The 57,671-nt window shown below is 56.0% G+C and carries 49 protein-coding genes, 2 tRNA genes and 1 pseudogene (1 of these 52 running past the window's edge); 21 read left to right on the top strand and 31 right to left on the bottom strand.

The window, feature by feature from the left end:
- The 3 genes from BFP70_RS12815 to BFP70_RS12805 all read right to left on the bottom strand — a co-directional run.
- Nucleotides 1-773 carry the 5' portion of an NUDIX domain-containing protein gene (locus tag BFP70_RS12815; protein ID WP_176715564.1) on the bottom strand. It extends 382 nt beyond the left edge of the window, so the window shows 773 of its 1,155 coding nt (coding positions 1-773); its start codon is at nt 771-773; its stop codon lies off the left edge, out of view.
- 35 nt (nt 774-808) lie between these two features.
- Nucleotides 809-1,255 carry a TrgA family protein gene (locus BFP70_RS12810; protein WP_066012048.1) on the bottom strand — a complete coding sequence of 149 codons (447 nt, stop codon included), beginning with the start codon at nt 1,253-1,255 and terminating at the stop codon, nt 809-811.
- Nucleotides 1,256-1,449: 194 nt separating this feature from the next.
- A complete protein-coding gene (locus BFP70_RS12805) occupies nt 1,450-2,862 on the bottom strand; it encodes a deoxyribodipyrimidine photo-lyase (RefSeq protein WP_066012047.1) in 1,413 nt (470 codons plus the stop codon).
- Nucleotides 2,863-3,134: 272 nt separating this feature from the next.
- On the opposite strand from BFP70_RS12805, the gene BFP70_RS12800 reads away from it, so the two are divergent.
- The 3 genes from BFP70_RS12800 (at nt 3,135) to BFP70_RS12790 (ending at nt 7,090) form a co-directional block, all read left to right on the top strand.
- Nucleotides 3,135-4,196, top strand: a complete 1,062-nt coding sequence (locus BFP70_RS12800; RefSeq protein ID WP_066012046.1) for an extracellular solute-binding protein — start codon at nt 3,135-3,137, stop codon at nt 4,194-4,196.
- Nucleotides 4,197-4,582: 386 nt separating this feature from the next.
- A complete protein-coding gene (locus tag BFP70_RS12795; protein WP_066012045.1) occupies nt 4,583-5,068 on the top strand; it encodes a hypothetical protein in 486 nt (161 codons plus the stop codon).
- Nucleotides 5,069-5,233: 165 nt separating this feature from the next.
- The gene (locus tag BFP70_RS12790) at nt 5,234-7,090 is read left to right on the top strand and encodes an ABC-F family ATP-binding cassette domain-containing protein (protein ID WP_066012044.1); all 1,857 of its coding nucleotides are present in this window, start codon (nt 5,234-5,236) and stop codon (nt 7,088-7,090) included.
- Between the two features lie 89 nt (nt 7,091-7,179).
- Here the strand turns inward: BFP70_RS12790 and BFP70_RS12785 are convergent, their stop codons facing one another.
- Nucleotides 7,180-7,998: a MipA/OmpV family protein gene (locus tag BFP70_RS12785; RefSeq protein ID WP_066012043.1), complete on the bottom strand. Its 819-nt coding sequence runs from the start codon at nt 7,996-7,998 to the stop codon at nt 7,180-7,182.
- 227 nt (nt 7,999-8,225) lie between these two features.
- On the opposite strand from BFP70_RS12785, the gene BFP70_RS12780 reads away from it, so the two are divergent.
- From BFP70_RS12780 to BFP70_RS12770, 3 genes are all read left to right on the top strand, one after another.
- A complete protein-coding gene (locus BFP70_RS12780; protein ID WP_066012042.1) occupies nt 8,226-9,224 on the top strand; it encodes a Fe(3+) ABC transporter substrate-binding protein in 999 nt (332 codons plus the stop codon).
- A 117-nt stretch (nt 9,225-9,341) separates the two neighbouring features.
- The gene (locus tag BFP70_RS12775) at nt 9,342-10,274 is read left to right on the top strand and encodes a nucleoside hydrolase (protein WP_066012041.1); all 933 of its coding nucleotides are present in this window, start codon (nt 9,342-9,344) and stop codon (nt 10,272-10,274) included.
- Between the two features lie 74 nt (nt 10,275-10,348).
- Nucleotides 10,349-11,776 (top strand): YdiU family protein, encoded by a 1,428-nt coding sequence (locus tag BFP70_RS12770; protein WP_066012040.1) that lies wholly within the window; start codon nt 10,349-10,351, stop codon nt 11,774-11,776.
- Nucleotides 11,777-11,786: 10 nt separating this feature from the next.
- Here the strand turns inward: BFP70_RS12770 and BFP70_RS12765 are convergent, their stop codons facing one another.
- Nucleotides 11,787-12,458 carry a hypothetical protein gene (locus tag BFP70_RS12765; protein ID WP_066012160.1) on the bottom strand — a complete coding sequence of 224 codons (672 nt, stop codon included), beginning with the start codon at nt 12,456-12,458 and terminating at the stop codon, nt 11,787-11,789.
- Between the two features lie 166 nt (nt 12,459-12,624).
- Here BFP70_RS12765 and BFP70_RS12760 point away from each other — a divergent pair, with 166 nt between their 5' ends.
- Nucleotides 12,625-13,347, top strand: a complete 723-nt coding sequence (locus BFP70_RS12760; RefSeq protein WP_066012039.1) for an endonuclease/exonuclease/phosphatase family protein — start codon at nt 12,625-12,627, stop codon at nt 13,345-13,347.
- A gap of 173 nt (nt 13,348-13,520) precedes the next feature.
- On the top strand, nt 13,521-14,795 hold the full coding sequence (gene eno / locus BFP70_RS12755; protein WP_066012038.1) for a phosphopyruvate hydratase: 1,275 nt from the start codon (nt 13,521-13,523) through the stop codon (nt 14,793-14,795).
- Nucleotides 14,796-14,908: 113 nt separating this feature from the next.
- Here eno and BFP70_RS12750 read toward each other — a convergent pair whose 3' ends face one another.
- The 4 genes from BFP70_RS12750 to BFP70_RS20725 form a co-directional block, all read right to left on the bottom strand.
- Nucleotides 14,909-15,160 carry a hypothetical protein gene (locus BFP70_RS12750; RefSeq protein ID WP_066012037.1) on the bottom strand — a complete coding sequence of 84 codons (252 nt, stop codon included), beginning with the start codon at nt 15,158-15,160 and terminating at the stop codon, nt 14,909-14,911.
- A 146-nt stretch (nt 15,161-15,306) separates the two neighbouring features.
- Nucleotides 15,307-16,086 carry a Hint domain-containing protein gene (locus BFP70_RS12745; RefSeq protein WP_066012036.1) on the bottom strand — a complete coding sequence of 260 codons (780 nt, stop codon included), beginning with the start codon at nt 16,084-16,086 and terminating at the stop codon, nt 15,307-15,309.
- Nucleotides 16,087-16,266: 180 nt separating this feature from the next.
- Nucleotides 16,267-17,451, bottom strand: a complete 1,185-nt coding sequence (locus BFP70_RS12740; RefSeq protein ID WP_066012035.1) for a Hint domain-containing protein — start codon at nt 17,449-17,451, stop codon at nt 16,267-16,269.
- A 352-nt stretch (nt 17,452-17,803) separates the two neighbouring features.
- Nucleotides 17,804-22,621, bottom strand: a complete 4,818-nt coding sequence (locus BFP70_RS20725) for a cadherin-like domain-containing protein (RefSeq protein ID WP_066012033.1) — start codon at nt 22,619-22,621, stop codon at nt 17,804-17,806.
- An 849-nt stretch (nt 22,622-23,470) separates the two neighbouring features.
- Between BFP70_RS20725 and BFP70_RS12725 the strand changes: the two genes are divergently transcribed.
- Together BFP70_RS12725 and BFP70_RS12720 are read left to right on the top strand one after the other, a co-directional pair.
- Nucleotides 23,471-23,707 carry a DUF4169 family protein gene (locus BFP70_RS12725; protein ID WP_066012032.1) on the top strand — a complete coding sequence of 79 codons (237 nt, stop codon included), beginning with the start codon at nt 23,471-23,473 and terminating at the stop codon, nt 23,705-23,707.
- Complete coding sequence (locus BFP70_RS12720; protein WP_066012031.1) at nt 23,704-23,925, top strand: ribbon-helix-helix domain-containing protein; 222 nt, start codon at nt 23,704-23,706, stop codon at nt 23,923-23,925. Before BFP70_RS12725 ends, BFP70_RS12720 begins: the two co-directional genes overlap by 4 nt.
- Here the strand turns inward: BFP70_RS12720 and BFP70_RS12715 are convergent.
- The 3 genes from BFP70_RS12715 to BFP70_RS12705 all read right to left on the bottom strand — a co-directional run bounded on the left by BFP70_RS12715 (nt 23,922) and on the right by BFP70_RS12705 (nt 25,827).
- Nucleotides 23,922-24,749: a 1-acyl-sn-glycerol-3-phosphate acyltransferase gene (locus BFP70_RS12715; RefSeq protein WP_066012030.1), complete on the bottom strand. Its 828-nt coding sequence runs from the start codon at nt 24,747-24,749 to the stop codon at nt 23,922-23,924. The genes BFP70_RS12720 and BFP70_RS12715 overlap by 4 nt on opposite strands.
- Nucleotides 24,746-25,525 (bottom strand): GNAT family N-acetyltransferase, encoded by a 780-nt coding sequence (locus tag BFP70_RS12710; protein ID WP_066012159.1) that lies wholly within the window; start codon nt 25,523-25,525, stop codon nt 24,746-24,748. Before BFP70_RS12710 ends, BFP70_RS12715 begins: the two co-directional genes overlap by 4 nt.
- A 128-nt stretch (nt 25,526-25,653) precedes the next feature.
- Complete coding sequence (locus BFP70_RS12705; protein WP_066012029.1) at nt 25,654-25,827, bottom strand: DUF3553 domain-containing protein; 174 nt, start codon at nt 25,825-25,827, stop codon at nt 25,654-25,656.
- On the opposite strand from BFP70_RS12705, the gene BFP70_RS12700 reads away from it, so the two are divergent.
- Nucleotides 25,826-26,461: a histidine phosphotransferase family protein gene (locus tag BFP70_RS12700; protein ID WP_255356701.1), complete on the top strand. Its 636-nt coding sequence runs from the start codon at nt 25,826-25,828 to the stop codon at nt 26,459-26,461. The two genes, BFP70_RS12705 and BFP70_RS12700, sit on opposite strands and share 2 nt — an antisense overlap.
- Nucleotides 26,462-26,566: 105 nt before the next feature.
- On the opposite strand, the gene BFP70_RS12695 is transcribed toward BFP70_RS12700, so the two are convergent.
- From BFP70_RS12695 to BFP70_RS12670, 6 genes are all read right to left on the bottom strand, one after another.
- Nucleotides 26,567-27,832, bottom strand: a complete 1,266-nt coding sequence (locus BFP70_RS12695) for a glutamate-5-semialdehyde dehydrogenase (protein ID WP_066012028.1) — start codon at nt 27,830-27,832, stop codon at nt 26,567-26,569.
- 140 nt (nt 27,833-27,972) lie between these two features.
- Nucleotides 27,973-28,049: transfer RNA gene (locus BFP70_RS12690), tRNA-Asp, on the bottom strand.
- Nucleotides 28,050-28,081: 32 nt separating this feature from the next.
- A tRNA-Asp gene (locus BFP70_RS12685) sits at nt 28,082-28,158 on the bottom strand.
- A gap of 218 nt (nt 28,159-28,376) precedes the next feature.
- A complete protein-coding gene (locus tag BFP70_RS12680; RefSeq protein ID WP_066012027.1) occupies nt 28,377-29,321 on the bottom strand; it encodes a pirin family protein in 945 nt (314 codons plus the stop codon).
- Between the two features lie 124 nt (nt 29,322-29,445).
- Nucleotides 29,446-30,705, bottom strand: coding sequence for an Nramp family divalent metal transporter (locus BFP70_RS12675; protein ID WP_141693193.1), 1,260 nt, complete (start codon nt 30,703-30,705; stop codon nt 29,446-29,448).
- A gap of 224 nt (nt 30,706-30,929) precedes the next feature.
- Nucleotides 30,930-31,703, bottom strand: coding sequence for a 3-hydroxybutyrate dehydrogenase (locus BFP70_RS12670; RefSeq protein ID WP_066012026.1), 774 nt, complete (start codon nt 31,701-31,703; stop codon nt 30,930-30,932).
- A gap of 512 nt (nt 31,704-32,215) precedes the next feature.
- Here BFP70_RS12670 and BFP70_RS12665 point away from each other — a divergent pair.
- Together BFP70_RS12665 and BFP70_RS12660 are read left to right on the top strand one after the other, a co-directional pair.
- Complete coding sequence (locus tag BFP70_RS12665) at nt 32,216-34,054, top strand: extracellular solute-binding protein (protein ID WP_083217505.1); 1,839 nt, start codon at nt 32,216-32,218, stop codon at nt 34,052-34,054.
- On the top strand, nt 34,051-34,167 hold the full coding sequence (locus BFP70_RS12660) for an entericidin EcnAB (protein WP_066012024.1): 117 nt from the start codon (nt 34,051-34,053) through the stop codon (nt 34,165-34,167). The genes BFP70_RS12665 and BFP70_RS12660 overlap by 4 nt, the downstream gene beginning before the upstream one ends.
- Before the next feature lie 467 nt (nt 34,168-34,634).
- Here BFP70_RS12660 and BFP70_RS12655 read toward each other — a convergent pair whose 3' ends face one another.
- On the bottom strand, nt 34,635-35,537 hold the full coding sequence (locus tag BFP70_RS12655) for a LysR family transcriptional regulator (RefSeq protein WP_066012156.1): 903 nt from the start codon (nt 35,535-35,537) through the stop codon (nt 34,635-34,637).
- A gap of 351 nt (nt 35,538-35,888) precedes the next feature.
- Between BFP70_RS12655 and BFP70_RS12650 the strand changes: the two genes are divergently transcribed.
- Nucleotides 35,889-36,941, top strand: coding sequence for a dipeptidase (locus BFP70_RS12650; protein ID WP_066012023.1), 1,053 nt, complete (start codon nt 35,889-35,891; stop codon nt 36,939-36,941).
- Nucleotides 36,942-36,983: 42 nt separating this feature from the next.
- Here the strand turns inward: BFP70_RS12650 and BFP70_RS12645 are convergent, their stop codons facing one another.
- From BFP70_RS12645 to BFP70_RS12635, 3 genes are all read right to left on the bottom strand, one after another.
- A complete protein-coding gene (locus BFP70_RS12645; RefSeq protein WP_066012022.1) occupies nt 36,984-37,457 on the bottom strand; it encodes a hypothetical protein in 474 nt (157 codons plus the stop codon).
- Nucleotides 37,458-37,582: 125 nt separating this feature from the next.
- Nucleotides 37,583-38,245, bottom strand: coding sequence for a phosphoribosyltransferase (locus BFP70_RS12640; RefSeq protein WP_066012021.1), 663 nt, complete (start codon nt 38,243-38,245; stop codon nt 37,583-37,585).
- 121 nt (nt 38,246-38,366) lie between these two features.
- The gene (locus BFP70_RS12635; protein ID WP_066012020.1) at nt 38,367-39,743 is read right to left on the bottom strand and encodes a M20/M25/M40 family metallo-hydrolase; all 1,377 of its coding nucleotides are present in this window, start codon (nt 39,741-39,743) and stop codon (nt 38,367-38,369) included.
- Nucleotides 39,744-40,160: 417 nt separating this feature from the next.
- Between BFP70_RS12635 and BFP70_RS12625 the strand changes: the two genes are divergently transcribed.
- Complete coding sequence (locus tag BFP70_RS12625) at nt 40,161-42,347, top strand: NADP-dependent isocitrate dehydrogenase (protein ID WP_066012018.1); 2,187 nt, start codon at nt 40,161-40,163, stop codon at nt 42,345-42,347.
- Nucleotides 42,348-42,408: 61 nt separating this feature from the next.
- Here BFP70_RS12625 and BFP70_RS12620 read toward each other — a convergent pair whose 3' ends face one another.
- Genes BFP70_RS12620 through BFP70_RS12605 form a run of 4 tightly spaced genes read right to left on the bottom strand, consistent with a single transcriptional unit; the run spans nt 42,409 to nt 45,821 of the window.
- Nucleotides 42,409-43,248: a metal ABC transporter permease gene (locus tag BFP70_RS12620; RefSeq protein ID WP_066012155.1), complete on the bottom strand. Its 840-nt coding sequence runs from the start codon at nt 43,246-43,248 to the stop codon at nt 42,409-42,411.
- Nucleotides 43,238-44,098, bottom strand: coding sequence for a metal ABC transporter permease (locus BFP70_RS12615; protein WP_066012017.1), 861 nt, complete (start codon nt 44,096-44,098; stop codon nt 43,238-43,240). Before BFP70_RS12615 ends, BFP70_RS12620 begins: the two co-directional genes overlap by 11 nt.
- A complete protein-coding gene (locus BFP70_RS12610; RefSeq protein WP_083217494.1) occupies nt 44,095-44,913 on the bottom strand; it encodes a manganese/iron ABC transporter ATP-binding protein in 819 nt (272 codons plus the stop codon). Before BFP70_RS12610 ends, BFP70_RS12615 begins: the two co-directional genes overlap by 4 nt.
- Nucleotides 44,910-45,821: a metal ABC transporter substrate-binding protein gene (locus BFP70_RS12605; RefSeq protein WP_083217493.1), complete on the bottom strand. Its 912-nt coding sequence runs from the start codon at nt 45,819-45,821 to the stop codon at nt 44,910-44,912. The genes BFP70_RS12610 and BFP70_RS12605 overlap by 4 nt, the downstream gene beginning before the upstream one ends.
- A gap of 100 nt (nt 45,822-45,921) precedes the next feature.
- Here BFP70_RS12605 and BFP70_RS12600 point away from each other — a divergent pair, with 100 nt between their 5' ends.
- Entirely contained in the window at nt 45,922-46,371 is a 450-nt protein-coding gene (locus BFP70_RS12600; RefSeq protein ID WP_369820206.1) for a Fur family transcriptional regulator, read from the top strand.
- A 116-nt stretch (nt 46,372-46,487) separates the two neighbouring features.
- Nucleotides 46,488-47,744 (top strand): Hsp70 family protein, encoded by a 1,257-nt coding sequence (locus tag BFP70_RS12595; protein WP_066012016.1) that lies wholly within the window; start codon nt 46,488-46,490, stop codon nt 47,742-47,744.
- Between the two features lie 125 nt (nt 47,745-47,869).
- Here BFP70_RS12595 and BFP70_RS12590 read toward each other — a convergent pair whose 3' ends face one another.
- Complete coding sequence (locus tag BFP70_RS12590) at nt 47,870-48,649, bottom strand: DeoR/GlpR family DNA-binding transcription regulator (protein WP_066012015.1); 780 nt, start codon at nt 48,647-48,649, stop codon at nt 47,870-47,872.
- A 143-nt stretch (nt 48,650-48,792) separates the two neighbouring features.
- On the opposite strand from BFP70_RS12590, the gene pdxA reads away from it, so the two are divergent.
- The 3 genes from pdxA to mprF all read left to right on the top strand — a co-directional run bounded on the left by pdxA (nt 48,793) and on the right by mprF (nt 53,738).
- Nucleotides 48,793-49,812, top strand: a complete 1,020-nt coding sequence (gene pdxA, locus BFP70_RS12585) for a 4-hydroxythreonine-4-phosphate dehydrogenase PdxA (RefSeq protein WP_066012014.1) — start codon at nt 48,793-48,795, stop codon at nt 49,810-49,812.
- Nucleotides 49,812-50,828: a four-carbon acid sugar kinase family protein gene (locus BFP70_RS12580; protein ID WP_066012013.1), complete on the top strand. Its 1,017-nt coding sequence runs from the start codon at nt 49,812-49,814 to the stop codon at nt 50,826-50,828. The genes pdxA and BFP70_RS12580 overlap by 1 nt, the downstream gene beginning before the upstream one ends.
- A gap of 303 nt (nt 50,829-51,131) precedes the next feature.
- A complete protein-coding gene (gene mprF / locus BFP70_RS12575; protein WP_255356700.1) occupies nt 51,132-53,738 on the top strand; it encodes a bifunctional lysylphosphatidylglycerol flippase/synthetase MprF in 2,607 nt (868 codons plus the stop codon).
- A gap of 56 nt (nt 53,739-53,794) precedes the next feature.
- Here the strand turns inward: mprF and BFP70_RS12570 are convergent, their stop codons facing one another.
- Both BFP70_RS12570 and BFP70_RS12565 read right to left on the bottom strand, forming a co-directional pair.
- Nucleotides 53,795-54,037 carry a hypothetical protein gene (locus BFP70_RS12570; protein ID WP_141693191.1) on the bottom strand — a complete coding sequence of 81 codons (243 nt, stop codon included), beginning with the start codon at nt 54,035-54,037 and terminating at the stop codon, nt 53,795-53,797.
- 66 nt (nt 54,038-54,103) lie between these two features.
- Nucleotides 54,104-55,213 (bottom strand): anhydro-N-acetylmuramic acid kinase, encoded by a 1,110-nt coding sequence (locus BFP70_RS12565; RefSeq protein WP_066012011.1) that lies wholly within the window; start codon nt 55,211-55,213, stop codon nt 54,104-54,106.
- Nucleotides 55,214-55,272: 59 nt separating this feature from the next.
- Here BFP70_RS12565 and tyrS point away from each other — a divergent pair, with 59 nt between their 5' ends.
- Entirely contained in the window at nt 55,273-56,523 is a 1,251-nt protein-coding gene (gene tyrS, locus BFP70_RS12560) for a tyrosine--tRNA ligase (RefSeq protein ID WP_066012010.1), read from the top strand.
- A gap of 443 nt (nt 56,524-56,966) precedes the next feature.
- On the opposite strand, the pseudogene BFP70_RS12555 reads toward tyrS, so the two are convergent.
- Nucleotides 56,967-57,167, bottom strand: a pseudogene (locus BFP70_RS12555) (integrase core domain-containing protein); the annotation flags it as partial.
- Between the two features lie 70 nt (nt 57,168-57,237).
- Nucleotides 57,238-57,671, bottom strand: a 434-nt coding sequence (locus tag BFP70_RS12550) for a transposase (protein ID WP_141693190.1), incomplete at its 5' end; no start/stop codon positions are given.

The raw sequence follows: 57,671 nt of genomic DNA, 5'->3' as shown, positions 1-57,671 counted from the left end.
GGGTTATGATCCCCGCGCGCCAAAGGCCCAGGGCGAAACTGTTCAATCAGCAACACCCGGTCACGCACCGGATCATAGGGCAACATCACCGCCGCATCGCCCGACACAAAGACAGCACGCTCCAGCGGCGCGCTCATCGTGCCGGAAAACTTACGGTGGCGCAGGCGGTATTCCTCAACAGCGAAGAATTTCGCATATGGAATCGCAATATCTTCCACCACCACATCCTGTGGGCTTGCGTGAAAGCGGCGCTGTGCGGTTTGGCCGATGTGCTGTGCGCGCAAACGTGACGCAGCCCGCAGCAGCATTTGTGGACCACGCGCCATCGCCTGTCGCGGCGCCATCTGTCCCAAAGCAGCGATTAAATCGCCGGCTGCCTCGGTTGCGATATCGCCCCAATGCTCGCACCAGTCACTCAAATGCCAGGCATCGCCCGGCGTCCATTGGTCAGTATCGGGCAAAAAGACACGTGCAGGAACCGGCCCTTCGATTCCATCCAAGAATACATCGACCCCATGCAGGCCAAACCCATCTTCATAGATCCTAAGCCGTTCGTCTTCTTGGGGTGTTAAGGTTTCGATCAAAACCCCCGGCGTGCCGCCATCCGGGGTTTTCACCAAAATTGGGAAGGGCAAGTCGGCCCCATTTTGCCGCGCGACATGCGGGTCATACCCATCCAAATAAGCCGGCTTCATATCAGGCATACGGCCCAAAACACGGGCCAAAAGCGGTGGGTAACTAAGTGTGCCGTAGAAAAAATACTGATGAGTCACATCATTGCCCATGGTCTAGGCGCGTTTTGCGCAGCTTAGGGCCAGCGGCTGCCTGCCCATCTGCTTAACATAGTAGTGACCACGGCACCGACAAACAACATCACCACAATATCAGGACGAAACACTTCCAAACCCACATGCGCGCCTTGGGCGATCACATCGGTCAACGCATCCATTGGTCCATCATAACGCATCAACATCGCTCGGTGCAGCATTTGCAGCGCCCCCAGAAACCCCAGGACACAGATTGTAAGATAAAACGCCGCGCGGCATCCAACGGAAACCGCAGCACCATAGCCGCGCATCCGGGCCGGGCCAATCACCCGCCAGCCCAGCAAAACTCCAAAGGCAATCGATACCCCCAGAACACCTTCGGTTTTCGTGCCCGCAGGAAGATATTGCAGCAGTGACACGGTCGTAATACCCGCTGTCGTCGCCAGTCCGGCACAACCGAACAATTTCGCCGCCGTCGGCATACGCATATGAGAATTCCGGACCGTCACGCGTTGCATACGCTATCTTCCCTAACTTATGTCGCGCCCAACAGCGCCATCGTGGACACATATCTGCGGTCCGCGTGCGAACAGACTGGCTGTAGAATATGGCTAAAATAGGGAAAATCTGATGTGCATTTCGCAATCACGTTACTGTGTTGTGATTGCAGACATATCCATGCCTACGATTTGAAATCCTGATAGGCCTCCAATGCTGCCTCACGTCCAGCTTTCAAATCGACAATCGGCTTGGGATAACGCTGGGACGCATCCAGCCCCCATGATTTTGGAACCGCCTTAAAAAAGGCCTGCGCTGTTTCGGCCGGCGGATCTTGCCCTTCGGCAATAAACGCCCGGCGATAGGTTTGATCCCCGTCGAATTTCTCCGCCTGCGTGGCCGGGTTAAATACCCGAAAATATGGTGACGCATCTGGGCCACATCCCGCCACCCATTGCCAACCCATCGCATTGGAAGCCGGATCCCAATCAATCAAACACTCTTCAAACCAGCGCCGCCCAACACGCCAATCCACCCGCAGATGTTTGGTCAGATATGATGCTACAATCATTCGCGCACGGTTGTGCATCGTACCCGTGACATACATCTCCCGCATGGCGGCATCCACAAATGGCTCCCCTGTCATGCCGCGCCGCCACAGCTCGGCATCATCATTGTCATCGTGCCAAACAAAATCGCGCCATTCCTTACGCCATGTCTGATCGGGCAACTGCGGGAAATGATACATCAGATGCCAGGCAAATTCCCGCCAGACCAATTCTTTCAAAAAATGCTCTGCCCCTGACGCGCCTTCTTCCATCCGCCGCCAACCTGCGTGCCAAATCACCCGAGGGCTGATCTCGCCATAAGTCAAATTTTCCGACAGGCCAGACGTCGCGTGATGGGACGGGATATCGCGATTTGCCTTATAGCTATCAATCTTTTCTTCCGTAAAACGGCGCAAACGGTCCAGCGCGGCCGCCTCCCCTACCTGAACATGCCCAGCGACAACTTGCGCGCCCCGCTGCATCCCATCACCCAAACCCCAATCGCGCAACGCGTCGCTTTCAGGCCAGTCCGCAGGTGCCGACCATTTCTCGACTACACGCACAGGTGCATTAACGCCCCGGTCCTTTACCGCACGCCAATAGGGGGTATAAACTTTATATGCTTCGCCTTTTTGCGTTGCGACCGACCAAGGCTCAAACAATAAATGGCCGGCATGGCTGACCGCCTCAATCCCTTGCGCTTTCAGGGCCGATTTCACCTCAGTATCACGCGCAATCGCTTCTTCATCATAGGCCCGCGACCAATGCACAGCCACCGCTCCCGTGACAGAAATCATCTCTTGCAAAACGCGCAACGCGTTTCCGCGGCGTAAAATCAATCGCCCACCACGTTCACTCAACGCCTTAGCAAAAGCCTCGATCGCCAAACCCAGGCGCCATTTTGGCGCAGCCCCCAAACCTTCGATCTGCGCATCACAAATGAACAAGGCAATAACGGGTGCGCCCGTCTCATGGGCTGCCATCATCGCACGATGATCATGAAACCTGAAATCCCTGCGAAGCCACAAGATCACCGGTGCCTGTGCCATGCCCATTCCCTCCTCGGCCAACCAAAATTACACCTCCAGATAAACGCCAAATGCAATTGGTCCACTGCTTCACTTTCATCTTGCCGAAAATATCCCGGGGGATCCCGGTTTCAGGGGCATTATGCCCCTGAAACCGGGATCGGGGCAGAGCCCCTCTGACTCAGAGGATTGTTGCTAGTGCCATCCGCTCCTTCACGCAAAAACACTCTTGTGAGCGTAATTACCTCGTTCTAGCGTCCTATCAAGGCAATCACGATGTGGGATGAAACTGAATGACATATATTACGACGCGATTGGGCGCCCTTGCCCTTGCAACCGCGCTTCCGCTGATCGCGCAACCGACCCAGGCTGCGGATACGGATCTACTGGTTTTCGACTGGTCAGGTTTTGAACTTCCCGGGCTTCTGACATCGTATCAGGAGAAAAATGGCGATGTTCCCAGCTACACATTCTACGGTGATGATGACGAAGCCTATCAAAAAATTGCCTCGGGCTTTAAGACCGATATCGCGCATCCCTGCTCTCAGATGGTGTCAAAATATCGCGATGCGGGCCTGATTGAGCCATGGGATGTCTCGCGCATTCCAGAGTTTAAAAACATTGACCCCAAATACTTAGCATCGGATATTTTCTCTGATGACCAAGGCGTATGGTATATCCCCACTGATTGGGGTGTCACTGCCATCGCCTACAATCCCGAAGAAGTTCCGGCCGAAGATGTCGCAAGCCTTAATGTTTTCTTGAACCCGAAATATGAAGGCCGGATTTCGCTGCCCGACAGTTCCGATGATGTTTGGGCGCTTGCCTATTTGGCAACGGGCGTGACCGATTGGACCGACGTGACAGATGCGCAATTCCAAGCCGCCGCGGATTGGCTGCGCGAAGCCAATAAAAACGTCCAGTCCTATTGGTCTGACCCTGCCGAACAAGCCCAGACCATGGCATCGGGCGAAGTCTTGATTTCATGGTCATGGAATGACGGCGTGGCCTATCTACAGGCTGATGGGTACCCGGTCGCCTTTCAACGCGAAGCGGCAGAGGGCTCGTCGACCTGGTTTTGCGGTATGGTCAATATGAAAGAGGGGCCCGGTTCTGAAGATAAAGCCTATGATTTTATCAACTCATGGCTCAGCCCCAGCTCGGGGCAGGTTTTGGTGGATGAAATGAACTATGGCCACACGAATTTGACTGCAATGGAACAGGTTGCGCAGGCGGATTTGGAAACCGCAGGTCTGACCCAAATCGACGCACCAATCTTGGCGCAGACCCCAAATGACCCTGCCCTGCGCGAACGCCAGCTGGCAGAGTTCGAAAAGATCAAAGCCGGATTCTAATCCCCGTATAAACGGCAAAACCCGGGCGGCGCAGTCCAGCGCCGCCCGGTGTCATTTTCGACCGCAAGACGGCGGCTGGCTATGCCCTATAACGGGCAATAATAACGAAATATTGATGACCAAATCGTCCAGAGCACATCTACCGGGAAAAACTATCATATTGATTTTAAATGTAAGAAAAGGCACTTGACAGGTTCATAAATCAACTTGGGTTATTAACTTTTTGGTAATTAATTTGTAGCAAATATGGCCGAACAAAGATATAAAAACACTACCCGTAGATGACCGTTCAACCAGTGCCGCCATATCTTCTCGCAGCTTTGCCTAAGCTGCCGTAGGATTATCAATGTGGCTGTTAAGATCACGAGCAGATCATGTGTCTAAGTATGACGAGCGAATTGCAGCGCCTTGCAAAAGATTGGCGTGAGGCAGCAACGCTGCGCACAGAAAGAAGCGCCACAAGCGGATCACTGAAAGCGAGCTCATATCGTGCGATGATCCAAGCCGCAGAGCTGTATCGCACCAATCTGAAATCAGCCTGCATTCACCAAGCCCAAATCGCGAAATTCTGGAGCGATAAAGCAGAGCGTTTGCAGCCGAAAGATGCGACCTCGGTCAGATCTGCGTTACATGCACCGTCTTTCAACGCGCAATTGATTTCGGCCCAGGTGAAAGCCCAGACCGCACGTGAAAATCTGGCGCGGGCCGAACACATTTTGCAGCTCAAAGGCCCCGATCTGGAGGCACAGGTGCAACATTGGACTGCCCTTTTAGAAGATGAACTTAGCCAGGACAGCACACCGACGCCGCGTCCAAGATGGTATCTGGACGTGCTGCCTGCCACAGGCACGTATCGCTTGAAAGCAGCCTGAGCCTTTTCCCTACTGCCGCTATCGACGCCACGGACGCCCTTTGCGCGGCATTGAGCCCCGAAAAGGGCGGTCGGTGGCCTGCGCCACCTCCAGCGCCGGTCCAAATCGTCATACACAGTTAGTTTGGCGATTGACCTGGACGATTGGCTGAGGCATGGCTCAACTATGCTAAATATCTCTGATATCACCTATGCCGTTGAAGGTCGCACGCTATTTGAAGGCGCGTCGGCCACAATCCCTGACGGGCATAAGGTCGGCCTTGTAGGTCCCAACGGTGCGGGTAAAACCACGCTTTTCAAAATCATCCGTGGCGAGCTGTCGCTGGAAGGCGGCGACATCAGCCTGCCCTCGCGCGCCCGCGTGGGCGGTGTGGCACAGGAGGTTCCGTCATCATCGACCTCCTTGCTTGATACGGTCTTGGAAGCTGACACAGAGCGTGCCGCATTAATGGCCGAAGCCGAAACGGCAACGGATCCGACGCGGATCGCGGATATCCAAACCCGATTGACCGATATTGATGCCTGGTCCGCGGAGGCGCGGGCCAGCTCTATCTTGCGGGGTCTGGGGTTTGACGCACAGGCACAGTTGAAACCATGCTCGGATTTTTCGGGCGGATGGCGGATGCGGGTGGCTTTGGCCGGAGTTCTCTTTGCGCAACCTGACCTGCTGCTGCTGGACGAGCCAACCAACTATCTGGATCTGGAAGGCGCGCTTTGGCTAGAGCAATATCTGGCAAAATATCCGCACACGGTCATGGTGATCAGCCACGACCGCGGGCTGTTGAACCGGGCTGTGGGCGCGATTTTGCATTTGGAAGGCAAAAAGCTGACGCTGTATACCGGCGGATATGATAGTTTCGCGCGCCAACGCGCTGCCAATCGCGAACAACAAGCTGCCGCAGCGAAAAAACAAGACGAACGTCGCGCGCATTTGCAAAGCTTTGTCGATCGCTTCAAAGCCAAGGCCAGTAAAGCAAAACAGGCGCAATCGCGCGTGAAAATGCTGGAGAAGATGGACACGATCACTGCGCCAGAAGATGCGGCCAAACAAGTCTTCACCTTTCCCAAACCGGAAGATCTTTCTCCGCCCATCGTCGCCATTGATGGTGGCTCGGTAGGGTATGATGGCAAGGCCGTGTTGCAGCGATTGAACCTGCGCATTGATCAAGATGACCGCATCGCGCTGCTGGGCAGAAACGGTGAGGGCAAATCAACCCTATCGAAATTGCTGGCCGACAAACTGCCGTCCATGGGCGGCAGCGTAGTGAAATCTTCCAAGCTGCGTGTCGGATATTTTGCCCAGCATCAGGTGGATGAACTGGACCTTGGTGCAACGCCTTTGGTGCATTTGCAACGGCTGCGCCCTGGTGAAGGACAATCACGATTACGCGCAAGGCTCGCCGGCTTTGGACTGGGCGCAGATCAAGCCGATACCAATGTCGGCAAGCTGTCAGGTGGGCAAAAAGCCCGGCTATCGCTGTTGCTGGCAACGATTGATGCGCCGCATATGCTGATTTTGGATGAACCGACGAACCACCTTGATATCGAAAGCCGTGAGGCGTTGACCGTCGCGCTGAATGATTACTCGGGCGCGGTGATCTTGGTCAGCCACGATATGCACCTTCTGTCACTGGTTGCGGACCGTTTGTGGCTGGTCAAAGGTGGGCGTGTTGCCCCCTATGAATTTGATCTGGACACCTATCGCGGTGAATTATTGGCCGGCGATCCGGACGACAAACCCAAAGTCGAAAAGAAAGAAAAGCCCAAACCCGTCAAAGCCCCGCGCGATAAAATTCAGATGCTGCGTGCCGATGTGCGCAAGTCTGAGGAACGGGTCGAAAAGCTGGGTGAGATGATCAAGAAGCTGGATGACATTCTGGCCGATCAGGCGCTGTACCTTCCCGGCCGGGCCAATGATGCGGCCAAGTGGCAAATGAAACATGCCGAGGCGCGTGACGCGATGAACCGCGCTGAAGCACTATGGCTAGAAGCCCTGGAACGGTTGGAAAAAGCTGGTGGATGACGGCCGCACACCCGCACATTTGATCGACTGATCACATAGAAAAGGCCGCCGGAAAAGGCGGCCTTTTCTATTGCATTTCATATGGTGGATCAGATGGCGCCCATGCGGAACACACGTGTCACATCCAAATTAAAGCGCCACTGCTCATCCGAACCAACCTTCGTGATCGGGCTGTCGCCTGCATCGCTGATCAGCTTGTCATAACGCAGGGTGGATTCCAGACCCCAACCGCTGTCAAAGCTGTAACGCGCGCCCAGCTCAACACCTGCAGACAAGAAACCGCCATCGGCGTCAAACGCTGCAAGCGCCCCGCCCGATGCCGCCGATTCTGCCGCCGTCACACCGTAATAGGTCTGTGCAAATTTCTCGGTGCCCCAAAACGCACGCGGCCCCATCGTCAATGTCAGATTCTCCATCGGCTGCGTCACAAAATCGGCGCCAACCTCACCCACCCAAGTGTTATGGCCGGTCACACCGTAGCGCACATCACTGAACAGTTTCAGATTGTCGATTTCGTAGTTCAGGCCCAAGCCAAGTTCGATCGAATCTTCGACATCATCCATACCAAACAATTCGGGATATTCGCTTGTGTCGCGCTCCCCAACATATCGGAACGAACCAGAGACCGAAAAGCCCATGTTGCGCGCATTCGGATCGGTGTTGCCGATCATCGTGCCGTTATAGTTCAGCGCGTGAAAACGAATAACCATATCCGGGCCAGTGGTGAATTCATCAGACCCCGGATATTTTGGTGCAACAGCCACACCGGCACCCAATGTGAAAATCGCACCGGTCCCGCTGGATTGGCTGGACATGCGCGGTTGGGAATAGCTGTAGCCGTCGGCCTCTTGGGCATGTGCCAACACAGGCGCAACAAGCAGCGGTAGGATCATGGAAACTCGGGTCACGGGCGGACTCCTAGGGTAAGATTCGGTCTTTGTTCGGTGATACCGCATGACACGCATGCGAGCAAAGCCGATCACAAAATCACGATATTTCGTCGCAAACCTGTTGCACACATGACGGCAAAATAGCTGAAGAAATAGCTTTGCCTTATATTCGTAATCGTTTAGGTAATTCCTGACAATTTTTATCGGACGCAAAACGCGCCCGATTGTAACTGTAAGGAACCGACATGACACGCATGACAACCGCCCTGATCGCCCTGTGCGCTGCCAGCCCCGCATTGGCAGATGTGAACGTCTATTCTCACCGCCAGCCGGAATTGGTGCAGCCGCTGTTTGATGCGTTCACAAAAGAGACCGGCATTGGCGTCAATGTTGCTTATATTTCCAAAGGGATGGTTGAACGTTTGCAGGCCGAAGGTGCGCGATCGCCAGCTGATCTGGTGATGACCGTCGATATCGCGCGGTTGGCACAAGTGGTGGATGCCGGCGTGACCCAAGCCGTTGATGACCCTACCCTAAACGATGCGATCCCGGCAGAATTCCGCGACCCGGCCAACCATTGGTTCGGGCTGACAAGCCGCGCACGTATCGTTTACGCGTCGAAGGACCGTGTGGCGGATGGCGAAGTCACTACATATGAAGATCTGGCAGACCCCAAATGGAAAGGCCGCATCTGCACGCGCTCTTTCACCAACGACTACAACGTTGCTCTGACCGCTGCTTATTTGCTGCATCACGGTGAAGATGCCACGAAGACCTGGCTGACCGGGCTGAAAGCCAATCTGGCGCAAAAACCAGAGGGGAATGACCGCGCACAGGTAAAATCCATTTGGTCGGGCGTATGCGATATCAGCCTGGGCAACACCTATTACATGGGCCAAATGGTCAATGACGACACACAAAAAGAATGGGCGGACTCCGTGCGCATCGTCTTCCCTACTTTTGAAGAGGGCGGCACACATATGAACATTTCGGGTGCGGCCATGACCGCCTCGGCGCCGAACCATGATGACGCGCTGAAATTGATGGAGTTCCTGGCGTCCGATACAGCACAGGAAATCTATGCCGAAACCAACCATGAATTTCCGATCAAAGAAGGCGTGGCACGGTCCGAGCTGGTGGAAAGCTGGGGTACGTTCACGCCTGATGTCTTGAACCTGACGGATATTTCCGCGGCACGCCCAGCGGCATTGAAGTTGATCGAAGAAGTGAACTTTGACGGGTAACCGATTGATATAAAACTCATATCAAATACATCAACGTGCACCATAAAATCGATGGGCCGTTGATCTGGACAAGACAGCTGTTGCGCGTCACTGTGGCGAAAACACAAGGCGCGCAACATGCAAAAAATCATTATCGACACCGACCCCGGTCAAGACGATGCCGTGGCAATCCTGCTTGCTTTGGCCAGCCCCGAGCTTCAGGTTTTGGGGATCACCTGTGTAGCAGGCAATGTGCCGCTGCCGTTAACAACGCTGAACGCGCGTAAGATCTGCGAACTGGCCGGACGGACGGACATAGAAATCTTTGCGGGCTGTGATGCGCCCATCAAACGCAAGCTGATCACAGCGGAACATGTTCATGGCAAAACCGGTTTGGACGGGATTGAACTGCCTGCGCCGACCATGCCTTTACAAGATCAGCATGCTGTTGATTTCATTATTGAAACGCTACGTGCTGCGCAGGACCATGAGATCACGCTTTGCCCGCTTGGCCCATTAACCAATATTGCCACCGCATTGACCCGGGCACCCGATATTGCCATTAAAATCAAACAGATCGTATTGATGGGCGGCGCTTATTTTGAAGTTGGGAATATTACCCCAACCGCAGAATTCAACATTTATGTCGATCCCGAAGCTGCTGAAATTGTTTTTAAATCCGGCATTGACCTTGTCGTGTTGCCGTTGGATGCCACGCATAAGGTTTTGACCACACGTGCCCGTATGGACCGGATCAAGGCATTAAACACGCAAATCGCGCAGGCCGTCATCAGCTGGACCGATTTCTTTGAACGGTTTGACATGGAGAAATATGGCTCTGACGGGGCGCCGCTACATGATCCATGTGTCATCGCCTATTTGCTGCAGCCTGACATCTTTACCGGGCGGTATATCAACGTTGAAATCGAAACGCAGTCCCAGCTGACACTGGGAATGACGGTTGCCGATTGGTGGGGCGTGTCTGGGCGCAAGGCGAATGCCACCTTTATGGGGGATGTCCGCGCGGATGCGTTTTATGAGCTTCTGACACAGCGCCTGTCGCAGCTATAGCCTTTGCGCGCAAAACCGTGCTGGGGGTGTCATTCGCTTCACTACGCTTTATATCTGATGCAAAGGGGATCCCCATGACCATCACGTTTGACAACAGTTACAGCCGCTTGCCTGAACAATTTCACGCACGGACAGACCCAACCCCGGTGGCGAACCCAACATTTATTGGTATGAACGATGGGCTGGCACGGCGACTGGGGCTGGACCTCGACTGGTTGCGGGGCCCCGAAGGGCTGGCCATGATGTCGGGAAATCGCGTCCCAGACGGCGCCGCCCCTTTGGCCCAGGCCTATGCTGGGCATCAATTTGGGGGGTTTGTACCGCAGTTGGGCGACGGCCGTGCAGTCTTGTTGGGCGAGGTCATCGCGCCGGACGGCGCACGCTTTGACATACAGCTGAAAGGTGCTGGGCCCACCCCGTTTTCGCGCCGTGGTGACGGGCGTGCTTGGGTCGGCCCCGTCATCCGCGAGTATATCGTGTCAGAGGCGATGGCCGCTCTTGGTGTTCCCACCACACGGGCCTTGGCTGCGGTGCGCACCGGCGAGGATATTTTGCGCGACATGCGTCACCGTCCCGGGGCCGTCTTAACCCGGGTTGCCGCCAGCCATATCCGCGTTGGAACGTTTCAATTTTTCGCAGCCCGCGGCGATAGTTCTAGTGTAGATTTGCTTTGCAACCATCTGATTGAACGACATTATCCTGATTGCACCACGCCTTTGGATCTGCTGCGCGCCATTGTGCGCGCTCAGGCAGAACTCATCGCAGCCTGGATGAGCTTTGGCTTCATCCATGGGGTGATGAACACGGATAACATGGCAGTTTCGGGGGAAACAATCGATTATGGTCCCTGTGCTTTCATGGACGGGTATCACCCGCAAACTACGTTCAGCTCTATCGATAGGAACGGCCGCTATGCCTATGGTGCGCAACCACAAATGGCGGTCTGGAACCTTGCGCAATTGGCGACCAGCCTTGTACCACTAATGGGCGATCAGGACAGTGCCATCGAACAGGCCACTGAGGCTGTGAACGGGTTTGTGGACCATTATCAGGCCGCATGGCTGCGCCGCTTTGGGGCGAAAATCGGCCTGTCACATCCCACCATTGACGATGTGCCATTGATTCAAGAATTGCTGAATATAATGGCCGCTGACCAAGCTGATTTCACGCGCGTGTTCAGTGGCTTACGGCGCAATACGGAATCCGCATGGGCGGAGTTTACCTCGGTCGGGCCATTTGAGGACTGGCTGGACAAATGGCATGAACGACTGCGCGACGCGGCCAACCCTCAGGCCATTATGGCAAGTGCAAACCCTTTACGGATCCCGCGCAACCACCAGGTAGAGGCCGCCATTGTCGCCGCCGAAGCCAAAGATTACGCGCCCTTTGATCGATTGAATGCGGCGCTGCATGCCCCCTATAGCGAGACGGATGACTTCGCTGATATGGAGCTCGCACCGCGCAGTGATGAACGGGTCATGCGCACATTCTGCGGCACATAAAGAATATACTCTAAGTTTTTCTTCTTAAGCGAAATTTCTTAAAACGACGGCGGTTTTTTGAGATGAAGTCGTTAAACATGTCGCGGGTAAAACCCGGCCCGCGACCAAACAGATAGGCCCAGCCGGCAAGCGCGCCAAGGCTGGCACCAATAACATCAACGATCAAATCGCCCATCGTGTCCGTCAGACCCGATTTTTGCATATTGGTGCCAAAAATTTGGTCCATACCGAATTCAAAAATCTCCCATATCGCGCCGATACTGACCGCGAAGCTAAAGGCGATCAGCGCCATTGCCCAGCGAGGCGCCGCATAAGAGTCCCCCTCAAACATCATGAAAACAAAAAGAAAACCTACCAACCCAAAACCCAAGGCCGAACTGCCATGCAGCGCGATATCCCACCACCAAAAACGGTTATAAAAATCAAACGCCTCACCCAGAAAGATCGTCGCGAAGATAAACGCTGTCATTGCGACCATTAAGGAGGTGGGAAGCCGGATCTGTATCCTAGAGCTGGCATAGATTGGAACCAGGGTCAGCGCAAAGGTCAGGAACGCCACACCCGCCAAAGGCCATTGCCGTTCAAACAGCGCCAGCCCAAATTCAAACCCAAGCATCAGCCAGATCAGCCGCACCGGCCAGCTTTGTCGGCGCATCTCGCGCAGGTGTGTCAAGATTTTCATATACATGTTTTAGCGCATCACCGCCGCGTGCCAAGATCGCTGTGATAAATAACAAACAGTTTTACATTGATCGCGTGACATTCCTGACGTGGTTGTTATGTGAAGGTAAGCCAGCATGCCAATAAGCATGCATATGAAATGCAAACCATGTGAAAATCTGTGATTAATGACCCTACGAATCGCTTCATATAATCTGCACAAATGTGTCGGTATCGACCGGCGGCGTGATCCAGGCCGGACGATCGAGGTCATAAATCAACTGAATGCTGACGTGATCGCTTTACAGGAGGTGGATCGTCGGCTGGGCGCACGCCCGGCTGCGCTGCCCGCGAAAATGATCGAAGAAGAAACGGATTTTCAAACCATAGACCAACCACGCACAGGCCCGGACAGCCTTGGCTGGCACGGTCAGGCAGTTTTGGTCAAACGCGGCACACGGGTTTTGGATTGCACTGGGATAGAGCTGCCCGGAATGGAATCGCGCGGTGCCTTGAAGGTGCGCATTGCCCCAGACGGCGGCAAGCCGTTCTTGCTTGTGGCCGCGCATCTGGGGCTGCGCCGCGCAGATCGCCGGGCACAATGGACCCGGATTGCCAAGGAGTTGCTGGATGCTGCACCATCCCCCGCCTTGGCCATCGGGGATTTCAATGAATGGTCCATGCGTTCTGGCTTTGAGGCACTGGGCGCATTTGAAATCCATGCCCCTGGCGCGACCTACCCATCGGTCGCCCCTGTTGGAAAATTGGACCGCCTTGTCACCTGTGGCCGGGCGCAAGTGTCGCGCATAAGCGTTTGTGATACACAACTGAGCCGGCGTGCATCCGATCACCTGCCAATTTATGCCGATGTCGCAGGCTTGATTGAGGCGGCAAGACCGCTGCGCCGTTAGCCCCGAAAAGCGGCAAAAACCATTCCCCACCATGCGCTTGCAGAAAAATTGGTGAGTATCGGCGCTAACAGTCGTGTTAACGCAAACATGACCCTTTCGCCCGGTATTTTCGGCGGCTATAGCTTAACCCGGCCCGCATCGGAGCATTCAGCTAACCTGAAGGGAAGAGACAGATGAGCACGATCATCGACATTCACGCGCGTGAGATCCTTGACAGCCGGGGCAACCCGACGGTTGAGGTCGACGTGATCCTTGAAGACGGAACATTGGGCCGCGCTGCCGTGCCCTCGGGTGCCTCAACTGGTGCCCATGAGGCCGTGGAACGCCGCGATGGCGACAAAGCCCGCTATATGGGCAAAGGCGTGCTGGAAGCAGTCATGGCCGTAAATGGCGAAATCGCCGAAGCCCTGGTTGGCATGGATGTCACCGATCAAGTCGATCTGGACAATGCCATGATCGAACTGGACGGCACGCATAACAAAGGGCGCCTGGGTGCCAATGCGATCTTGGGCGTTTCGCTTGCCGCAGCCAAAGCCGCAGCAGATTACACCACGCAACCTCTGTATCGCTATGTTGGCGGCACCTCGGCCCGCGTTTTGCCGGTTCCAATGATGAACATCATTAACGGCGGCGAACATGCGGATAACCCGATTGATATCCAGGAATTCATGATCATGCCGGTCAGCGCGGACAATATCCGTGAGGCGGTTCGCATGGGCTCCGAAGTATTCCACACGCTGAAAAAAGAACTGACAGCCATGGGGCTGTCGACCGGTCTTGGTGATGAGGGTGGCTTTGCCCCTGCCCTAAATTCCACAAAGCAGGCGTTGGACGTGATCTTGGCGTCGATCGAAAAGGCCGGGTATAAACCCGGTGAGGATATCTTCCTTGCGATGGATTGCGCGTCGACGGAATATTATAAGAACGGCAAATATGAGATGGTCGGCGAAGGTCTGTCGCTGACATCGGAAGAAAATGCCGATTATCTTGCGAAACTCTGTGAAGACTATCCGATCATTTCGATCGAGGACGGGATGTCTGAGGATGATTGGGAAGGCTGGAAAATCCTGACCGAGAAGCTGGGCGATAAAATTCAGCTGGTCGGTGACGATTTGTTCGTGACCAATCCAACCCGTTTGGCTGATGGCATCAAGCAAGGCGTTGCGAATTCGATGTTGGTTAAAGTGAACCAAATCGGCACATTGACCGAAACGCTGCAAGCGGTCGATATGGCCCATCGCGCGCGCTACACCAATGTGATGTCGCACCGCTCTGGCGAGACAGAAGACGCGACCATCGCGGATCTGGCAGTCGCCACGAATTGCGGCCAGATCAAAACCGGCTCGCTTGCGCGGTCGGACCGGTTGGCAAAATACAATCAGCTGATCCGTATCGAAGAAGCGCTGGGTGAAAGCGCGATCTATGCAGGTCGTTCAATCTTGAAATAATCCCCTTGGGATAGGCTTTAAGCAAAACAAAGGCCCCGGCGAGAGATCCTCGTTGGGGCCTTTTGATTTGGCCTTTTACGGCGATGTGACATGCAATGGGGTGCTGTTAACGCTCAATCCAGAATGGATTCGATTGCAATTGCACGTTTGCGCAATTCGCTTTGCATCGCAGTTAAAACCCGACGATGCGCAACAGAGGCCTTCAATGCATCTGACAATGTGGACTCGCAGACTTCGCCGACGACGCGCCAAATCATACGCAGGGTGCCGCCGTCGTCATAGACAATCTCAAAACCGCCTGCGCGCCCTTTACGAACGCCTAAAAAATCACATCCACCCGATGTGCTATGATGAAAATGGGTCATAATTCCCTGATCCTTAACTGAATAAGTCAACGATCTGCGGGAGCAGGACCTTCGTCAATGACAACCTATGAGATAACTTCTGCATCAGCGTATGCTGAGTCTTCAGCGCAACAGGTTTAACCAGCTCGCAAAGTGATTATGATGGTTTATTGGGCGGGTTCACAGTGCGTGTCCAACACCTGTGGGCGCACCGCTTCAAATGCGGGCGCAGGGGAATGCGCCAAGGCCGGAACAATCCTGCACAGTTCTTCGCGCTGCGCCGCATCAAGCAAGGCGATGGAGCTGCGCTGGGGCTGATAGCTTTCCGACCAGCAGCCATCCACCAAGAGCAGCTCATGCCGGTCCAGCAGAACCTGCATATATTCCACACGGCGCGCGGCAACCCGCTCGACCCCATCACGATCCAGAAAATCCTGCGCCATACCCAATCTTTCTCCGGGAAGCTCGCTTGCGCTGGCCAGGAACCGGTGGTTGGGGGAAACAAGCATGTCGCGCTGCGGAAATTCTGGCCCCAAAGACCCGGCTTTGATCAGCACAGGGCGCAAGAATGGATTCAGGCCAAGCGCACGCCAACCGAAATGCCGCCGCCCAACCCAGCGCACCTGCTGCAGTCCATTGTCACGGGTGATGACACGCATCCCCGGAATAAGATCAGCAATCGCCACATCACCTGTCGCAGTGGCAATTTTTGACTCGGGTGTGAAACAGGGAACCGTGCCGGTAAAGTGCTGCAATTCACCGATAAACACCGGCTCTTCTTGCGCTGTTCGACACAGAACAGTCCCGGTTTTTTCCGCATAATCATCGAATTGTAACCGCAGCTCAGACGGTGCGGCATCGCCAAATTCGCGAAAATCTTGCGTAACATAACGTATCCCCGGAAACGGATCCGAGTGGAAACCAGAATTTGCTGTCTCTACCGTCATACGCCACGCACCCTTTCACAAACTTAGGTCAAAGCGCCCCCAAGTTTCCAACTTATGGCTGATGCGAAGTTAACGATAGGTAAAGATCAGAGATGCCTATGATATTGCCTGAAAATCACCGTTCCCCTTATGGAAACGGCGCCATTTTTGACCCAAATTGCCAATAGATGCAGCAGTTTTTTAACGTAGCAAGGCTGCTTCATGGCGTTTAAGGGTCTTGCGCGCAGAGCGATACTCCTCACGCCCGGTTTTGGCGCGCAACTGCGGGAACAGTGCGTAAATTTCATCCCGTTGCGTGCGGCCCATGGAATTCATGGTGATTTCGCCCGGTTGGAAGCTTTCAGACCACGCACCATCGGCCAAAACGACCTCATGGTTTTCAAACATGAAATGCACATAGCTGACACCAGGCACGGCGGCCGATACGATCCCCGGCCGGCCCACCAGATGCTTGGCCGATGCCAGGACCTCATATTCTGCGAAATACAGCTGTGCGCGATCCCCCGTCAGAAGCATGCGGTGATTGGGCGACACGCGCATATCACGCTCTGGCAAGCCATTGCCCAAAGCGCCCGCTTTAATCAGCACCGGCGCCTGCTCTGGTCGGGCCACCAAATCGCTGTACCCCAAATCCGCACGCCCGGCCCAAGCGATTTCCTGCACGCCATTGTCGCGTGTCATCACCTTATGCCCCGGGCGCAACATCTCTACCGGGATTTCCCCGTCAGGCGTTGCGATCAAGCTGCCCGGCGTAAAGCAAGGCACCACATTTTCAATGTCGCAATAGGTGATGATCTGCCACTGGCAGGTCTCAGAGTTATAAAATTTAAGCGTGCCATTATATCCGGGTTTTCCGAAGAAATCGAAATCATAGACGCTTTTATGCGATACCAGCTCATAGCCGTCTTTCAACAACCCGCCATAATTCAGCGTGTCATCGTCATAGCCGCCATTCCCACCATCCACAGTGGTATAATTGATCGCGCTGGACCCGCCAGGAACAATTTTGAACGTGTCGGCATCGTCCCCACCTGACAGGTAGTCATTTTCACCCCCGCCAGTGATGGTGTCACAGCCGTCCTGACCATAGACAACATCCCTGCCCGCGCCTGCTGTGATCAGATCATCACCGCGACCGCCATAGATCGTGTCCTTGCCGGCGCCGCCATCAATGACATCATTTCCTTTGCCACCATCGATCCAGTCATTGCCATCTTTGGCCGTGATCGTATCGTCACCGCGACCTCCCGAAATCGTATCGTCGCAATCGGTTCCAACCAGAGTGTTATCGCCATCATTACCGATGATTTTCTCACCGCAATCATCGTCGCAATCTTTGTCATGGGTATGGGAAAAATTGGTCATGAGCGCCCCCAGAAGGTCGTTACAAAAAAAATAGGTCTGGACGGCCTGCGGTGCCTGCTCATGCCCACAATGCTCAAGTGTTAAGTAATTCCTAATGCTTCTCGCAGTTGCAGCAAAGTGAAATTCTCACGAAAAAACACGATTTCGCCAAATGGTGAACAAATAAGCGTCATAATGGCGTTCTGCGCGGTTTTCTGCCTGCGATGCGGTCATGCGCCTGTCCAAGACCAGGCCAGAACAGATATAAAAATCGGCCCAGCCCCCGAACGGGACTGGACCGATAACCCCCACCACGAGGTGTTTCATTCACACCCATGCCTGCGCCCCAAGGGCGCCGGACACGGATGCCGCCTTAGCTTCTGATCAGCAAAGATGCTTCATGGCGCTTCAACGTTTTACGCGCGGCACGATAGTCTTCGATGCCTTGCGTGCTTTTGAGATCTGGGAAGATCTCAAAGATTTCGCTGCGTTGCGCATTGCCCATTGAACCCAACGTCATATCACCGGGCTGGAAGCTTTCGGTCCAGGCGCCATTGGCCAAGACCACTTCGTGACGGTCAAACATGAAGTGAATGTAGCTTGTGCCAAGCGTCTCCACCGGTTTCACGCCACGATTGTCGACCAAATGTTTCGCAGCCACCAGAACCTCATGCTCTTCAAAGAACAGCGCCGTGCGCTCATTCGCGACCAGCATCCGGTGGTTGGGCGATACCAGCATATCACGCTCTGGCAAGTTCGGGCCAAGCGATCCTGCGCGGATCAAGACAGGCTTCAGATGTGGTGCAGCGATCAAATCTGCGCGTGACATATCACGACGGCCCACCCAGCGGATCTGTTGGATACCGTTGTCGCGGGTGATCACGCGATCGCCTTCGACAAGCTCTTCTACCAGACGCTCGCCCTTAGGCGTGGCCACCACGGTGCCCGGTGTGAAGCAAGGGATGACATTCTCGATGTTCGAGAAGTTCAACGTGCCCACAACATCCTTATCGTCATTCAGGAATTCGACATAGCCGTCTTCCTTATCCGCCGAGGTATAGACGATATTGGTCGCATCTTTGCCAACGGCCGACAGATCCAGCGTGTCATAATCATCGCCACCTTCGCCGCCGTCGACCACGTCGCCATAGCCTTCGTCGCCCGCGCCCACGATGAACGTGTCACGATCATCACCGCCAGACAGGCTGTCACTGCCTGCGCCGCCATTGATCGTGTCGTTGCCGAAATCGCCGGTGATGGTGTCATTGCCAGCATCGCCATTGATCGTGTCGTCGCCGAACCAACCGGTGATCGAGTCATCCCCGTCACCACCGAACAGCGTGTCATCACCCGATCCGCCATCCAGCGTATCGTTGCCATCTTCGCCATACATCAGGTCTTCGACCGGACCGCCCAGCAATTTGTCATCGCCATCGCCGCCATACAGCGTGTCACCGTCCTGTCCCGCGTCAAGCGTATCATTGCCCGCGCCGCCATACAGCGTGTCATCGCCTTCGCCGCCCGACAAATAGTCGTCGCCTTCATCGCCATACAGCTCATCATCGCCGGCTTCACCATAGATGGAGTCGTTGTCGATGCCGCCGTGGATGGTGTCGTTATCATCACCGCCCAGCAGGTAATCAGCGTCATCCGCACCATAGATCAGGTCATTGCCCGCACCGCCATAGACAGTGTCGGTGCCATTATTTGGCAACAAGTCTGTATCGTCTGGGATGTTCAGCTCATCGGGCAGCTCTGGCGCGTTACCGGCATAGACGGTGTCATCGCCTTCGCCCGCGTCGATCAGATCCGCACCTTCACCACCAACGATATAGTCGTTACCGGCACCGCCCATAACTGTGTCATTGTCGATACCTGCGTTGATGACATCATCGCCATCATTGCCTTCGATGTAATCCGCATCATCGCCGGTGATGATCGTGTCATTGCCCGCTCCGCCAAGGACCGTGTCTTTGTCATTATTTGGATCGGTATCGGCCGGGAACAGCCCTGGATAGCCTTGATCAGGTGCCAAATCGCCATTCGATGTGTTGATGTAATCATCGCCATCATCGCCTTGGGCGTAATCGCTACCTGCGCCGCCGTCGATCGTATCATCCGCGTTACCGCCAATGATCGTATCGTTTCCTTCGCCGCCAACCAGCAGATCTTCACGTGCGCCGCCCAGCAAGGAATCGTCGCCTTCACCGCCATACAGGTCATCACCGTCCTGGCCGGCATCAAGGGTGTCATTGCCCTCATTGCCATAGAGCGTGTCATCCCCATTGCCGCCCGACAGATAGTCATCGCCGGTACCTGCAGTGATCAGATCATTGCCATCTTCACCATACAGGCTGTCATTGCCAGCGCCGCCTTTCAGCTGATCGTCACCCGATCCGCCCAGCAGAAGGTCATCGCCGTCTGCGCCGTTCAGGCTGTCTTCGCCGTCATTGCCATACAGCGTATCATTGCCACTGCCGCCATTGGCACTGTCATTACCTGCACCGCCTTCGACAAGGTCATCGCCTTCGCTGGCCTGAATGGTGTCGTTATCATCGCCACCCAACAGCGTGTCATCTTGCGAACCGCCAAAGATCAGGTCATCGCCCGCGTCACCGCTGACAACATCAAACCCTTCACCACCGCGCAGCGTATCATTGCCCGCGCCGCCGTTGATCGTGTCATCGCCCGCGCCGCCGTCAATGCTGTCATTGCCATCATTGCCATCAATGCTGTCATTGCCAGCCTGGCCCATCAATGTGTCATTATCGGCGCCGCCATCGATCGTGTCATCACCGGTGCCGCCATAAATCAGATCGTCACCCGTACCGCCGTTCAGGCTGTCATCGCCCGCGCCGCCATAGACATCGTCATTGCCTTCGCCGGCAAAGACCGTGTCGTTGCCTTCATAGGCTTCGATGATGTCATCGTTGACGCCTTCGCCTGCGATGATCTCATCCTCATGGTCGACCATGTCGCCTTCGGGATCGCCGGTGTAATCATAATCGATCAGGTCACCGCCAGCGGTGCCTTCGACAATACCGTCCAGCGGTTGATCCCCCACGGTCACGGTCAGCGTGGCAGTATCTGTGCCGCCGTTTCCATCAGTGACAGTATATTCGATGGTCGCATCGCCAGAGAAACCAGATGCCGGTGTGAAGGTTACGGTGCCATCTCCATTCACGACGACATCGCCATCAGGGCTGCTTGCGGTTTGTACGCTTAATGTATCGCCATCGACATCTGTGTCATTGGCCAAGACATCCACAGTTACGGCCGTGGCGTAATCGGTGCTTGCGACATCATCTGCCGCAACAGGGGCATCATTCACCGGGGTAACGGTGACAGTGACAGTCGCAGTATCAGTGCCGCCATTGCCGTCATCAATGCTGTAGGTGATGGTCGCGTCGCCGTTGAAATCCGCATCCGGCGTGAAGGTCAGCGTGCCATCGGCATTCACCGTGACCGAGCCGTTCTCCGCGCTGGCATCTGTAACACTGAGCGTGCCGCCATCAGCATCATAGTCATTGGCCAGAACATCAATCGTGACAGATTGATCTTCATCTGTTGTGATTGCGTCATCAACAGCGGTCGGATCCAGATTAATGCCATCACCGATAATCTCTTCGATCTCGGTATAGCCCAGCGTGCCGGTCACATTGCCATCGCTGTCCAGGAATTCAACCGTGCCGTCGGTGCCGTTGCCATTGCTGTCTTCCGTCACATCGGTCAGGCGATACGCGCCCTGCCCGGTCAGATCCAGCGTGTCCCAATCGTCGCCACCTGCGCCACCATCAACCGTGTCGCCTGCACCGCCGGCAATCGTGTCGCGATCATCGCCGCCCGATACATGATCAGCGCCTGCGCCACCCGACAGTAAATCATCGCCGCCATTGCCTTCGATGACGTCATCGCCTTCGCCACCATCAATCGTATCATTGCCAATCGCATCTTCAGACACCAATGGGATCGACGTGGCCGAGATATCGGTCAGCCAGATCGCCTGATCGGTGTCGCCGCCATTGTCATAATCGATCTCAATCCGCGCCACTGGCCCGGCAATTTCAACCAGAACAGAGCCAACCGCATCATCCGGACCAAGCGACCCGTCATCATAGCTGCCACCGGATACGGTGTTGCCATTTACATGCTGATTGCCCTCGACGGTATATTTCACTTCCAACGGGTTGCCATCGGCATCAAAGGCGCGGATCGTGACGATATCTTCGTGGTAATCCGACGAATTCCCCAGATCCAAATCGTTGATACGGAAGGACACATCCTTCACCGAATCCGACAATGTGTCATCGGTGGCGTCGAATGTCAGAACCGAAGTGGACGTATTGTCGTCGCCGTTGTCATAGTCACATTTACCATCGCCGCCTTTGCCATACAGCTTCAGACCGCCATTGCTGGAAAACGCTTCGCCAGATTCTGTATATTGGGTTTCTGACGAGACTTTGGCATAAGCTCCGTATTCCTGTGCCGTGAACTCGAATTTCATCGAGACACCGCCCATATCGACAGATTCACCGTTGGTGAATTTGCCATCAGCCGTGAAATCGGCCCAATCGGCCAATAGCGCGCCGCCTTCAGACGCAACCGCGCCGTCACCGATCAGCGTATCATTGCCAGAACCGCCAAGGATCTGATCATCGCCCGCGCCGCCTTCGACATAATCATTGCCCGCGCCTGCGTCGACTTCGTCATCGCCATTGCCCGCATAAACCGTGTCATTGCCAGCGCCGGCCTGAACGATGTCATCATCGCCGGACTCACCGGGCAAGATCGCATCATTATTGTCAATCTTATCGCCTTCCGGGTCCCCAGTGTAGCTGGTGTCGATCAGATCGTCGCCATCAGTGCCTTCAACGATGCCGTCATTTTCGGGCTCGGAGACATCAATGCAAACGGTCGCGGTGTCATAACCGCCATTGCCGTCAGACACGGTGTAGCACACGGTGGCCTGACCGGTGAACCCATCCGCAGGGGTGAAGGTGATCGTGCCGTTAGAATTAACAACTACGGACCCATCCGAAGTGGTTGCAGACTTTACTTTAAGTGTATCGCAATCCGGATCGGTATCATTGGCCAATACATTGATTGTGACGGCCTCATTATACCCTGTCTCGCCACTATCGTTGCGTGCATCAGGTGCCGAATTCCGTGAGTAATAATGCCAATAGGTCAAGTTAAGTCTCCTTCACCGCCAAGCGGACCGCTAGCCCGCGCGCCAAATAATGTTGTGGCGCGCATCGGCAGCGCCAGTGAATATCACCGACAGGTCAGTTCGACCCGCCAAACGAGCATGAAGCCCACATGTTTCATTAATTGCTGATTTTAAGAGCGCGCACGGACGCCACCGCCAAAGCAGGTATGGGCATCCAAAAGTCAGAGATATGCGGATACAATAATCCGCCTGTAACAGCAGCTCTCCAAATTCAGCAACCATTTTACAATGTGTTGCACTTCACCAGGCCACCCCCATGGCCATGTTCGCCCCCAGTAAGGCTTTTTTATATATACTGAAAATGCGGCAGTGCGGAAAGGCATTTCTGCCGTAAAAATGCCTTAGTAACCTTAACGATCCAGGGGAATTGGTCACGGAAATGACACATTCACAGGCGCGTGAAGCGGGCATTGTTTCGGGGATCATGACACGACTTGTTATCAAAAAATCGGCAAAACACGTCAAACAACTGTTAATAAGATGTTTACGCATCTTGATTTTGTTGAAATCGCGGCAGTTTCGCCTCAAGCCGGTCATAGTTCACGCCTGTTGTTGCCCTAAAGGAAACGTTAACGATGCGCTGCCGTTTCCACTTTGGAACCAAATAATTCCTCAATCAGAAACACAGCACCCACCCCATCGTTACCAAATCGCAGCCAATTTGGGCGTGACGTGGTAAATGTTGCCCTGACAGCGGCAAGTCATACATCTGCTAGCGAATCATTGGCGCCCATGCGCCCGCCATACGCCCGGTTTTTAGGCCGCGCGTGGGGCCTTTTCTTGCCTGCGCCAACATGGCACATTCGCCCAATGGGAAATGTGACCAACCTCAATCGTTTCAAGAAGCAGCGTGCCCGTGATGACCGGCGCGCACAGGCAGATGCCAATGCCGCGAAATTCGGCCGCAGCAAAGCGCAAAAGGCGACCGAGACGAAATCCGTTGAACAGGCCAATGCCCATCTGGATGGACATCGCCTGGGCGATACCCTACTACCCCCACCCAAAACCCAAGGCGAAGCCAAAGACGATCCGGACGCCGAAGAATGAGCCGCCCGCGCAAACACTCCTTAACCCTGGGCGGGCATCGCACCTCAGTGACGTTAGAAGATGAATTTTGGGAAGCGTTTCGCGATATCGCCAAAGTGCAGGGCATAGGCGTGAATGCGCTGGCCTATCAAATCGACCGCGACCGTGGCACGCAAATCGGCCTGGCCACCGCGTTGCGGCTGCATGTGCTGCGCCACTACCGCGGAGCAAAAGGCTAATCGGGCAACTGTAGCCCGCCGCTCACAGCCGCCTGCGCTGCCCGCGCCAGGGCTTTGCGATCTGCAAAATGCGCCACCTTGAGCGGGGCATGGAACGTGATCGCAATATGCCCTTGGCAGCGCTGCGCCAGCACCCGCAGCAGATGCGGCCCGAACCCCATATCCCCCCACCAGCCGTAAAAACGCGGATCTTGTCCGACCGGTGCACGATAGGCCACAGACACAGGTTGCACCCACATGCGCGGCTGCAATTGTGGTGCAAAGAATGCTTGGAACAGCGTCGGCTTGAACGGCAACACACGCAGGCTGTCGGTCGACGTGCCTTCAGGAAAGAACAACAGATGGTGCCCCAGTCCAATACGCTGTTCAAATAATTTTGCCTGGGCCTGCGCTTCGCGACGATCCCGGCGAATGAACACAGTGCCCGTGGCGCGGGCCAGCCAGCCAATACCGGGCCACGCGGCCACCTCTGCCTTTGAAACGAAGTAAATCTCCTGACAGGCGTTGAGCGCGAAAATATCCAACCATGAAGCGTGATTGGCCACCACCGCGCCTTTATGCGGCATCGGTTGGCCCTGCACATCAAGGCGAATGCGCAAAATTGCCAGAGCGCGGCGACAGACCATCCGCGTCAGCCTTTGGGTCCATGGGCGCGCTGCGCCATATAGCGGACGTTCGATCAGCCGCAGCGACAAATGCACAAGCAGCCCAAGATAAACCACCCCCCCCAGCCGGACACCGCGCCAAATCACCCGCGCCCACTGGACCGGCCCCAAACGGCCCAGCGGCGGCAGGCTACCGCCTTCCCATCCGGGAGCTGTCATGTAACATCCTCAGTGCGGCGGGTATAGAATGCGCGGTGGCGTGCGCTCATGCTTTGGGTATCCATCAGCAACATCACATCCGTTGTGTTGAAATCACGATCCACAAACGCGCCATCACCGACGAACCCGCCCAGCCGCAGATAGGCTTTGATCAGATTGGGCAGGCCCAGCAGCGCAGTCTTGCGGTCCAGATCCTTGGTTGCCACCAAATCCATCGGTTGAAAATTACGCGCCCGCACCCGTAGCTGCGGCGGCGCAAGGTGATGATGATGCAGCCATGACAGCGGTTGTTTCAGCGCCGCCACATCCGTCCCGTGAAACGAGGCCACGCCAAAAAGCACCTCTATCTCGCGCTCCAGCACATATTCAGCCAGCGCATTCCACAGCAAGAACATCGCCGCCCCGCCCCGATGATCGGGATGCACGCAAGATCGGCCCAGTTCCAGCAGCTTGCGCCCCGATTGGCGCAAAGGCGTCAGGTCATATTCATCATCACAATAAAACCGGCCAAATTCCGCCGCCCGGTCGCCGGGCAACAAGCGATAGGCCGCAACCACATGATCCAAACGCGCCGGATCGCGGGTAGGATCAACCAAGACCAGATGGTCATAGACCTCGTCAAAACAGTCTAGCTCCAACCGGTTAGCATGATCGACCATCGGACCAGACGCGCCCAGCTCTTTCACAAACACATCATAGCGCAATCGTTGCGAAGCCTGAACGTCCACAGCATCGTGCGCTAGCCGAATTTCCAAGGCCGGGGTGTCTTTAGCCATCGTCATCACCCATCATCCGGTGGTCTGTTCCTGCATTACATACAAGCTATACACAGCTGCGTCCCAAGTGACAGGCCTTGACGCCGGGGCACAAGCAAAGTTCATTTGCCGTTAACCTTTCATCAACCTTAATCTTCGATAACAAGTTTCAAAGTAACATGTCGTCCGTCAATCACCTGTTTACCGGCATGTTCGAAATTGACAGTTATCTTTTCACCGACGCGCGACTGGACCTGTCCGATCCCCCATTCTGCCGCCTTCGGGTTGCAGACTAACATGCCCGGCTCAAGGAACTCATTCATGACCGCCCTCCCTTCTGAGAAACCAATGATGCCCGAGATGACCGAAGATGACGCCGACCTTGTAGCCCTCGTCGGATCCCGACTGTGTCATGACCTTATCAGCCCTTTGGGCGCGATCGGCAATGGTGTCGAGCTGATGGCAATGACCGGAACCGGCATGAGCCCCGAACTGCAGCTGATTGCTGAATCGGTGAATGCCGCCAATGCCCGGGTAAAATTCTTCCGTGTCGCATTTGGCCAAAGCGCGATGAACCAAAGCCTTGGTATGAATGAAATTAGGGGGATCTTGAAAGAAGTGTCAGAAACCGGGCGAATCAAATTTGATTGGCAGGTTGAGGGCGATCAGATCCGCGCGCATGTTAAAATGACTTTCCTTGCGCTGCTGTGTATGGAAACCGCCCTACCTTTTGGCGGAGATCTGACGATCAAGCGCGACGGTGACACATGGACCTTGGTCGGCACTACCAAACGCACCAAGCCCGACGCGGATCTGTGGTCCCTGTTGGATGGCGACACGGCCAACGACATTCGCCCTGCACAGGTGCAATTTGCGCTATTACCACGCGAAGCCGGTCGCCAAAGCCGCGCCCTAACGTGGGCGATCGATGAAACATCGGTAACGCTAAGCTTCTAATTAAAAGCAAGAAAACACATCGAGCAGCAAAGAACAGCGCCACGGATATTCGTGGCGCTGTTTTGTTATGCCAGCGTTTGCAGATCAGGTCAGCCGCGCATTAGATCAGCTGCGGACCGTGCCCTTACCGGTGACCAGATATTTGAACGAGGTCAATTGCTCTGCTCCGACCGGGCCACGCGCGTGCATCTTGCCAGTGGCAATGCCGATCTCTGCCCCCATACCGAATTCACCGCCATCGGCAAATTGTGTCGACGCATTATGCATCAAAATCGCGGAATCCAGACGCTGGAAAAACCGCGCGACAACGCCTTCATCTTCGGCGATCACAGCATCGGTATGTTGGCTGCCATAGGTGCGAATATGCGCAATCGCCGCATCCACCCCATCAACGATTTTCGCTGCGCAAATCATATCCAGATATTCAAACCCGAAATCCGCATCCTGTGCGGGCGTCACACCGGGAATGGATTGCAATTCGCCCGCGGCACGCACCTCCACCCCGGCGCGCAACAAATCCTCGATCAGAATGGCGCCATGCGCCTCGTAGAAACTGCGATCAATCAGCAGACATTCCATAGACCCACAGATCCCGGTGCGCCGCGTTTTGGCATTCAGCACAACAGAACGGGCCATTTCCAGATCGGCACTGCCATCAACATAGGTGTGGCAGATCCCATCCAGATGGGCAAAGACCGGCACACGTGCCTCTCGTTGGACCAACGCAACAAGCCCCTTGCCCCCGCGCGGCACGATCACATCAATATAGGCGACGGCCTGCAGCATTGCCGCCACAGCAGCACGATCCCGCGTTGGCACCAGCTGAATGGCGGTCTCGGGCAGTCCAGCAACCTTCAGACCTTCAACCAGGCAGCTGTGAATCACTTTAGAGGAATTGAAGCTTTCCGACCCGCCGCGTAAAATCACCGCATTGCCAGATTTCAGACACAGCGCACCGGCGTCCGCCGTCACATTGGGCCGCGATTCATAGACCACGCCAACAACACCAAGAGGTGTGCGCACGCGCTGAAAATGCAATCCCGTGGGGCGGTCCCATTCCGCGATCACCGCACCTACAGGATCATCCTGCCCCGCCACGGCGCGCAGCCCGTCACAAATCCCTTGAATGCGCGCACTGTCTAACATCAGCCGATCCATCATCGCAGGGCTTAGACCTTTGGCGCGCCCAAAATCCATGTCTTGGGCATTGGCCGCGATAATTTCTTCACGGCGCGCCCAAACGGCATCGGCCGCCGCCATCAGCGCCTGTGCCTTAACCGGGGCCGGAGCAAACGCCAATTCATTCGCAGCTGCGCGGGCATTCGCCCCTAGCGTTTCGATCAGGCGTGTTGCGTCGATATCGTCTGTCATGACGGCCTCCGTTGATTACGAAGATCATATAGCGATCCGCACCGCTTCTAGGCAAGTGCTGCGGCGGCGCACAAATACGATAGGCGCGAAAACGCGAAAAGCACCCCGAAGGGTGCTTTCGATCTCCGGTCATGGAGAAGTGGCGCGGTTGACGGGGCTCGAACCCGCGACCCCCGGCGTGACAGGCCGGTACTCTAACCAACTGAGCTACAACCGCGCATTTTCTCTCTGGCGACCGGATCGGAAGGATGGCGCGGTTGACGGGGCTCGAACCCGCGACCCCCGGCGTGACAGGCCGGTACTCTAACCAACTGAGCTACAACCGCTCATCCTTCCGTTCCGATCATCGCCGGAGCGTGGGGGCGTAATATGGGGACTGAGCGCCCCCGTCAAGCATGGTTTGCAAGTTTTTCGTGACAAAATGCACGCTACCCTGCGGCAAGGATACAAAACCCCTTATTTCATTGATCAAGCCGCTGAAAAGACTGTTAGAAAAAAAGAAAGCCCCGGCAAAGGGGCTTTCAACATCATGATATCGGATCGGTTATGCTCCGTCAGGTAGCAGGATAAATTCGCCATGATCATGGGGTGGCAAGGTGAATCGACCATGCATCCAATCCCCTGCACGCCAGGCCTCTTTCGCCGCTTCGATCCGTTCTTTCGATGAGGCCACGAAATTCCACCAAATATAGCGCGGCCCTTCCAGAGTGGCGCCGCCAAGGATCATCAACCGCGCGCCTTGATCACCTGCATGGACAGAGATCTTGTCTCCCGGCCGGAAAATCAGCAGCCGTCCGGCGGTATAATAATCGCCCGCCACGGTGACAGACCCCTGCAGCACATAAACCGCGCGATCTTCGTGATCATCAGGCAACGGAATGCCGGCCCCAGGATCAAGCTGCGCATCGGCGTAAAACAGCTCTGACGGCATGGCAAGCGGCGCCCGTTCCCCCCAGCCAGTTCCAAGAACCAACCGCAGTTTCTTGCCTTCTGCCTCCAACAAAGGCAATTTATCGGCCTCAACATGATCGAACCCGGCCGCATCATCTTCGCGGTCTTTGGGCAGCGCAACCCATGTCTGAATACCGAACATTTTGTCACCCTTGGGCGAGAACGGTTCGTCCGTCCGCTCGGAATGGGTAATGCCATGTCCGGCGTTCATCCAGTTCACCGCACCCGGCGTGATCCATTGATCCGTGCCCAGGCTGTCGCGGTGATGCAGCCGCCCATTAAGCAAATAGGTGACAGTGCCCAACCCGATATGGGGATGCGGGCGTATATCAATCCCGCGATCACCGTCCAGAAATTCAACCGGACCGATTTGGTCAAAGAAAATGAACGGGCCCACCATCTGACGCTTTTGGTGTGGCAAAGCGCGGCGCACTTCAAACCCGCCCAAATCACGCGCCCGCGGCATGATTTCTGTTTCGACCAGATCCACAGCATCCCCGATAGGGATCGACGGGTCCAACAACGGGTTCCAGCTCATCTATCTCTCCAAACCAATCGCATCTATCGCGCTTGATAAGAAGATGGGGCGAAAACGCCTGTGTGAAAACGCTGATCGCCGCGCAGACCCTGCGCAGGGGCGCGCAAAACTGAACGGGTGTGATTTATCCCGCCAAGAACGGGATTGGCATGCCAAACACATCTGCCAGCAAGATGAAGTTCAGTGATAACACCGCCATAGCCGCGATAATTGCCAGCCCGCGCAGCATCGGGCCAATTGCGAAGGACCCCATGACATCACGGTTGGATACAAATAAAATAAGTGCCACCATCGGCACCGGCAAAGCGATGGATAAGATCACTTGCGACACCACAAGCGCCTGCGTGGCATTCACCCCTGCCGCCACCACTGCAAAGGCCGGCACCATCGTGATCAACCGACGCAACCAGATCGGGATGCGCATGTGTAAGAAGCCTTGCATGATCAACTGCCCCGCCATCGTCCCCACGACCGAGCTGGAAATCCCCGACGCAATTAACGACACAAGGAACACCCCCGCCGCCGCCGCGCCCAACAGCGGTGTCAACGTATGATAGGCGGTTTCGATCTCTGCGACCTCGGAATGACCGATGTGAAAGGCGCTTGATGCCATCATCACCATCGCCATGTTCACCATGCCCGCCACGGCCAGCGCCAGCACGACCTCTATGTTGGAAAATCGCAAGATCCTGCGCCGATCTTCATGTGATTTTGCATGCGCCCGATTTTGCGTCAGACCGGAATGAAGGTAAATCGCATGCGGCATCACTGTCGCTCCGATAATTCCGACCGAAATCGTCAGCGCCATCATATCGGGCAAATCCGGTGTGATCAGCCCCATCCCCGCAGCGGGCCAATCAATCGGGGCAATCAAAACCTCCGCCAGATAGCACAGCCCGATCAACCCAACGAGCGCGCCAATCAGCAGTTCCATCGGGCGGAACCCACCGCGTTCAAACAATAGCAGCCCATAGGTGACAATCGCTGTGATGATCATCCCCACCATCAAGGGCAGGTCAAACAGCAATGCCAAACCTATCGCACCCCCCAAAAATTCAGCCAGATCCGTTGCCATTGCCGCCACCTCGGACACGGCCCACATGATCCAGACAATGGGTTTTGGAAAACGGTCACGGCATTGTTCGGCCAGGTTCTTGCCCGTCACAATACCCAAACGCGCCGACAGCGCCTGAAACAACATCGCGATCAAATTGGCCAGCAGAACGACCCATAGCAGCGTATAACCATACCCTGCCCCGGCCTGAATATTCGTCGCGTAATTGCCCGGGTCCATATAGGCGACCGAGGCCACAATTGCTGGCCCCGCAAATACCAGCTTTGCCAAAACGCCGCGCTTTTGACCGCTTAGAACGGCATCCATCATAGCCTGGCTGCGTGCGCTTGACCCTCTAATGGGGCTATCGTGTTCCAAATTCGCCTGCACTGTCTAAACCTATCCAAAGCTTTAGATATAGGGATATGCGCATAAGACAACTGCGCTGACCCATCCCGACGCCGATTTCAGCCCGTGATTTTGTCAAGATCACAGTAAAATGCCGGGCCAAGGGTTACCCCTGCCCGGCATTGCATCGTTTTTGTCTGTAGGGATTATAGCGCGGTCCAACCCCCATCCACGGAAATGGTTGTGCCGGTGATCTGTTCAGCTGCATCAGAACACAAGAACACAGCCGTTCCGCCGATTTGTTCCACCGTGGCAAATTGCTTTGACGGCTGGCGGTCTAGAATGATTTTTTCAACCGCTTCTTCTTCAGTCATATTGTATTTCTTGGCGGTGTCGGGGATCTGCGCCTCTACCAAGGGGGTGTGCACATAGCCTGGGCAGATTGCATTTGCGGTGATCGGTTCTTTTGCCGTTTCCAGACCCACGGTTTTGGTCATACCAACGATACCGTGTTTTGCCGTGACATAGGCCGATTTATATGGCGACGCCGTCAACCCATGCGCTGATGCGATATTAATCACCCGGCCCCATCCGGCCTTGCGCATCATCGGTAAAGCAACAGCCGTGGTATGGAATGCCGAGCTCATGTTGATCGCGATGATCGCATCCCACTTGGCCACCGGAAATTCATCAATCGGTGCGACATGTTGAATGCCCGCGTTATTGACCAAAATATCGCACACACCGGCCTGTTCAATAAGTGCGCGTGCCTCGTCACCCTTGGACAAATCTGCCTTGATATAGCGCACTTTGACACCGAACTCGGCGGCCATATCCTTGGCCAGCTGATGATCTTCATCACGCTCGGTGAAGGAATTCAAAACAATATCTGCGCCAGCCTTTGCAAGCTCGCGCGCGACCCCAAGTCCAATTCCTGAGTTCGATCCGGTAACGACGGCAGTTTTACCCTTGAGGCTCATATCACTTCTCCAATGCAATGCTTTGTAACTAGACTACTGAACCACGGAGGAAGTTCCACCAAAAGCCGGAACGAATGCGTGACGTGATGGCGATCGATCTGTGAAAATCTACGCCGTTGAGTCAATCTGTGGATAAAGTTGCCGCCGGACTCTTGTCACGGATTCGCTTTTACGGCACAAGACAGCACGGGTCGCAACGACCCATCCCCAAGATGAAAAAACGCGTGATCCGGTTTGACCGGGCCAAGGTGATTCCATTTCCGGCCCCTGGCCAATGCAGACAGACCCAGCACGGTTTCGGCCTTAAATTACTGGCATAAAGACAAAAAAAACGCCCGCACAAGGCGGGCGTTAAGTCATGAGGCAGGTTTCATACAGGCAAGAAACCTATCGAGCAGTGAGTTCTGTATACTGCCCTTGTCTGCGGAATTAAAGGGAAAAGTTTGCACCCCCATTGGTCGTGAAGTACCGTCGCCGATATAAATACAGGCAGAACGGGAATTCGTGCGATGATGCGACCAGTATTCTTACAAGGTGTTGCAGCGGGCCTTTTGGCGCTTGCGCCTTTGTGGCAAGGCTCTATGGCACATGCCCAGCCGCAATATGGAATTGCGATGTATGGCGAGCCGGCGCTGCCCGAAGGGTTTGGCGCCTTGCCCTATGCCAACCCCGATGCGCCCAAAGGCGGACGCATTCGGATGGGCGAAGCAGGTACATTCGACAGCCTGAACCCCTATATTCTGACAGGGCGCTTTGCACAGGGAATCAGCGATTACACCGTTGAGACCCTCATGGGTCGCTCGTATGACGAGCCGTTTTCCCTATATGGGCTGTTGGCACAAAGTGTTGAAACGGATCCGGCGCGCACATGGGTGGAATTCACCCTGCGCCCGCAAGCGCGGTTTTCAGATGGCAGCCCGGTCACTGTTGAAGACGTAATCTGGAGCTATGAAACTCTGGGGACGCAAGGGCATCCACGCTACCAAAATTCCTGGGGTAAGGTCGCGTCGATTGAAAAGACCGGCGAGCGGACATTGCGCATCACTTTCACCCAGCCAGAGCGCGAACTGGCGTTGATCATGGGTATGCGCCCGATTTTGCAAAAAGCCCAATATGAGGGGAAAAATTTTGCCGAACTGACGACCGAGGCGCCGATAGGCTCTGGCCCTTATGTGTTGGACCGCGTCGAGACCGGAAAATACATCACCTTCAAGCGCGATCCAAATTGGTGGGGTAAGGATCTGGCCTTCAACCAAGGAAAATGGAATTTTGATGAGATCCGCTATGATTATTTCGGTGACGGAAATGTTGTATTTGAGGCCTTTAAGGGCGGTGAAATCGACATCTGGCGCGAGCTGAATTCGGCCAAATGGAACGGAAATTATGACTTCCCTGCCGTTCAAAGCGGCGAGATCGTGAAAGACGAGATCCCGCATCAGCGCCCTTCTGGTATCAATGGGCTGGCATTCAACACGCGTAAAGACATCTTCAAAGATTGGCGTGTGCGGCAGGCATTGATCGATGTATTCAACTTTGAATTCATGAACCAGGCGCTCAATGACGGAAGCGAGCCGCGGATCACCTCGTATTTCTCCAATTCTCCACTGGGGATGAGCCATGATGCCGCCCAAGGGCGCGTAGCGCAGCTGTTGCAGCCCTTTGCCGACAGCTTACCGCCCGGCACGATAGAGGGCTATTCCCTGCCCGTGTCCGATGGCAAGGAGCTGAACCGCAAAAACGCCCGCAAGGCGCTGAAATTACTTGGCGAGGCAGGCTGGACCGTGGCCGATGACGGTGTGTTGCGCAATGATCAGGGTGCGCCCTTCAACTTTGAGATCTTACTGCGTCAAGGCGGCGGCTATTGGTTTGGCCCCTATGACCCACAGCCGATCATCGACATCTATGTCGAGGCACTCAGCCGGATTGGCATTTTTCCGAAAGTGACCACCACAGATGACGCGCAATATGTGGCGCGGACCAAATCCTTCGATTTCGACATGGCATGGCATCTGGTTGCGTTGTCGCTTAGCCCCGGGAATGAACAAAAGCTCTATTGGGGGTCGCAGGGTGTGGATCAGCCCGGCTCGCGCAATTGGATGGGCATCGACAGCCCAGCCGTGGATGCGTTGACTGATGCGCTGTTGAACGCCGGTGATCAGGAAGAATTTATCGCCACTGCGCATGCGCTGGACCGGGTTTTGACAGCCGGAAGATATATCATTCCGGCGTGGTATTCAAAATTTTCACGTCTCGCACATATCAAACAGATACATTATCCCGAAACCCTCCCTTTATATGGGGATTGGACGGGCTTTTTGCCTGATGTGTGGTGGTACGAGGAAACCCAATGAAACTGATCCTTACGCTTGCGCTTTGCGCATTTGGTTTAGCAGCGTGCAACACGGTCGCAGGTGTCGGTGAAGATCTGACCGAAGGCGCGCGGTCGGTACAAAACATGCTGTAACGCCAGCCCTTTGCAATGCGATAAAACCGCCCTGATTTCGGGGCGGTTTTTTAATGGCTGAACAAGGGGGATGTTGGGCGCAAAAGCACCAGACACATGTAAATACGCTGAAAGATCCACCAAGAGCTTTACAACGTTTGACACCGCTATCTGTAAAAAAGCCGGATCGTATCGCGCCACACCCGTCCTCCCCGACCGGGGGCGCGATACGATCCGTTTGGTCCGGCAATATACCGCACGAACCCAAAGTGATAGACATTTACCGGGATCAGGTCCTCCAACCTGTGGCGCATTTTCCTCCCAGAAAACACATCCGCCCGACGCCGCCTAATTTTCCTCCCATGCCGATCACGAACCAAAGCACGAAGGTTCGAACCGTCTGAAACTACACAATCAAATCTTAACCCTGGGGTCTAGCACAGGTTTGATTGACCTTAGGTAATGTAAACCTGTTTTTGGTGCTTATTTCAGGACAATAAAAACCGTGTCCGCGCGGTTCGTGTGGCATGCTGGATATATTCTGAAATCAATCTGACGCGGGCCAGATCTTCGGTCGATTGGTGCGACAAAATCCAAAGTGTGCGCTTCAACAAATGTTTGGTGCTTAGCACTGGAACGAAATCGGGATCATCATGGATCACATAGGCAGGCAAAACGCCAATCCCAGCCCCTTCGCGCACCGCTTCCCTTTGCGCCAAAATCGAGTTGGAGCCGTAATCCATACCACCACGAATGCCCAACTCATCCGTGTAACGCAGCGCATCGGTTGGCAGAAGCTCATCGACATAACCAACCAGCTTATGAGCAGATAGATCGGACAATTGCATCGGTGTCCCATGCGCCTTGAGATACCCACGGGAGGCATAAAGCGCGAGGTGATATTCGGTCATTCTACGCGCCAAAAGCCGCCCAGAGGTGGGCAAATTAAGCGAAAACGTCAAATGTGCCTCTTGTTGGGACAAACGGAATGTCCGCGACCTTACCAGCAATTCGACGGTCACATCGGGATGTTCCTCTTGGAACCGGGCCAGAACGGGGGCGACAAAATGAACCGCCAAACCATCGGGTGCACCGACCCGGACCACCCCCGATAACCGGCCTGCCTCACCGCCGACAGTCTCTCGCGCTCTGGTTGTGTTCCGTTCCACTTCCAACGCCATTGGCAAGATCCGCTCTCCGGCGATCGTGGCGGTATAACCGCCCTGCTTTTGGGTGAACAACTGGGCGCCGATTGCCTTTTCTAAGGACTTCACCCGACGGGCGACTGTGGTTTGATCAATCCCCAAGGCATGACCTGCGGTCGTCATACGTTTGTGGCGGTGAAGGGCGAGGAAAAACTTGAGGTCATTCCAGTCAAATTCGTGCTGCATTTTTGCAGAATAGGTCTGCACATATACATGTGTCAAATGCAAAAACATCGCGATTGCCGTGAACTATTCTTTCATCATCATCGCAAATCGGCCGAATCCTGTTGGCAGCTTGATACGCCAAAAGCCAAAGCGTCACATCGCCGCAGGTCTCATCACGCCGCTCAGCCCCACCAGCCCCCTCACCGGCCCCCTAGCGTTTAGGCCCCTGCCCCATTTTACACTGTCCCGTGCCACCTTGTCCCGTGCCACACTGCATTGTGTCTGCTGCAAGGTTGATCCCACCGTCGATCCGTCGATGATGGCAGAGCGATCGGTAAACCTGCTGAGACCGCAACAGTGTAAAGGTGCGTGATGATCCCCGTCTTTGATGGCCATAATGATGTCTTGCTACGGCTGTGGTCTGATCCATTGAATCGCCACGCTTTATGGTTGGGTAACACGGGGAAAGGGCAGTTGGATCTGCCCCGGATGCGCCGCGGTGGGTTTGCCGGTGGGTTCTTTGCAATCTATGTGCCCTCTCCCGATACCGGCAATTCTGAAGCGTTAATGCGTATGATGAACGCACCGCCGTTTTCTGCCCCCCTGCCCCAGCCCGTTCCAATGGGCCTTGCCCAGCAGGTGGCTTTGGCGATGGCCGGGCATTTGATGTGGATGGAGCGTCAAGGCGGGCTGACATTGTGCCGCACCGCCTCTGAGATCCGCGCGGCGATGGCCGCAGACCGTATTGCAGCCGTGATGCATATGGAGGGGGCAGAGGCAATCGACCCCGATCTTGATGCCTTGCATCTGTGGCATCAGTTGGGTCTTCGGTCTTTGGGCCCAGTATGGTCGCGCCCAACGATCTTCGGCAATGGCGTGCCCTTTGCCTATCCGTCCTCACCCGATATCGGCGATGGGCTGACCGCCGCAGGCCATGCGCTGATCCGTGAATGCAATCAGCTAAAGATCATGGTCGATCTGAGTCACCTGAATGAAAAAGGCTTTGACGATGTCGCCGCGATCAGCACCGCACCGCTGGTGGCAACTCATTCCAACGCCCATGCGATCACACCGGCATCGCGCAACCTGACGGACCGCCAATTGACACAAATCGCTGAAAGTGACGGCATGGTCGGGTTGAATTACGCAGTGCCGTTCTTACGCCCTGATGGGCTGCGCGGCAGTGATTGCGGATGGGATCCAATTCTGCGCCATCTGGACCATATGCTGTCCATTCTGGGCGAGGACCGTCTGGGTCTTGGCTCTGACTTCGACGGGGCGGTGATCCCAGACGTGCTTGGCGATGTGGCGGGGTTACCGGGGCTGTTGCAAGCGATGCGTGACCACGGGTTTGGCGCCGCGCTTGTGGAAAAAATTGCGTCAAGAAATTGGTTAGCCGTGTTGGAACGCACTTGGGGGCAGTAGCAAATGCACGGCCCCCATGGCGACGACGGGCCGTCAACTGGATTAAAAGACGTAATCTGGCCGAGCAACCGGCACACGCAGCGCAATCAGGCGCTGCCCTGTATACGCATCAAAGATCATCACATCGGCAGGGTTGATCAATAGTGCCATACGCGGCGCAATCTTGGCATGCGCAGGCAGTTGCGCAACAATTGCCTCGCCTTCGAGCACCCCGTGGAACAACCGCCCCACGCCCAAACGCGCCACATAATCCAAGCTGACCGGACCGTGGGCGTCGGGCGACAGATGCACCGCGTCGGGCCGGATACCCAGCAAAACCGGACGATCATCCATCTGCACACCATCAAGCACTTCGTAATTGCCGATCATCACAGCCTGCGACATCACCTGCGCTTCAATCAGATTGATCATCGGCATTGCAGCGTGCACAGCCAAGGCTGTTTGCGGACCCTGGCGCGGCAACAACGTAGGTTCAGATAATGTTGGATCTGAAATTATCTGCTTGATCGCGTTCATTTTTTATCTCTATCGGCCTATACAATCGGGCAGTTCAAACCACGGCAGTTCCGCCGCGTGACTGCGATATAGGTCGGCTGCATGACAGGGAAAGGACAGGATTGTAAAAGCTTTATGACGCCAGCTTAGGCCCAGCTATCGCCCGTATGGTGCAAGATCGGCGTGGCGAATGCGGATAGGATCTGAACACCTGTATCGCGCGCCAGATCGACATGGCCACTGCCCTGCACCATCGCGCAGGCCACTGCCGTGGGCTGCACACCAACCTTTTGCAACAGCCCCAAAACCGCGCGGATCGACGCACCGGACGAAATTACATCATCTACCACCACGACGCGCCCGCGCAACATCCCCTGCAGGCGCGGGTCCAGCCACAGCCGCTTTTCCGCATCCGGTGAGGTAACCGAGCGAAGCGGCACTGACAGCTCTTGGCGATACCAGAATTTGCGCGACACCCCCAGTGGCAGGATCCGTCGATGCCCAAGCCGGCGCGCGACCCCTTCTGCCAATGGCAGACCCAATGTCGGCACCGCCACAATCACATCCGGGCTTAACATACGCAACCGTGCCGAAAGCTGATCCGTGATTGCGTCCAACACCTCAAAACTGGCCTGATTTAGTATCAGCGAAGCCAAACCGCTGACCCCGTCAGGCAATGCGCGAATTGGCATCAAGATTGAACGACCACCGATCTGCGCCGCAAATGTTTCGCCATCGGGCTGCACACCCGCAACCAAGTCGCTGCGAAGATCTTGCCACATATCAAGACGCGGTTCTGGATCGGTCATCGGTTGGACTTTCTGTCAGATCACTAGCGGCTGCCAAATCACTTGCAACCCGTTACCATCATTTAGTCCATATCGCAGGAAATAACAGGCGACAGATGCGTGATCCGTCGCCTGCCACGGTTTAGTGACCGTGCGACAGCCTGTCGATCACCCGCGCCCAGGCCCGCATTCCCCCAACAAAAGAAGACATGTCGTATTTTTCATTAGGGGAATGGATACGATTGTCGAAGCGTGCAAACCCAACCAACAGCGCATCTGCGCCCAAGGCCGCGTTCAATGCCCCCACAATAGGGATCGAGCCACCGGTACCGGTGGTGGTCGATTGCCCCCATTCATCCGCCAAGGCCTGAAGCGCGGGCGTCAAGAACCGGTTGGAGCGATCCAATGCCCAAGCAGGTGCCAGCCCATGATCGGTAAATTCAACCGTGGCATCCTCGGGCAGTTGCGCTTGCACATGGGCCTGAAACTGATCACGGATTTTCGCCGGATCCTGGCCCGCCACCAGTCGGAAGCTGATCTTGGCATGGGCCTGTGCCGGAATGACCGTTTTGAACCCCGCATCGGTATAGCCGCCCCACATGCCATTGATTTCACAGGTCGGACGCGACCAGATCTGATGTAACACAGGCTGATCCACCTCTCCTGCCGGGGTGGTTAGCCCGACATCCGCCAGGAACGCATCATCATCAAAGCTGAGCGCGTCCCACTCGGCCCGCGTTTGTGCGGCCAACGGTGCGACATCATCATAAAACCCGTCGATTGCCACGGCACCGTCCGGTGAACGCAGCGACGCCACAACATCGGCCATGACCTGCAGCGCATTGCGCGCCGCATTGCCAAACATCCCCGAATGCAAATCGCGATCTGCGCAGGAAATCGTAATTTCTTGCCCGCATAGCCCGCGCAGATGGGTGGTGATGGCAGGTGTATCACGGCCCCACATATCACTGTCGCAGACCAGCACCAGATCACATTTCAGCTCCTCTGCGGTGTTTTCCAAAAACGCCGGCAACGAATTTGATCCGCTTTCCTCTTCACCCTCAAACAAAAACGACACGCGCAGCGGCAATGCCCCGCGCGTGGCGATGAAGGCGCGGCAAGCTTCGACAAAAGTCATCAACTGACCTTTGTCATCGGACGCCCCGCGCGCGACAATCTGCGTGTCCCCGTCAACCTGTTTCAAAACCGGTTCAAACGGATCCGTGTCCCACAGCGCAACCGGATCGGCAGGCTGCACATCATAATGGCCATAGAATAGAACATGCGGTGCATCGGCAGGACCGGGCATATGGCCCACAACCATCGGATGGCCCGCCGTGTCGCGCACGCTTGCATCGGCACCCATATCACGCAAAGTTTGCGCCAACCAATCCCCGCCGCGCCGCACATCGCCATCATGTTTGGGATCGGTGCCCACGGTGGGAATGCGGATCAGATCACACAGCCGGTCAACCGCCGCATCCACATTGGTATCCAGATACTCAAGCACATCTTTCATCGGGTCGTCCTGTCGCTGTCACATCACTTCTTTGGGGCCGCAACGCCGCGGGAATTGGCCCCATCCTGCCCGACCCGGCGCCAACATGCGCCCCAACGCGGCGAAGGGCAAGCGCATCCCCGCAAAGGCCGCCGGCGCATCCCAATATCCCCGATCGCGGCCGCTGGCCTGCACAGCAGCCTCCAAATAGAACCGCCCGTTTTTTAGGCGCGTCCCATGCGGTTTTGCGCCGTTTTGTTGGGGCAATCGCGAACAGCCCCGCCTGCCCTCCATTGTATACGATTGCACACATTGACTTACCCTGTCCGCTGTTTTACCCCCTGATGCATGACGCTGTCGGGGGGTATGTGCGCATGTCCTCCCTGCGGCTCCTCCCATTTCCGGCCAATAAAGGCCCCAAAGACAGGATTGAGGATCATGGCGAAGACCCCCGATATTATTTACACCATCGTTGACGAAGCCCCGCAGCTGGCCTCTGGCTCGCTTCTGCCGATCGTGAGCGCCTTCGCCGGTGCAGCGGGTCTGGGTGTCGAAACCCGCGATATCTCACTGGCCGGTCGTATCCTTGCGACATTCCCCGATTATCTGACCGATGCGCAAAAAATTTCGGATGATCTGGCAGAGCTGGGCGAATTGGTGAAAACACCCGACGCCAATGTGATCAAACTTCCAAATATCTCGGCATCGGTCCCGCAGTTGACCGCCGCGATCAAGGAATTGCAAGATCAGGGCTATAAACTGCCCGACTACCCCTATGAGCCGTCCAACGACACAGAAAAAGACGTTCGCGCGCGCTATGACACGATTAAAGGATCGGCCGTGAACCCGGTTCTGCGGGAAGGCAATTCGGATCGCCGTTCGGCCAAGGCTGTGAAAAATTATGCGATGAAACATCCGCATTCGATGGGTGAATGGACCGCCGACAGCAAGACGACTGTTGCGTCGATGCCCGGCAACGACTTCTTCGCCAATGAAACCTCTGCCACCATCGCTGAGGCGACAGGCGCAAAAATCGTTTTCACCGCCACAGATGGCACCGAAACCGTTTTGAAATCTGGCCTGTCCTACAAAGCGGGTGAAATCGTTGATGCGACATTCCTGTCGGTGGCGACCCTGCGCGATTTTATCAAAGCTGAAGTCGCCAGCATGGAACCGGGCGTGTTGTTCTCGGTCCATATGAAAGCGACCATGATGAAGGTCTCTGACCCGATCATTTTTGGTCACTTCGTATCGGTATATCTGGAAGATTTCCTGGCCAAACATGGCGATACGGTTACGGCGCTTGGCTTCAACCCCAATGCCGGTATCGGCGATTTGGAAACCCGGATCAAAGGCAACGCAGAGCTTGAGGCCGATCTAAAAGCGGCACTGGCTGCAAAACCGCCGATGTATATGGTGAATTCCGACAAGGGCATCACCAACCTGCACGTGTCGTCGGATGTGATCATCGACGCGTCGATGCCTGCCGTGATCCGCGCCGGTGGTATTGGCTGGGGTCCAGATGGCAAAGCCGCAGACACGAAATGCTGCATACCGGACAATTCCTATGCCGGTGTCTATGATGAAACGATCGCCTATTTCAAAGAAACCGGTAAGTTGGACGTGACCAGCTGTGGTGCGGTATCCAACGTCGGTTTGATGGCACAAAAGGCCGAAGAATATGGCTCTCACCCGACCACGTTTGAAATGACCGGCAATGGCAAGGTTGAAATCATTCTCGACAATGGCACCGTGTTGCATTCACATAACGTGGAAACGGGTGACATCTGGCGTTCGGCCACTGCGAAAAAAGAGCCAATCCTGGATTGGATCAAACTGGGCATCAACCGCACCAAAGCAACCGGCCTTGCCGCGTTCTGGCTGGATGCGAACCGCGCCCATGACGCAGAGCTGATTAAATATGTCACCCCCGCGTTGAAAGAGGCCGGGATTGAAATCCCGATCATGGCCCCGCGCGAAGCCACGCGCTTCACCTTCGAAGAAATGCGCAAGGGCAATGATGTTGTTACCATCACCGGTAACGTTTTGCGCGACTACCTGACCGATCTGTTCCCGATTCTAGAGCTGGGCACCTCGGCCAAAATGTTGTCGATCGTATCGCTGATGCAGGGCGGCGGTCTGTTTGAAACCGGTGCGGGTGGCTCGGCCCCCAAACATGTTCAGCAGCTTGTCGAAGAAAACCACCTGCGCTGGGACAGCCTGGGCGAATTCTGTGCGTTGGGGGAGTCGTTCAAATTCCTGGCGGACAAAGGCAATGCCAAAGCTGGCGTTCTGGCCGAGGCGGTCGAAGATGCCACCCAGAAGGTTCTGGAAAACGGCAACTCGCCAGAGCGTAAGATCGGTGCGCCGGACAACCGCAGTTCGCATTACTGGTTTGCTCGCTACTGGGCACAGGCCCTGGCGGCACAAGAGGGTGACGCAGCGCTAAAGGCGCATTTCACCCCAATTGCAAAGGCATTGGTTAACGGCGAAGCCGCAATTTTGGCAGAGCTGCAAGCCGCAGAAGGCAAGCCGGTTGATCTGGGTGGCTATTACCACGCCGATCCAGCGAAAGTGGCCGCTGTCATGCGCCCATCTGCAACGCTGAACACAATCATCGGCTAAGCCGGAAACTGTCTGTGGGCCACCGCGCCGTGGCCCACAGATCACCTGCCAGTGAAATTGCCTATGGCCTCTCGTGCGTAACGGCCCGCCGCTGCCGAATTTGCATCCGTGCTAACGCAGCCAAAAACATTGCAGTCAGGATCAAGACGATCGTTGGCGCAGGCGCAGAATCCAACCAAAAGCTTAGATAAATTCCGCTAATCCCGGCCACCCATGTCACGCCCATTGCGGCCCACATCATGGCCGAGAACCGGCGCACCAGCAAAAACGCAATGGCCCCCGGCGCGATCAGATAGGCCACAGACAAAATGATACCGACCGACGATAGCATGGCCACAATCACCGCTGAAATTGCTGCCAGCAGCCCATAATGCAACATGTTGATGCGCAAGCCCACCATGCGGGCCTGCACCGGATCAAACGCATGGGCCAGAAGATCACGCCATAGCGCCAAAAGCGCCACGGCCACGCTCAGCGCAATCGCCCCTGACACCAACAGATCCGATGTGCCAATACCCAACATATTGCCAAACAGGATGTGATCTAGATGCAGATCCGTTTCAATCTTGGTATAAAGCACGACGCCCAGCCCAAACATGCCACTGAAAATCACGCCCATCACCGTATCTTGCTTTACCCGGCTGTTATCACGGATAAAGCCGGTCGCCAGGGCACAAAACAGGCCCGCGACAAAAGCGCCAATCAACAGCGGCACCCCCGCGACATAGGCCAGAACAACGCCAGGCAAAACGGCATGGCTGGTGGCATCACCCATCAGCGACCACCCCTTCAGCACCAAAAAGCACGACAAGATCGCTGCTGCAGGCGCGATCAAGATCACGATCAAAAAGGCATTTTGCATGAAAGGGAATTGCAGCGGCAGCAGCAGATTATCCATGATCTTCGCCCCCAGCCTGACGCATCCGCCCCCGCGCCGCCAAAGTCCCATGTTTGGGCGCGAACACAAAGGCCAGCAAAAACATCAAGGTTTGCAGACAGACGATCACCCCGCCTGTTGCCCCATTCAAAAAATAGCTCAGATAGGCGCCAAAAGCTGCGCTAAACGCGCCAATTGCCACGGAAATCGCAATCATCACCGGAAACCGGTCGGTCAGCAGATAGGCCGTTGCGCCCGGCGTCACCACCAGTGCAATAACCAAAAACGCGCCGACCGTCTGCATCGCTGCCACCGTGCAAGCCGCCAACAACGTAAAGAACACCGCCTTTAACGCAGTGACATTCAAACCGATGGAACGCGCATGTGCCTCGTCAAAAAACACCGCCAGAAGATCGCGCCATTTAGCCAACAAAACCACCAGGGACACTCCGCCAATCAGCAGCAATTGCAGCGTATCCGCCGGGGAAATTGCCAAAATATTTCCCATTGTGATGGTCTGAACCGATACGGCCATCGGGTTCAATGACACCATGAACAGCCCCAAACCGAAGAAAGAAGTAAAGATCAGCCCAATCACCGCATCTTCTTTCAGCCCGGAATAACTGCGCAACACCAGCATCGCCAATGCCGCCAATCCGCCCGATAAAAACGCCCCAAGCGCAAAGGGCAGCCCCAGCATATAGGCCCCAGCAACGCCCGGAACGATACTATGGGACAGCGCATCACCGATCAACGACCACCCTTTAAGCACCAGATAAGCAGAAAGAAAGGCACAGACCGCCCCCACCAAAGCCGACACATATATCGCATTGGTCATATAGCCATATTGAAACGGCTCCAGCAGCACTGTCATGCGCAGGTCTCCGACGGGTCATCGGTCTTGGCTGTGCGCTGTGGCACACCAATTGCCGCATCAGCGCCGCCTAACACGAAATGGCGCAGCACCCCGCCAAAAGTCTGTTTCAGATAGTCAGGGGTGAATACCTCGGCAGTCGGCCCATAGGCCAAAACTGTCCCTTTGACCAAAACGCAGCGGTCACAAAATTCCGGCACACTGCCCAGATTATGGGTCGCGACCAACATCACACGCCCCTCGTCGCGCAGATCGCGCAGCAAGGCGATGATCTGGTCCTCGGTTTTGACATCGACACCGGTAAAGGGTTCATCAAGCAAAATTACGCGGGCATCTTGCGCCAAAGCACGGGCCAGAAACACGCGTTTCTTCTGCCCGCCGGACAGTTCTCCGATTTGACGTTTGCGAAAGTCGGTCATATTGACCCGGCGTAGCGCCGCATCCACTGCCGCCCGGTCTAATGCACGCGCCCGGCGCAGAAAACCCATATGGCCATATCGGCCCATCATCACTACATCTTCGACGAGCACCGGAAAGGACCAGTCGACCTCTTCCGACTGTGGGACATAGGCGACCAATTGCGATTTCATCGCCTGAGTGACCGGCAGCCCCAGTAAGGTGACTGTCCCTGCGCTGACGGGAACAAACCCCATCAACGCTTTAAACAGTGTGGATTTTCCTGCCCCGTTCACACCGACCAGTGCCGTGATGGACCCGGTTGGCACAGTGAAGCTTGCATCGCGCAATGCGGTATGGCCATTGCGATAGGTAACGGTAACACCCTTAGCGCAAATGCCATCTGGAGTGGCCGTCATTGCGTCACCCCATCACGGGCCGTCAGCCCATCCAAAATCGTCTGCGCGGTGACATGCAGCAGGTCCAGATAGGTGGGAACCGGGCCGCCAGGTTCTGACAGGCTGTCGACATATAGCACACCGCCATAGGCCGCGCCGGTTTCACGCGCGATCTGCTTGGCGGGTTTATCCGACACCGTGGATTCAGAGAAAACAACCCCAATATCGTGCGCGCGCATTTGGTCAATCACATTGCGCACCTGTTGGGGCGTGCCCTGCGCATCGGCGTTGATTGGCCATAAGAACAGCTCTTTAAGGCCGAAATCCCGTGCCAGATAGGAAAATGCCCCTTCAGATGTCACAAGCCAGCGCCGGTCTTCGGGCAAGGCCAGAGCAGCGTCGCGCAAAGGTTTAATCTGATCTTCCAGCTTTGCCTTATAAGCCTTTGCATTGGCTTGATAAACCTTCGCATTGGCAGGATCTGCCTGAACCAAAGCATCGCGAATATTGTTAATATATATCTGCGCCGAAGACAGAGCCATCCAAGCATGCGGATTGGGCTTTCCGTCATAGGCGCCACCAGAAATCGGCATCGGCGTGATCGAGTCTGACACCACCACCGCAGGCACATCTTGCAGGTTCGTCAAGAATTGCTCGAACCAGCGTTCAAGGTTCAGCCCGTTCCACAAGATCAGATCGGCATCTTGGGCACGCAGCAGATCGCGCGGCGTTGGTTGATAGCCGTGGATTTCTGCCCCTGGACGGGTCACAGACACAACATCTGCGGCGTCACCGGCAACATTTTGCGCCATATCCGCGATGACGGTGAATGTGGTGACAACCTTCAACCGGTCCTGCGCGGCGGCAGGCAGGGCATAGGCCATCACAGCGGCGGTCACGGTGCCCAAAATGGCGCGCCGAGAGATCATGAGATGTTCCTTCCTAGAAACAGCAAGTGCATGACAATCTAGTTAGGAATCAATTGCAACTGTCAAGCCAGTTGCGAACCATTTGCAAGAAACACTTGATGTGAGCGCCCATTCCGGGCAAAAATACGGCATGGATCGCACCGAAACCCTGACTCACGCCCTGCGCCAAGCGGGCATTCGCATTACCAAGCAGCGCGCCGCGTTGCTGGCCGTTTTGGCGGCGTCTGACGATCATCCCGATGCGGTAGAACTGCAGCGCCGGGCTGAGGCACAGCTGCCGGGAATTTCCCTATCGACCGTCTATCGCACCCTGACCGCGTTAGAGGAACAAGGCGTGATCCATCGGCATCAGTTTGAAGGAACATCGGCACGGTTTGAACATGCCAATGCCGACCACCACGACCATATGATCGATGTCGACAGCGGCGAGGTGGTCGAATTCTGCTCAGAGCGGATCGAACGTTTGCAAGCCGAACTGGCCGCGGAATTGGGCTATGATATCGTGAACCATCACATGGTGCTATATGTGCGCAAACAGCGCCTGTCATAACGCGCCCCTTTTGGCCGCCCCCGGGCCCAAGGGTTATGGATGTCGCGTGGGGGTTGCGCCGGTCAGCGCGCTTCGCTAACACGCCTGCTTGCGTTCGAGCCAAGTGAGAGACCCCGATGACCAGCGCCCCTCCCTCCCCCATCCTTGCGGTCGATTTCGGCACATCAAATTCCGCCTGTGCGATGTTGCATGACGGCGCAATCATCCGCCTGCCAATCGAAGCCAATGCCGATACGCTGCCTACGGCAGTGTTCTTCCCCGATGATCGCAGCGAAATGCTAATTGGTCAGGAGGCATCGGAAGCACTGATTGAAGGCGATGAAGGCCGCTATATGCGTGCGCTGAAATCGGTATTGGGGACATCCCTGTTTCATGAAGTTCAACTGCTGGGGGGCAAGCGGCGTTCCTTATCGCAGGTTGTCGCAGAGTTTTTGTCCGTGGTGAAGGCGCGGGCCGAAGCCCGGGCGGGCCACACATTTGAGCACGTGCTGTCGGGCCGGCCTGTGCATTTTCACACCAATGACCCAGAGCGCGATCTACAGGCCGAACGCGATCTGCGCAGCTGCTATCGGCAGGCTGGGTTTAAACAGATCAGCTTTCTGGTAGAACCAGAGGCCGCAGCCCTTGCGGCGCATGGCCTGAACAAAAGCGGCCAGATCGGGCTGATCGTGGATATTGGCGGTGGTACATCGGATTTTTCGGTGTTTCGCGGTGACGGCATGCAGGTCGAAATCCTGGCCAATCACGGTATCCGTCTGGGCGGGACAGATTTTGACCATGCTGTCTCTATGGATCACGCCATGCCAATGCTGGGCCTTGGCGGAGAATTGAAGCGCACCTTGGGGGATGGGCTGCTGCCCGTGCCCAAAGCGATCTATGTCGAACTGTCCAGCTGGGCCAAGATCCCTTTCGCCTATACGCGGGAAACCGCCCGCACCGCCGATGATATGCTGCGCCACGCGGTCGAGCCGATCAAGATGCAGCGCCTGAAACGCGTGATCGAAGATCGCCTTGGTCATGAGCTGGCCTTCGCGGTCGAGGCCGGCAAGATCGCGGCAAATGGCGCGGCACACGCCCCGGCGCACATCAAGATGGGGTTCATTGAGCCAAAACTTTCGGTGCCGATCACCCCTGGCACGTTGAACGCATCATTGGCCAAACTGCGCGAGCCACTGCGCCAGGCAATCTATGAAACATTGACACAAGCGCAGGTCACACCGGCAGATATCGGCACGGTGATCTTGGTGGGCGGCTCGTCTTTGATGAAGATGATCGCGGATGAGGCTCAGTTGATTTGCCCCGGCGCGGCGCTTGAACGTTCCGAAGCCTTTACCGCCGTAGTTGACGGTCTTGCACTGGCCACTGCACGTTGATTGCACCGCAGATGTAATCCAATTGAGATCCCGCCCCAAGGGGCGCGATCACGCGATCTTTTGCGGGCGCCCTGTGGCTGGCGAAGCGGCCCGGTCTAAGAGGCGCATAACTTTGGCCAGTGGTCTCATTTGCCGCCCTGCACCACCCGCTGCACCGTTACGGCGTCACGGTAAGCCTGTGCCATACAATCAGAAAGCTGATTGTCGCTGATGATCTGATCGAACTGTCCCAGTTGCGCAAACCTGCAAAAGGATTTCTCAGAAAACTTTGAATGATCGGCCAGCAGCACCACCTGATCCGCAGCACCAATAAAGGCGGATTTGATCTCGGCCAGTTCAATGCTGCTGTCAGAAGGTCCGGCCAGATCCACCGCATGCGCGCCGATGAACGCAATATCGGCATGTAACCGGGTGATCGACGCTAAAGCCGCCGCCCCCAGTAATGTCTGCGTGCCCGGGCGCATGATCCCCCCGGTCAGATGGGTTTGACGATGACCAGCCTGTGACAGCAATTGTGCGATGGCCAAATCATTGGTTACGGCGGTAAATTCTGTCCCGGCCATGATGAGTGCCCGCGCGGCCTCTAATGCGGTGCTGGAGCTGTCGAAAATGACTGCATGTCCCGGTGCGACCAGCTGCGCTGCCGCCTGCCCGATGGCGCGTTTGGCCCCATGATCCATACCGGCAGAGACCGTGCGATCGGGTTCAAAGGCCCGCGCACCAGGTGCCTTAAGCACGGCACCACCATGCGTGCGCGCCAAAACACCCGCTTCGCACAGCTGTTCGACATCACGGCGCACCGTCGACACCGAGCTGCCAAGCGCGATGGCCAGATCACGCAGCGATGCCATGCCATCCCCGCGCAGCATTTCCACAATTCGCGCCTGCCGTTTGGCTGCCAGCATCTGTGCTCTCCTGATCTATTTGCACCAGCCTATCGCAGTGCGGCAACAAATTCCATCATCTGCTTTCAGTATCTTTCATTTCGCACCACAATCGTTCAATATATCCCAAAGGACGGCAGATTCGTCCATATTGGGAGAGCAACATGAAACCAGTCATTGCCATCACGATGGGCGACGTTTGCGGCATTGGTCCCGAAATCACTGCCCGCACCCTGAACGATCCGGCAACATGGGAGATTTGCCGCCCCGTGGTCGTGGGCGATGGTGCCATGTTGTCACGCGCCGCCGCGTTAACCGGATGCCAATTTGACATCGAAACGATCGCGCCGGGCGCGCCCTTGCCGTTTGAGCCGACACCCCAGCGCGCGATCTGCGTGGATCCGGGGTTGGATGTAGGCGACCTGCCCTTTGGCCATGTCGATGCCCGTGCAGGCCATGCAGCATATGAATTTCTGCGTATCGCGGTTGAGATGGCACAGGCCCATCAGGTGGCTGCCATCGCCACTGCACCGCTGAACAAAGAGGCGCTGCATGCCGGTGGCCATATTTTCCCCGGCCATACCGAAATTCTGGCGACATTGACCGGGACTGACAGCTATTCCATGATGTTGGCCACACCGAAGATGAAAGTGATCCATCTGACCACTCATGTCGGCCTGATTGAGGCTATACGCCGGATCACGCCAGAACGGACCTATCAGGTGATTAAACTGGCCCATGATACATTGACCGCCGCGGGCGAGACGCCGCGTATAGCGGTATGTGGCATCAACCCGCATGCTGGTGAGAACGGGTTATTTGGAGAGGGCGAGGAGGAAGAGAAGCTGGAACCGGGGATCAAACGCGCCGCCGCCGAAGGAATAGACGTACAAGGGCCACTGCCCGCCGACACGTTGTTTTACCGCGCAGGCCGTGGGGATTTTGACGTAGTCGTCGCATGTTATCACGATCAAGGCCACGGCCCGGTCAAGGTCATGTCGATTGATGAAGGCGTGAATATTACCGTGGGGCTTAAGGGGCAGATCATCCGCACATCGGTTGACCATGGGACTGCGTTTGACATCGCAGGCAAGGGGATCGCGCGTCACGAAAGCCTGATTGCTGCGCTACGCTATGCGGGGCAATTGTCCCCTGCGGGCCGTGCGATCGGAGCCATCGGCTGATGCGCCTGCTGATTGTGGCCGATGACCTGACCGGGGCATTGGACAGCGCAGCGATGTTTGCAGCACGTGGCCTGCATGTGGTGGCCGCACGCAGGCCTGCGGATCTGGAGAGCGCACGCGCCACCGGGGCACAGGTGATCGCCGTATCAACCGCTAGCCGCGAAGGCACACAAGATGCCGCAGAACGCAAGACGCAGGCAGTCGCGGATTGGGCACGCAAACATAAGATCCCGCGCGTGTTTAAGAAGATCGACTCGCGGTTAAAGGGCCATCCCCGGGCAGAAACGCAGATATTGCGCGCCCCTGGACAGCCCGTGCTGATCTGCCCCGCCATTCCAGCACAGAACCGACATGTTTTTGCAGGCTATGTCCGTGGCGCGGGTGTCGCGACGCCCATCCCTATCGCACAGGTGATGGGGACGCAGGCGCAGTGTCCCGACGCCATGACTGAGTCCGATCTGGATGCGCTTGTCGCACAGGCGGGGCATGCCCTTCTGGTGGGCGCAGCCGGTTTGGCCGGGGCCTTGGCGCGTCAAATGTCTGGGCGAAACACCGATTTGCCAAAAATCGCTGCGGGAACGCGTTTATTTGCCATCGGCTCGCGTGATCCGATCACGATCGCCCAGACCGCGCATATGATCGCAACCCATGCAGCCGATGTCATTTTGGCCCCCAATGGTGTTGCCGACGCGCGGCCCCTGAACACTGAGCTATGTATCGTGCAGATGGTTGCCGGGCCGGACATTGTCTCTCCCCAACGCGCCGGGGCGGACTTTGCCGCCACCGTGCAACAGCTTTGCGCACAGCCTCTGGCGCTTCTTCTGTGTTCGGGTGGGGAAACGGCCGATAGTATCATGGAGCTGTCAGGCATTGGCCTGATCGATGTCTTGGGCGAAGCGCTGCCCGGCCTGCCCGATTGCCAAATCATGCTTGATGGGCGTCCAACCCGTTTGATCACCAAATCCGGTGGCTTTGGCACGCCCACATGTCTGGCCCAAATCGCAGCCGCCCCTTAACATATCCCCCCAAAACATATGTCCAGACAGCGCATTCTCTTGCGCCAGATACCACCGTGTTCGGGGCGGCCGATTCTTACAAAAAATTCAAATTCCGGCCATGTCAGGCCGCCTGCGGCGCGATAGATCACACGCGATCACTGCGCCGTTAAAGTGTGGCGGCCTGGCCTGCCCCAGTCGGCCTATGCTGCCGCATGGGCGTTTTGATCTTGCATCACGGGGCCTAATCGCCTTACCGCAAGTCAACCTGGCCTCAAGGCCATGAAATCGACCATTAGGCCTAGATCGCATAGGAACCTGACCATGACCATTTCAGCCCCTGTCGCCATGCACATGCTTCCCTCACGGTTGCGCACGCTTGGCCCCATTGCGATCGGATTGGTTCTGTTTTTGTTTGGGCTATGGGCGCTGCATCACCTGCTGCTAACAATTGATCTGGCGCATGTGATTGCCAGGGCCAGAGCAACGCCGCCGATGGTGCTGATCGGGGCCTTGGCGGCCACGGCGGTGGGCTATATTGCGATGATCGGTTATGATTGGTGGGCGTTACAATATCTGGGGAAGTCGCTGCCACCCCGGACTGTCGCTTTGGGCGGGTTCTTGGGCTATGCTTTTGGTAACACAGTCGGAATAAGCGTTTTATCAGGCGGCGCGATACGATACCGGATTTATTCTGCCGCCGGGCTGAACGCGTTTGATGTCGCGGCTCTCTCCTCCTATGTGGCGATCGCGATGGGGATCGGGCTAACGCTCGTAGGGATCTGCGCCTTGGCAATCCATCCTGCGGTCTTAGCACAGATCCTGCCTGTCAGCGTATCCACGGTTCAACTGCTGGCAATCGCCACCGCCGTAATCGTGTTCACCGGTGCGCTTTGGCTGTCCGTCACAGAAAAAACGTTGCATTTAGGGCGCCATGACATTGCAATGCCGGCCCCACGCGTGCTGTTTGGCCAGTTAGGCGTGGCTGCACTGGATTGCGCTATGGCAGCCGGGACGTTGTGGCTTTTAATGCCCATCGGCACACCGCCTTTCATCAGCTTCGTGGCGATATATGCGGCGGCGGCGATGATCGGGATCCTAAGCCATGTGCCGGGCGGCGTGGGCGTGTTTGAAACCGTTGTGATCACCGCACTACCTGCAAGCGTTCCGGTAGGCGATGCAGCTGCCGCATTGCTGCTGTTTCGGGTAATTTATTTCCTGGTGCCCTTCGCGTTGGCTTTCACAATTGTTTTGGTGAATGAGGCACGTTTGGCCGGGGGGTGGGCCACCCGCCTGTTCGGTGAGGTATCAACACCAATGCGCCCGATTGCCACCGCCCTGTCAGTGGTCGTGCCGCGCTTGTCGGGCGCCGCCGTTCTGGGGCTTGGTTTTTGGTTCTTGCTGGTTGCGATGATGCCTCCGTTGCAACATATCAGCGATGAGGTCGATCTGGTCGGTGCGGTCTTGGCCGAGGGCGGAACCCTGATCCTCGCGCTGTCTGGCGTGTTGTTGATAGTGTTGTCACATGCGTTGATGCGCCGTGTCCGGCTGGCCTATTTGCTGACGCTTGCGGCCATTGCAGCAGCCACTGTAGCCGTGCTGATCGACGGGATGAATATCGAACCGGCCGTCCTGTCTGTGCTCGCGCTTTTGGCGCTGCTGCCGTTTCGATCTTCTTTTCACCGCCGCGCCCGCCTGACCGAAGGCGTCTTTTCTCCATTATGGATCGCCCTGGTCATTGGTCTGCTGGCCGCTGCCGGTGCGTTTTTCTTCTTGGCGCATAAGGCCGTGCCCTATTCCAACGCACTGTGGTTGGACTTTACCTCCGCCTCTGCGACGCCGGCGGCCTTGCGTGCAGGCCTGCTTGTGTCGGCACTGCTGTTGGGTTTTTTGCTGTATCTTGCCCTGCGCCCGGCGCGTGCCGCGCTGCCCGCTGCCGCACAAGTCAGCGATGAAGATGTGCTACAGATCTTGCGCGCTCAGCCAGATCCGCAGGGATGGCTGGCCCTGACGGGGGATAAGAACCGGGTGATGAATACCGATGGCAGCGCCTTTGTGATGTTCGCGACGCGACGCAACTACCGCATTGTTCTGGGCGACCCGTTGGGCGCGACCGACCCCGCCCGCGCCCTGGCATGGGAATTCCACGAGGCCGCGCGCCGCGACGGTGCCACGCCAGTGTTCTACGAAGTCTCAGAACGCCACCTGCCGCTGTGGATTGATATGGGCTATACGCTGCATAAACTGGGCGAGGAGGCGGTGGTCAATCTGCAAGAGTTTTCGCTCTCTGGTAGTAAATTCAAAACGATGCGGGCCGAATACAACCGGGCACAGCGTGATGGTCGCCAACTGGAGCTGTGCACCCCACCCCATTCCGACAGCTTGCTTGACGCACTGGAAGAGATTTCCGACGCGTGGCTGGCCGGGCAAAAAGGGGCTGAAAAGGGCTTCTCCGTCGGGCGATTCTCGCGGGAATATCTGAACCAATGTGAACTGGCCTTGATCCGCTGCGACGGGCGTATCTTGTGCTTTGCCAATTTGCTGGGCGATCCGGGCGCGGTCCGTATGGGCATCGATCTGATGCGCTACCGCCCCAGCGACAGCGACGGGGTCATGCAGTTCCTGTTCCTATCATTGATCGAGGCGCTGAAAGAACGCGGCACATCGCAGCTAAGCCTTGGTCTGGCACCGCTGTCTGGTCTGTCCGACCACCCTTCCGCGCGGCTGACCAGCCGGTTTGGCAATCTGATTTTCCGCCATGGTCGCGCATTTTATAATTTTGAGGGGCTACGCCGGTTCAAACAGAAATTTCGCCCCAATTGGCAGGCACGCTATATCGCAATTCCGCCAGGGGCATCGCCCTATTTGGCACTTGCAGAGATAGCCTTGCTGATTTCAGGCGGGGCGCGCAATTTGCTGTCCAAGGACTAAACGATATGCCCCGCCGCACCACTGCCGCACAGTTTGGCGCAGCAGTGGTGCTTGTATCAATTGCTGCAAAAGAACGTATGGCCCGCAGGTTTCAATCCCAAATAGGACAAGGAAGCAAAACCGTTCATCTGACACACCTCGGTTGCGCGTGCGGCAACCGGGCCAGACAGCGCGGCCGGGTCTAACGGGATATTTCCCTTAGCAATAGTCACAATCTGGCCGTTGTAATCATAGGCCAAAGGCGCCGGCCCAAAACAGCCCGCTAGGACCAAAGGCAAAGTGAACAAAAGTTTCCGCATAAGATATCCTTTCAAAATCATATCACTATCCAATCCAATGCCTGTAAGGCAGACAAGGGCTGACCCTTAGCTTGGACGGCTAAGACGCCCACCACCTATTTGGGCTGCGACCCCGGTCGTGCTTGGCCCCGATGTCGGCAAGCCACGTGCAACACGCACCGCCAAATAAGCAAATGCCTGCGCCTCTAACATATCGCCATTCAGGCCAAGGTCCTCTACCGGGCCGACTGGGCATGGCAGGATGCGCGCAAGCGCTGTCATCACGGCCTCATTCAACCGTCCGCCGCCACAGACATGCACGGCAGCCGGCGCTGAAGGAAAATGATCAAAACCGGCCGCGACACTGGCTGCGGCAATCGCCACCAGGCTGGCCACAGCATCGGCATCTGAAAGCGGATTCACCAATTCCAGAATGTCGCGAAATTCATTTCTATCCAGAGATTTGGGGGGTATTTTATGGAAATATCGATGGCTAAGGAATGTCTCAACCACCGCCGGATCCGCCTGCCCCGACAGCGCAAGCGCGCCGCCTTCATCACGTTCCATCTGACGCCGCGCACGCATCAAATCATTGATCGGCGCATTGGCAGGCCCAGTGTCAAAGGCCAAAACCGCGCCCGCTTCTTCGGGGCCGGATTTACGCGGATCAACCCAGGTGACATTCCCCACACCGCCCAGGTTCAAAAACACGCAAGGCTGCGTTAGACCCGCCCATTTCGCACAGGCAAAGTGAAAATACGGCGCCAAAGGCGCGCCCTGCCCGCCCATTTCCACATCCGCAGAGCGGAAATCCCACACAACAGGTCGGCCCAGAACCTCGGCCAGGATGGCGCCATCGCCAGCCTGATGCGTGCGGCGCGACCCTGCTGCCCCCATCGGATCATGCGCCAATGTCTGGCCATGAAACCCAATCACATCCGCATCCAGAAAATCGCTTAGCAGCTCGGCATGTGCTGTTTCCACGATCTCAGCCGCCGCATCAACGCCGTCCGCACCCGGCCACAACCCCAAAGCAGCATGTAAAACCGCCCGCTCTTGCTGCGAAAAGGCCCGATACCCGTGACGTCCAAAGTCCAATATTCGTGCGCCATCGGTCAATAAAAGCGCCGCATCCACACCGTCCAATGACGTTCCCGACATCGCACCGGCTGCCCAAACAGGCCCAGCTTTCAACATGGCTTCCCCTTCACCCGTTCACCCGATATACGCATGGCCGAAAGAAAGGAACAAGCCAGATGACCTACCATCCCAAATCAGAGTTTCTCCGTGTCATCATCGAGCGCGGATTCCTTGCCGATTGCACGGATCTGCAAGAGCTTGATGAGAACCTATCGCAAGGGATGGTAACCGCCTATATCGGTTATGATGCCACGGCAGCATCACTGCATGTCGGCCATCTGCTCAATATCATGTTGCTGCGCTGGTTCCAAAAAACAGGGCATAAGCCGATTACCTTGATGGGGGGCGGCACAACCAAAGTCGGTGATCCGTCTTTCCGGTCTGATGAACGCCCACTGCTGGGCCCCGAACAGATTGATGCAAATATCACCGGTATGGGTCAGGTTTTCGCGCGCTACCTTGAGTATGGTGAGGCCGGGAACGGCGCGCTGATGCGCAATAATGCCGAATGGCTGGATGGGCTGAACTATCTGGAATTTTTGCGCGACATCGGAAAGCATTTCTCGGTCAACCGGATGCTCTCCTTTGAATCGGTGAAATCGCGGCTGGACCGAGAGCAATCCCTGTCCTTCCTTGAATTCAACTATATGATCTTGCAAGCCTATGATTTCCTAGAATTGAACCGTCGCTACAATTGCCTGCTGCAAATGGGTGGATCGGATCAATGGGGTAATATCATCAACGGAATCGACCTGACACGCCGCGTGTTGGATGGCGAGATCTATGGGTTGACGACGCCCCTTCTGACCACATCAGATGGCCGCAAAATGGGGAAATCACAGGGCGGCGCGATCTGGCTAAATGGCGATATGCTAAGCCCCTATGAATTCTGGCAATTCTGGCGCAATACGACAGATGCCGACGTGGGCCGCTTCTTGAAGCTGTATACAGAGCTTCCGGTAGAGGAATGCAACCGTCTTGGAGCGTTGGAAGGCTCACAGATCAATGAGGGTAAGATCATCCTCGCCAATGAGGTCACAACCTTGCTGCACGGCGCCGATGCGGCCAAAGCGGCCGAAGCAACCGCACGCGAGGTCTTTGAAAAAGGCGGCACCGGAGACGATCTGCCACTATTGGCACTGTCGCAAGACGATATTGGCGATGGGATCAGCCTTGCGCAACTTGTTGTGCGCTCTGGCCTTGCGAAAACCGGTAAAGATGGCAAACGGTTGATTTCGGAAGGTGGTCTTAAGGTGGATGATACCAGCTGCGCCGATGCGGGCAGGATGTTCACCGCAGATGATTTGAAGACACCGGTCAAACTATCCGCAGGCAAAAAGCGCCACGCGCTAGTAACGGTGAAATAAAAGAGAGGGGCTCTGCCCCCGGCTCCTGATGGAGCCTCCCCCGGGATATTTAGAGCAAGCTGAAAGACCGCAGTTGCATCTTGCCTTAGGTATACCGGGGGCGCATCTCAATCGCGAAAAATAGAAGCCGCGTTGAAACTGTCCTAGTTTAACTTCCGTGGTTGATATTGAGAGTAAGCGTTCTGAAAGCCCGGCGCGGAGGTCGATTGCGATTTTTTGGTTCGTCGTTCTTCAACAAAAATCGCATCAGGTATGTCGAAACAGAGCCGCAAAAGTGGGGCCTTCGATTATGAAACGGCATTCAAGATTGCCAGCTATATTGAGATAGTTGAGGTGGTCCCCTTGAAGTAGTCCCAGTTATTTGGACAGTTTTTCGGCTCAGCTAAGATGTAATCTGGCTGGTTTCATGCGGCCTTTTGCGTCTGTTCTGTTGTGAAGAATGCGTCGTCGGGCGTCTGCCGATCAAGCGCGGAATGGGGCCGCTCGGTGTTGTAGAATGCCATCCAGTCCTTGATGACGCGTCGAGCCTGGAAGCCGTCGCTGATCTCTTCGAGATAGATCGCCTCCTGCTTCAGCGACCGCCACAGCCGTTCGATGAAGATGTTATCGAGGTAGCGGCCCCGTCCATCCATTGAGATGCGCACGCCTGTCTCGGTCAGCGTCGTGATCCAGGCCGATCCGGTGAACTGCGATCCTTGGACGCCCTTCTAAGAGTCAAGCGGCGATTTGTGTCTGATTGATCTCTGTGTAGCGGCGCATGATGATGCCGAAGACTTCGCGTGCGATGTAACGTTTGAGGCTGCGAATGGCTTCCAGCTTTGAGTTTCCGGCAGCGATCCGTTTGGCAATGTAGGCTTGAGTGCGTGGGTCCAGTCGCAAACGTCCGATGGCGATAATGTGGATCGCACTGTTGGCTGCGCGATCACCGCCTCTGTTCAACCTGTGCCGGACAGTTTTGCCAGAAGACGCAGGCACGGGACTGACGCCGCACAGGGCGGCAAAGCTGGCTTCGGATTTCAACCGCTCTGGATTGTCGCCAGCCGTCAGCAATAATTGCGCCGCGCTGTTCAGGCCGATCGCGGTCTGTTCGAGCAGCTCAGGAGCAAGGTCCTTGACGATGGCTTCAATCATGTCATCCAGATCGGCGA

The organism is Thioclava sp. SK-1 (assembly GCF_001705665.1).
GTDB lineage: Bacteria > Pseudomonadota > Alphaproteobacteria > Rhodobacterales > Rhodobacteraceae > Thioclava.
Note: the sequence above shows the minus strand (reverse complement) of the source record. Positions and strands in the feature narration are given on the sequence as shown.

What these genes read in the sequence shown, in the direction of transcription:
- BFP70_RS12800 (WP_066012046.1), top strand. Translation starts at nt 3,135, where the DNA reads ATGACATATATTACGACGCGATTGGGCGCCCTTGCCCTTGCAACCGCG.
- BFP70_RS12610 (WP_083217494.1), bottom strand. Translation starts at nt 44,913, where the DNA reads ATGACGGCCACTCCAGATGGCATTTGCGCTAAGGGTGTTACCGTTACC.
- BFP70_RS12725 (WP_066012032.1), top strand. Translation starts at nt 23,471, where the DNA reads ATGGGAAATGTGACCAACCTCAATCGTTTCAAGAAGCAGCGTGCCCGT.
- BFP70_RS12660 (WP_066012024.1), top strand. Translation starts at nt 34,051, where the DNA reads ATGAAACTGATCCTTACGCTTGCGCTTTGCGCATTTGGTTTAGCAGCG.
- BFP70_RS12650 (WP_066012023.1), top strand. Translation starts at nt 35,889, where the DNA reads ATGATCCCCGTCTTTGATGGCCATAATGATGTCTTGCTACGGCTGTGG.
- BFP70_RS12790 (WP_066012044.1), top strand. Translation starts at nt 5,234, where the DNA reads ATGCTAAATATCTCTGATATCACCTATGCCGTTGAAGGTCGCACGCTA.
- BFP70_RS12780 (WP_066012042.1), top strand. Translation starts at nt 8,226, where the DNA reads ATGACACGCATGACAACCGCCCTGATCGCCCTGTGCGCTGCCAGCCCC.
- BFP70_RS12605 (WP_083217493.1), bottom strand. Translation starts at nt 45,821, where the DNA reads ATGATCTCTCGGCGCGCCATTTTGGGCACCGTGACCGCCGCTGTGATG.
- BFP70_RS12695 (WP_066012028.1), bottom strand. Translation starts at nt 27,832, where the DNA reads ATGACAGACGATATCGACGCAACACGCCTGATCGAAACGCTAGGGGCG.
- BFP70_RS12740 (WP_066012035.1), bottom strand. Translation starts at nt 17,451, where the DNA reads ATGACCAATTTTTCCCATACCCATGACAAAGATTGCGACGATGATTGC.
- BFP70_RS12570 (WP_141693191.1), bottom strand. Translation starts at nt 54,037, where the DNA reads ATGCGGAAACTTTTGTTCACTTTGCCTTTGGTCCTAGCGGGCTGTTTT.
- BFP70_RS12810 (WP_066012048.1), bottom strand. Translation starts at nt 1,255, where the DNA reads ATGCGTATGCCGACGGCGGCGAAATTGTTCGGTTGTGCCGGACTGGCG.
- BFP70_RS12580 (WP_066012013.1), top strand. Translation starts at nt 49,812, where the DNA reads ATGCGCCTGCTGATTGTGGCCGATGACCTGACCGGGGCATTGGACAGC.
- BFP70_RS12705 (WP_066012029.1), bottom strand. Translation starts at nt 25,827, where the DNA reads ATGAATGAGTTCCTTGAGCCGGGCATGTTAGTCTGCAACCCGAAGGCG.
- tyrS (WP_066012010.1), top strand. Translation starts at nt 55,273, where the DNA reads ATGACCTACCATCCCAAATCAGAGTTTCTCCGTGTCATCATCGAGCGC.
- BFP70_RS12770 (WP_066012040.1), top strand. Translation starts at nt 10,349, where the DNA reads ATGACCATCACGTTTGACAACAGTTACAGCCGCTTGCCTGAACAATTT.
- BFP70_RS12775 (WP_066012041.1), top strand. Translation starts at nt 9,342, where the DNA reads ATGCAAAAAATCATTATCGACACCGACCCCGGTCAAGACGATGCCGTG.
- BFP70_RS12715 (WP_066012030.1), bottom strand. Translation starts at nt 24,749, where the DNA reads ATGACAGCTCCCGGATGGGAAGGCGGTAGCCTGCCGCCGCTGGGCCGT.
- BFP70_RS12635 (WP_066012020.1), bottom strand. Translation starts at nt 39,743, where the DNA reads ATGAAAGATGTGCTTGAGTATCTGGATACCAATGTGGATGCGGCGGTT.
- mprF (WP_255356700.1), top strand. Translation starts at nt 51,132, where the DNA reads ATGACCATTTCAGCCCCTGTCGCCATGCACATGCTTCCCTCACGGTTG.
- pdxA (WP_066012014.1), top strand. Translation starts at nt 48,793, where the DNA reads ATGAAACCAGTCATTGCCATCACGATGGGCGACGTTTGCGGCATTGGT.
- BFP70_RS12795 (WP_066012045.1), top strand. Translation starts at nt 4,583, where the DNA reads ATGACGAGCGAATTGCAGCGCCTTGCAAAAGATTGGCGTGAGGCAGCA.
- BFP70_RS12680 (WP_066012027.1), bottom strand. Translation starts at nt 29,321, where the DNA reads ATGAGCTGGAACCCGTTGTTGGACCCGTCGATCCCTATCGGGGATGCT.
- BFP70_RS12760 (WP_066012039.1), top strand. Translation starts at nt 12,625, where the DNA reads ATGACCCTACGAATCGCTTCATATAATCTGCACAAATGTGTCGGTATC.
- BFP70_RS12765 (WP_066012160.1), bottom strand. Translation starts at nt 12,458, where the DNA reads ATGAAAATCTTGACACACCTGCGCGAGATGCGCCGACAAAGCTGGCCG.
- BFP70_RS12565 (WP_066012011.1), bottom strand. Translation starts at nt 55,213, where the DNA reads ATGTTGAAAGCTGGGCCTGTTTGGGCAGCCGGTGCGATGTCGGGAACG.
- eno (WP_066012038.1), top strand. Translation starts at nt 13,521, where the DNA reads ATGAGCACGATCATCGACATTCACGCGCGTGAGATCCTTGACAGCCGG.
- BFP70_RS12590 (WP_066012015.1), bottom strand. Translation starts at nt 48,649, where the DNA reads ATGCTGGCAGCCAAACGGCAGGCGCGAATTGTGGAAATGCTGCGCGGG.
- BFP70_RS12665 (WP_083217505.1), top strand. Translation starts at nt 32,216, where the DNA reads ATGCGACCAGTATTCTTACAAGGTGTTGCAGCGGGCCTTTTGGCGCTT.
- BFP70_RS12675 (WP_141693193.1), bottom strand. Translation starts at nt 30,705, where the DNA reads ATGATGGATGCCGTTCTAAGCGGTCAAAAGCGCGGCGTTTTGGCAAAG.
- BFP70_RS12655 (WP_066012156.1), bottom strand. Translation starts at nt 35,537, where the DNA reads ATGCAGCACGAATTTGACTGGAATGACCTCAAGTTTTTCCTCGCCCTT.
- BFP70_RS12615 (WP_066012017.1), bottom strand. Translation starts at nt 44,098, where the DNA reads ATGACAGTGCTGCTGGAGCCGTTTCAATATGGCTATATGACCAATGCG.
- BFP70_RS12595 (WP_066012016.1), top strand. Translation starts at nt 46,488, where the DNA reads ATGACCAGCGCCCCTCCCTCCCCCATCCTTGCGGTCGATTTCGGCACA.
- BFP70_RS12745 (WP_066012036.1), bottom strand. Translation starts at nt 16,086, where the DNA reads ATGACGGTAGAGACAGCAAATTCTGGTTTCCACTCGGATCCGTTTCCG.
- BFP70_RS12700 (WP_255356701.1), top strand. Translation starts at nt 25,826, where the DNA reads ATGACCGCCCTCCCTTCTGAGAAACCAATGATGCCCGAGATGACCGAA.
- BFP70_RS12645 (WP_066012022.1), bottom strand. Translation starts at nt 37,457, where the DNA reads ATGAACGCGATCAAGCAGATAATTTCAGATCCAACATTATCTGAACCT.
- BFP70_RS12640 (WP_066012021.1), bottom strand. Translation starts at nt 38,245, where the DNA reads ATGACCGATCCAGAACCGCGTCTTGATATGTGGCAAGATCTTCGCAGC.
- BFP70_RS12720 (WP_066012031.1), top strand. Translation starts at nt 23,704, where the DNA reads ATGAGCCGCCCGCGCAAACACTCCTTAACCCTGGGCGGGCATCGCACC.
- BFP70_RS12805 (WP_066012047.1), bottom strand. Translation starts at nt 2,862, where the DNA reads ATGGCACAGGCACCGGTGATCTTGTGGCTTCGCAGGGATTTCAGGTTT.
- BFP70_RS12710 (WP_066012159.1), bottom strand. Translation starts at nt 25,525, where the DNA reads ATGGCTAAAGACACCCCGGCCTTGGAAATTCGGCTAGCGCACGATGCT.
- BFP70_RS12750 (WP_066012037.1), bottom strand. Translation starts at nt 15,160, where the DNA reads ATGACCCATTTTCATCATAGCACATCGGGTGGATGTGATTTTTTAGGC.
- BFP70_RS12625 (WP_066012018.1), top strand. Translation starts at nt 40,161, where the DNA reads ATGGCGAAGACCCCCGATATTATTTACACCATCGTTGACGAAGCCCCG.
- BFP70_RS12670 (WP_066012026.1), bottom strand. Translation starts at nt 31,703, where the DNA reads ATGAGCCTCAAGGGTAAAACTGCCGTCGTTACCGGATCGAACTCAGGA.